Below are 56,971 nucleotides of genomic sequence, written 5' to 3'. Positions count from 1 at the left end.
CTCCAAATATAATAAATCTCCACTGCGCCGTCCTTGCGGCGGTGCAGGGAGATTTTCAGCACGGGGAAACGGGGTTTATGCCTGCTTCTCTGCCAGCAGCTTTTCTGCTGCAGCCAGGCGGACACAGACACACAGCAGGTCCGAAGCGGTCTCCACCTCGTCCAGGCTGGGATAAGTGGGCGCAATGCGCAGGTGCGAATCGTCCGGGTCCTTGTGGTAGGGGTAAGCGGAGCCTGCGCCCGTCAGAGTCAGGCCAGCCTCTTTGCACAGGGCAGCCACCCGCTTGGCGCAGCCGGGCATCACATACAGGCTGATAAAATAGCCGCCCTTGGGATTGGTCCAATGGGCAATGTCGCCGCAAGGAGTCAGCTCCTCATTGAATGCGGTCTTCACCGCATCAAAGCAGGGCACCAGACGGCGACGATGCTTTGCCATGTGGGCCAGCACGCCCTCCTTGTTCTTCAGGAAGCGGACATGGCGCAGCTGGTTCATCTTATCATAGCTGATGATCATGACCGAGAAGCGCTTGCAGATGTACTTCATCATAGCTTCGCTGCAGGCCAGGGCGGAAACACCGGCGCCCGGGAACGTGATCTTGCTGGTGGAAGTGAACATGAAAACACGATCCTCATGGCCGTACTTCTTACACTCATTGAGCAGGACGGGCGTCTCGATGATCTCATCGGTCAGGTGGTGGACGATATAAGCCTCATCCCAGAAGATCTTGAAATCAGGGGCGGCTGTCTTCATAGCGGCAAAACGCTCAATGGTCTCATCGCTGTAGACATAGCCATCGGGATTGGAGTACTGGGGCACACACCAGATACCCTTGATGGTATCATCCTCTGCCACCAGTTTTTCGATCATATCCATATCCGGACCCGTGGGGCTCATGGGGATGTTAATCATCTCAAAGCCGAACTCCTCGGTGATGGCAAAGTGGCGGTCATAGCCCGGCACCGGGCAGAGGAACTTGCGCTTGGGCACCTGAGACCAGGGACAGGGCGACTCCGGGAAGCCGAACGTATAGCCCATGGAGACCAGATTGTACATCAGCTGCAGGCTGGAGTTTCCGCCCACGAAGACTTCCTCAGGTTTGACCCCCATCACATCGGCAAACAGCTCACGGGCCTCATGCAGGCCCTCCAGGTCGCCGTAGTTGCGGGCATCGGTGCCAGCGTCAGTAGTGTAATCCGTCATCTGCAAAAGTCCCATAGCCAGATCCATCTGGTGAGGGCCGGGTTTGCCGCGAGCCATGTTCAGCTTCAGGCCCATATCCTGAAATTTTTTATACGATTCTTCCAGCTTTGCTTTTTCAGCGGCCAGCTCTTTGCGGCTCATCTCAAAATAATTTGCCATAGTGCACACACTCCTTTATCGTACTTCCTTGGTTCCCACTGTGTCTGGGCTGCGTTTTTCCATACGCCCCTGCCAGAGAGCGTTTTTGCACTTTTGTTTCACTGCAATCCAGACTCTCATATTCTACTACATTTTGGCCGCAGAAACAAGTCGGATGCCGCAAAAAAGCCCCGCCAAAAGCAAAAAGCTTTCAGCGGGGCTTGCACTTCCCTGCTGTGGGCCGAGCCTCAGCTCAGGGAAGCCTGGTTTTTATAACGCTTGCGCACCGCACCATAGTCCATGTGGGCCTCGCCGCCCTCCACGGTATCCTTGTCGATGGTGACACGGACGATGGTAGGGTCGTTGGGCACATCGTACATGATGGGCATGAGGATGCTCTCCATCACGCTGCGCAGGCCACGGGCACCAGTCTTGCGCTCAATGGTCTTGCGGGCAATGGCGTGGAGCGCCTCATCGGTGATCTCCAGCTCCACATTGTCCATGGACAGCAGCTCTTTGTACTGCTTGACCAGGCTGTTGCGGGGCTCCTTGAGCACGCGCACCAGAGCGTCCTCGTCCAGATCGTCCAGCACGGTGATGACCGGCAGGCGGCCGATCAGCTCCGGGATGAGGCCGAACTTGACCAGATCGTGGGGCTCCACCTTGCGCAGGAGGGCACGCTCCGCCTCTACGGAGTTATCCTTGAGGGGGCTGCCAAAACCCAGAGCGGACTTATCCGTGCGGCGCTGGATGTACTTGTCCAGGCCATCGAATGCACCACCGCAGATGAAAAGGATGTTGGTGGTATCGATCTGGATAAACTCCTGCTGGGGGTGCTTGCGGCCGCCCTGGGGCGGCACATTGCTCACGGTACCCTCCAGGATCTTCAGCAGGGCCTGCTGCACGCCCTCACCGCCCACGTCGCGGGTGATGGAGGGATTCTCACTCTTGCGGGTGATCTTATCGATCTCGTCGATATAGATAATGCCGATCTGTGCTTTCTGCACATCAAAGTCCGCTGCCTGGATGAGCTTGAGGAGAATGTTCTCCACATCCTCACCCACATAGCCAGCCTCCGTCAGGGTGGTGGCATCTGCGATCGCAAACGGAACACCGAGCATCTTGGCCAGCGTCTGGGCCAGCAGGGTCTTGCCGACGCCGGAGGGGCCCAGCAGCAGGACGTTGGACTTCTGCAGCTCCACGTCCGCGCCTTTGCCGCTCAGGATGCGCTTATAATGGTTGTAGACCGAGACGGCCAGCACACGCTTGGCCTCGTCCTGCCCGATGACATACTGATCCAGGCCCTCTTTGATCTCTGCCGGGGTCTTGATGTTGACCGACAGGCCATCTGTTGCCTGAATGCGGGCCCGGCTTGCACCGCCGCGGCTCGGGCGGCTGCCGCTCTGGTGATCCGGCTTGTCCGAGAGCAGGTCCGCACACAGGCCGATGCACTCGCTGCAGATATTGACGCCCGGGCCAATGATCATCCGCTCTACTTCGTCCTGATGCTTGCCGCAAAAACTGCAAACCAGATCTTTTTCGTTTTTATCTCTGCCGGAATTGTTGTTTGCCATAGCCGTTTTTCCTTATCCTGGGTGTATTGCGTTCCGCATGGGTTCAGCGGTGAGCGATGACCTCATCGATCAGGCCGTACGCCTTGGCTTCCTCTGCGGAGAGGAAGTTGTCGCGCTCGGTGTCCAGCTGCACCTTTTCCAGCGGCTGGCCGGTGTACTCGCTGAGCATCCGGTTCATCTTCTCGCGGGTGCGGACGATGTGATCGGCATGGATCTTGATGTCGGTCGCCTGGCCGGAAAGGCCGCCGCCCTGGCCGCCTGCAATAAGGGGCTGGTGGATCATGATTTCCGCGTTGGGCAGTGCAAAGCGCTTGCCCTTGGTGCCGCTTGCCAGCAGGAATGCCCCCATGGAGCTGCCATACCCATGCAGATGGTGGAGACATCGCACTTGATATACCGCATGGTATCATGGATGGCCATGCCTGCCGAGATGGAGCCGCCGGGGCTGTTGATATACAGGCTGATATCCTTATCCGGGTCCTGCCCTTCCAGATACAGCAGCTGTGCCACTACCAGACTGGCCGAAGTATCATTGACATCCTCGCTCAAAACGATGATACGGTCGTTCAGCAGACGGGAGAAGATATCGTAGGAACGCTCCCCGTGCGCCGACTGCTCGACAACGTAAGGAACAAAACTCATAGGGTTCGCCTCCTGAATGGAAAGTTTATAGTATTTGCAAAATTGACCGATACGGCCAGAAAGGGACTCCGCACCGTATCGGTCAATTTTAACAACCTTTGCTTACAGGGCCTGTGCCCTGCAATATGCGACCGTGTGCGCCAAATAAATTATTCAGCAGCCTCGGTCTTCTCGGCCTCAGCGGCCTTCTCCACGACATTGGCGTGGCTCTTGATGAAGTCGATGGCCTTGTTGACTGCCAGATCTTTCTTCAGATCCTCGACATTGACCAGCTCACGGACCTTGTCCTCTTCCATCTTGTACTGGTCAGCAATGCGCTTGATCTCAGCGCTGACGTCATCCTCAGAAGCCTCGATGTTCTCGGCAGCGGCAACAGCCTCCAGAGCCAGACGGATCTTGACCTGCTTCTCAGCCTGGGGCATAAAGGAAGCGCGGAACTGATCCATGCTCTGGCCCATATACTTCAGGTAGTCCTCGAGGCGCAGACCCTGCTGCTCCACGCGGAATGCGAAATCGTTGACCATCTCGTCCATACGGGTCTCGTACATGGCCTGGGGATCTCAGCCTCCATGCCCTCGATGACCTGATCGACCAGAGCGTTCTCAACAGCCAGATCGTCCTGCTTGTCGAGCTGCTCCTGGTTGTTCTTGCGGATGGAGTCCTTGAAAGCCTCCAGCGTGTCATACTCGGAAACGTCCTTGGCCAGCTCGTCGTCCAGCGCGGGCAGCTCCTTGTACTTGACCTCGTGCAGCTTGATCTTGAAGACAGCAGGCTTGCCAGCCAGCTCGGCAGCCTGATACTCCTCGGGGAACGTGACGTTGACGTCAAACTCCTCGCCAGCGGAGTGGCCGACGACCTGATCCTCAAAGCCGGGGATGAAGCTGCCGCTGCCCAGGGTCAGGCTGTAGTGCTCAGCCTTGCCGCCCTCGAAAGCAACACCGTCCACAAAGCCCTCGAAGTCGATATCCACGATATCGCCGTTCTCAGCAGCGCCCTCACGGGTCAGCTCACGGGCATTGCGCTCCTGCACACGCTTCAGCTCAGCGTCCACAGCCTCATCGGTAACAGTATGGACCGTCTTCTCAACGGTCAGACCATTGTAATTGCCAATCTTGACTTCGGGCTTGATGGCAACCTTAACGGTCAGGGTGCAGCCGTCAGCCTCGTTTGCAGAATCCACGGTGACCTCCGGGCGGCCAACGGGCTCGATGCCAGCTTCCTTGACGGCAGCCTCATAAGCAGCCGGGAACAGCTCGTTGATGGCATCATAGGTAAAGACGTCAGCGCCGTACATCTTCTCGATCAGAGCGCGGGGAGCCTTGCCCTTACGGAAGCCGGGCACTGCATACTTCTTGCCCTCTTTCTTGAAGACATCGGCCACCGCGGCCTTAAAGGCCTCAGCGTCGATGGAGAACTGCAGCTCTGCCATGCTCTTCTCGAGCTTTTCGCACTTGATGAATTTCATTTTGTTTATCCTCCACTCAAAAATTCTATTGCGTTGGGCAGCGGGAAAACTGCCTCTGCAACCGCGCACCGCGTCCTAGCTGTTTGCGAAATGCGGGGACGCGCGCGCTCAATTGGGTGCAACAATCGCGTCAGAGCTTATTATAGCACGCTTTGGACACAATTGCCAGACCAAATTTTGACTTTTTGTTCTTTTTGACAGCTTATTCACAGGGATTCCTGCCTTGGGCTGCCTTTAATTGATGCGGTAGGGGCAAAACCGCAGCCCGTCAGCGCTGACGAGCTTATAGCGGATGCCGTCCACATCGCCTTGCACCGCATAGCGGATGGCATTGCCGTGCAGGTGGCCGTAAAAACATTTCCGGATGCCGTAGGCCTTGAGGGTGGCTACGATCTCCGGGGCGCTGGTGCCGGTATAAACAGGCGGATAATGCAGGAACACCAGTTTTTCCAGCCCCGGCTCCGCAGCATCCAGACTCATTTTCAGCCGCCCGATCTCGCGGTTCATGACTTTCTCGTCGTGGGGCTCCCCCACATCGAACAGCCAGCCGCGGGTGCCGCAAAGGGCGTAGCCCTCTACACTGTAGGAATTGTTATGCAGGATATGCAGGGTATCAAAGCCCTCCGCCTTGAGGTAGGCGTTCATCTTGTTGGCTGTGGTCCACCAGTAATCGTGGTTGCCTTTCATGATGAGCTTCTGGCCGGGCAGCTCCTGCAAAAACGCAAAATCCTTGCGGGTATCCGTCAGGCGCATGGCCCAGCTGATGTCCCCTGCCAACACGATGGTATCCTGCGGGGTGATGAGTTTGCGCCAGTTGCGCTCCAGCCGCTCCAGGTAGCCATCCCAGCCCGGGAAAATATCCATGGGCTTGGAAGCACCTAAGGAGAGGTGGGTATCGCCAAGCACAAAAAGTGCCATGTTTGTTTACTCCTGTTCTCGGTTTTGCAGATGCCTCAGCTCTCGTAGCTCAGTGCCACCTGCGCGATCCGCGCCGGGTCGATGACCGTGCTGAAGCGCTCTGCTTTCTGGCGCAGGGCCGCAAGGCTTGCGGGCGCGTCATGATGGGTGACAGCCTCCAGCTCCTGCATGGCCTCAAAATCATTCTGCGGGGCGGTATGGCCCAATGCTTCCAGCACGCTGCGCGGGAACTTGAACGGCGAAGCCGTAGAGAGCACCACCATGGGCACGCCCTCCCGCTTCTGCTGCTCTGCCACATGGAACGCGACTGCCGTGTGGGTATCGCAGAGGTAGCCATTCTGCTCGTAGCGGGCGCGAATCTCCCCTGCCACCTGCTCCTCGCTGCTCCAGCCGCAGCCAAAGCTTTCCTGAATGGTTTTCAGCGTCTCGGGGCGGACGGTATAGCTGCCCGTCTCGGTCAGGCTCTTCATCAGAGCGGCCACCTCCGCGTCGCTGCCCGTGACATGATAGAGCAGGCGTTCGAGGTTGGAAGAGACCAGAATGTCCATGCTGGGCGAAGTGGTCTTGAAGAATTCCCGCTTGGCAGTGTAAGTACCCGTGGTGAGGAAATCCGTCAAAACATTGTTCTCGTTGGAAGCACAGATCAGCTTACCCACGGGCAGGCCCATCTGTTTGGCGTAATAGCCCGCCAGAATGTCACCGAAATTACCCGTCGGGACACAGAAATCCACTTTCTCGCCGTACACAATTTTCCCGGCCTTGAGCAGCTGAGCGTAAGCGGCAAAATAGTAGACGATCTGCGGCACAAGACGTCCCCAGTTGATGGAGTTGGCGCTGGAAAGGCGGATATTCCGCTCAGCCAGCCGGGCCGCAATGGCCTTGTCGCCAAAGACTTTCTTGACGCCCGTCTGGGCATCGTCAAAGTTGCCGCGCACGGCATAGACAGCGACATTTTCGCCCTCCTGGGTAGCCATCTGCAGGCGCTGGATCTCACTGGTGCCGCCCGTGGGGTAGAACACCGCGATCTCCACGCCGGGAATGTCGTGGTAGCCGTCCAAAGCCGCCTTTCCGGTATCGCCGCTGGTCGCCACCAGGATCAGGGTCTTCTCGGTGCGGCCAAGGTTCTTCTTAGCCTCCACCAACAGCTTCGGCATCAGCTGCAGGGCATAATCCTTGAACGCGCAGGTCGGGCCATGCCACAGCTCCAGGGCATAAACATCTCCGGAGACCGGGGCCAGATACCCTGCCTTGCCGCCGAACGCTGCACCATAGGTCGTTTTCGTTGCCTGTGCCAGGAACTCTTTGGAATAATCCGTCAGGTATTCCCCCACGATGACCGCTGCCATCTCCGGGTAATCCAGCGCACAAAGTGCCTGGACATCCACCTGCGGAAAGCTTGCAGGGACAAACAGGCCGCCCTCGTCGGACAAGCCCTGTGCAATCGCCTCCGAAGAGGTCACCACGCGGTTACGATCTCTTGTGCTGTAAAATTGCATAATTTGTCGCTCCTTTTTTCCCAGAGGGCCCATCCTTTGGCCCCATCTTGCGGCAGTGGTAAGTGCCGGTTCCTGCCGTTTTCCCACCGAAGCAGGCCCATCAGGCCGTAAACGCTCCCTTTATAATATGTACCATCCAGCGCCCGCTGTCAAGAGGGGTCACCTCCGCAACATCAAAACGCATGGGCTGGTCACTCTGGTTGGTGTGTTGCAAATAAAGCTGGGCCGTGCGGAGGATCCGCCGCTGTTTCGCCGGTGTCACTGCCTCAGCAGGGGTGGTCAGAGAATCCGGCTGGCGGGTCTTTACCTCGCAGAAAACCAGTGTCCCGTCTGGTTCCCGCAGGATGAGGTCGATCTCCCCTACCAGCAGGCTGTAGTTGTGGGCCACCAGCAGGCAGCCCTGTTTCTGGTAAAAGCGGGCAGCCACAGCCTCCCCGCGCCGGCCGACCTCTGCCCGGTCCATCACTTTCCCTCCGGCCAGTAGCCCTGCTTTTTAAAAAACTGCGGCGGTAGAACGGCTGGATGCCGTACTGCTCGATGAGCTCATAATGGAGTTTTGTCGGGTAGCCTTTGTGCTTTGCCAGCTGGTACTGCGGGTACTGCTGATCCAGCTCCAGCATGTAACGGTCACGGCTGACCTTTGCCAGAACCGAGGCCGCGCCGATGCTGGCGCTGGTGGCATCTCCCTTGACCACCGGCTGGGCCGGGAGGAGCAGATCTTTAGGCGTGCGGTTGCCGTCCACAAGAACGAGGTTTGGCACGATGTCCAACCCCTCCACGGCCTGCCGCATCCCACCCATGGTGGCGTTGAGGATGTTGTCGCGGTCAATGATCTCCGGCCCCACAAAAATGATCTTGTAGGCCAGAGCTTTTTCCACGATTTCATCAAAAAGGGCTTCCCGCTTTTTCTCGGTCAGCTTTTTGGAGTCGTTGATGCCATACACCGGATTTTCCGGGTCGAGGATGCAGGCCGCCACACAGACCGGGCCGCACAGTGGTCCCCGCCCGGCTTCATCGACGCCTGCAAAACAGCCGTACCGCGCCCGGATGGCAGCGTCGTACTCATACAGCGGCGCTGAGATCTCTTCGTCCGTCCGGCGCTTCATTCGTCGTCATCCTCCGCAAAATCCGCCAGATCATCCCGCTGGGGCGGGCGCTCCAGCGAGATACGGCCCCACTTGCAGGCGCGGAATTCATCCACCAGCATAATAGCGCAGCGTTCGGTGTTCACCTCGCCGCCCCGTACCAGCAGACCACGCTTGCGTCCGATGGCCTCCATCAGCTCATAGGGCGGCAGGGCCAGCGTCTCGGCATCCAGTTTATAGCGCTGAGCCACCAGTTCCGGGTAATTGCGGCGCACCTCGTCCAGCAGGTTCATGGCCAGTTCCTCGACATCCAGAATGTCGTCCTTGATGGAACCGATGAACGCCAGATTGGAGGCGATGGTCTTGGAATCAAACTTTTTCCAGAGCACGCCGGGCATGTCCAGCAGGTCGAATTTCTCGGTACTGACCCACTGCTTGCCCTTGGTCACACCGGGGCGGTCTGCCGCTTTTGCACGGGCCGAACCCGCAAACGTATTGATAAAAGTCGATTTGCCCACATTGGGGATGCCGCAGAGCATCACCTGGGTCTTGGCACCGCCCATGCCGCGGTTCTGGCGGCGAGCCAGCAGGCCGGAGAGCTCTTTTTCAATGGCAGTCTGCACGGCTTTTGCGCCGCCTTTCTGCTTGGCGCTGATGGCCACGCAACCGGCATCTGCCGCATGGAAATATTTGATCCACTCTTCCGTCACGGCGGGGTCTGCCAGGTCCGCCTTGTTCAGCGCATACAGCTTCGGCTTACGAGCCGTGATCCGCTCGATCTCCGGGTTGAGGCTGGACAGCGGGATGCGGGCGTCCAGCAGGACCAGGCTGGCATCCACATGCTGGATCTCCTGTTCCATCATGCGGAGGGTCTTGGTCATATGGCCCGGAAACCACTGGATATTCAACTGGTTTGCAAACCGGGGTTCCTGATTGTTCATTTTACCACTCCAAAATCCGAAAAAGGCAAAAAGCAAAGCAGCACTTTGCCCAAAATATCACGTTCGTCAATGCAGCCCACATAGCTTGAGCGGCTGTCCAGCGAGGCGTTGCGGTTATCGCCCATCACAAAGACCGTTCCCTCCGGGACGGTATACGGAAACTCGACATCATAGCCGAGGTAGGTGGGCTCCGCAATGTAATCTTCCTGCAAAAGCTCCCCGTTCACCGTGACTGCGCCTGTGGAATAATCAATGCTGATGGTGTCGCCGCCTTTGGCAATGACCCGCTTGACCAGCGGCTTGCCATAGGAGGTGTAGCTGTCCACGATGACCACATCACCGCGCTGCGGCTCATACCCCGCGCCCCAGACAATGAGCTTATCCCCGTTGTCCAGCGTGGGCACCATGGACTCGCCATCCACCTGAATGATGCGGAAGAAAAAGGAAAACACCAAAACCAGAACCAGCGCGGCCGAGATCAGCGCCTCGTACCATTCCATCAGGTTCTGCCCCCGGAGCGGCTTTCCGGCCTTTGGCTGAGCTGCCGGGCACACCTGTTCGTCCATTTTCAATGCACCTCACAATCTGCAGGCGGCTGCAGTTTTGTGCAGCTGACCGATAAATAAAGAAAAAAGGGACAACAAGTTGTCCCTTTTCTCCCGTTTTGAACCGGGGATCATCAAATATCGCTCTTGACCTTGGCAGCCTTGCCCGTACGGCCACGCAGGTAGAACAGCTTTGCGCGGCGGACCTTGCCCTTGCGGACAACGGTAACTTTCTCAACAAAGGGGCTGTTGATGGGGAAGACACGCTCGATGCCAACACCGTAAGCCACGCGGCGAACGGTAAAGGTCTCAGCAACGCCGCCGTGCTTCTTTGCGATCACAGTGCCCTCAAAGGCCTGGATGCGCTCACGGTCGCCTTCCTTGATACGAACATCAACGCGGACGGTATCGCCAACGTTGAACTGGGGCTTCTCAGCCTTGATGCTGCCTTCAGAGATAATCTTCAGTGCGTCCATTTTTGAATCCTCCATTTGTTTTTAGACGTTCATACACGGCCAAACCCGCCGTCAGAGGACCGCCCGTTTAATGATAACGTGTCATTAACCCCGCTGTGGTTTCTCAGCGGACACTAACGCCTAAATAGGATATCACAAAACGCGTGTAAAAGCAAGCGATTTGAACAAAAAATCCAAGAAAATTTTTACGCAAACGCTTTCTTGTCCGCTGTCAGGAATTTCGTGCGCAGGATGTTGGCGTTTGCCGCAGGCAGGCCGAATTTTTCTTCCAGGAACGCCACCAGCAGCGAGGGGTTGAGTGTCAGGTCCTGAGAAGCCGGCAGGCAGATGGGGAAATGCACCCACTCTCCTGCTTCGTGCAGCTCCAGTGCCGGGACGTATTCTTTCAGCTCCACGGTCTTTGTCTTGCGCTTGCTCTTTTTCTCCACCGGCACGCTCTCCAGTGCATTGTACTGAGCCAGCACCGGAGCAGCATCCGCCGGGTAGCTGATCTCATAGCAGGCATAGGCAATGAGGTCCGCTTTCATCTGCACCGGCTCCACGTTGTAGACCTCGATGCCCGCAGGCATGATCGCGTTGAGTGCTTCTTTCCACTGGGCAAAATCCGGAGCCTCAGCCTCGGTCTTGACATCCACGCACTCGCACTCACTCTCCTGCCCCAGCGACAGCGGGCAGGCAAAGGTCATGTAGATATGGGGGTTGAAGCCCAGCGTGTGCCACACGGGCAGGCCGCTCCGCTTGAGCACCCGCTGCATGACCCGCTGCATGTCCAGCAGCGAGATATAGGAGGCCTCATTCTTCTTTTTAAACGAGATTCTGACTGTAATCAAAGCAGGGACCTCCTAACAGATGATTGGCACCGCAGCCGCTGCAGGCACGGTTGCAGGGTTTGGTGGTCTGGGCAGCAAGAGCCTTGTTGTACTCCCGCACCAGAAAATCATGGGTAATGCCGTAGTCCATATGAGACCAAGGCGTCACCTCATCCAGCCCGATGGGACGCTGGCAGTAGAAGCGCGGGTCAACGCCCAGGTCTTCAAACACCTGCATCCAGGTATCGTACTGGAAGCACTCCTCCCAGCCGTCGAAGTAGCAGCCCCGCTTGTAAGCTTCCAGAATGACCGGGGCCAGACGGCGGTCCCCCTTGGCAAACACGCCCTCGAGGAAGCTGGTGGTACTGTCGTGGTAGTTGACCTTGATCTTCCGGCTGTGCACGCTCTCCAGCAGATGTTTCTGCTTGGCCTGCAGGGTCTCAGCCGTGTCCATGGGCACAAACTGGAACGGCGTGTGGGGCTTGGGCACAAAACAGGCGCAGCTGATGGTCACCTGAACGCCGCGGCCCTTGGCATGGTCCATACTATAATAAAGGTCTACAACTTTCTGGGCCGTCTCGGCAATGCCCTCGATATCCTCCAGCGTCTCGGTAGGCAGGCCCATCATGAAGTAGAGCTTGACCGAAGAATAGCCGCCCTTGAATGCAATGCGGCAGGTCTTCTCGATCTCGTCCCAGGTGACATTTTTGTTGATGACATTGCGCAGGCGCTGGGTACCGGCCTCCGCCGCAAACGTCAGGCCGCTCTTGCGCACCTTGGTGGTCTTTTCTATGAGGCTCTCGGAGAAGTTGTCCACACGCAGAGACGGCAGCGAAAGGCTGACATGCTCTTTGGGTGCCCACTCGTTCAAATCATCCAACAGCTCTTCCAGCTGGCCGTGGTCGGAAGTGGACAAGCTGGACAGACTGAGCTCCTCGTAGCCCGTGTTGGAGCAGAGCTCCTGGGCGGCCTTGTTCAGCAAATTGGCATCCCGCTGGCGCATGGGGCGGTACAAAAAGCCCGCCTGGCAGAAACGGCAGCCACGGACACAGCCGCGCAGCACCTCAATGCTGGCGCGGTCCTGGATGGCACCCACCATTGGGACGACGAAATTTGTCGGCGGCGTAAACTCGTTCAGATCCTTGATGATGGCCTTGGTGATTTTGGCCGGAATGCCCGGCTCATTGGGCGTGATGGCTTCGATCCGACCGTCTTCCTGATAGGTAACATCGTAGAACGCCGGGATATACACGCCCGGGATCTTTGCGATCCGGAGCAGCAGCTCTTTCTTGGAGACGCCGCCCTCCTTTTTGGCTTTCTCAATTTCGGCGCAGATGCCGGGCAGCTGATTCTCGCCCTCACCCAGCTGAATAACGTCAAAGAAATCCGCAATGGGCTCCGCATTGCAGGCACAGGGGCCGCCCGCCACGATCAGCGGCCAGGATCCATCACGGTCTTTGGAATAAAATGGGATACCCGCCAGGTCCAGCATGGCCAGGATGTTGGTATAGGAAAGCTCGTATTGGAGGGTAAAGCCCACCGCGTCAAAATCCGTGAGCGGATCCTTGCTCTCCATGGTATACAGGGGCAGCTGCAGCCGCTCCATCTCCGCTTTCATATCCAGCCAGGGCATGAAAGCGCGCTCACACCACCAGTTTTCGTGGGCGTTAAGCAGTTCATACAGAATTTTCTCCCCCAGGAACGACATGCCCACTTCATAGGTATCCGGGAAGCAGAACGCAAACCGCACATCCACGTTGTTTTTATCTTTATATACGCTGCCCGGCTCGCCACCGGTGTAACGGCCCGGCTTCTGCACCCGGCCCAGCGCTTCTTTCAGTTTTGGGTCAAACATCCATTTCCTCCATGACAGAATGATTTTCTATTGTTGTATTGTACCTTATTTGACCAAGGATTGCAAGAAAAGAAAGACACACAAACAAAAATCCCCGAAAACTGGCTTCACAAACCAACTTTCAGGGATTTCTTTTTGGAGCTACTGATCCGATTCGAACGGACGACCTGCTCATTACGAGTGAGCTGCTCTACCGGCTGAGCCACAGTAGCATCTTGAAGTGCTGCAACATGTGGTATTCTATCATAAAAGCCGGGAGCTGTCAAGATTTCCGGGGGAAGTTTCTTGAAAATCCCGCTGCAGAAGCAGATTGGTCAGCTGGCAGACTGCAAAGCTGCAACCCACAAGAAGCAGCACGGCGCAATCCGGCGGAAGCTGCCGCATCAGGATGACCCGGGCAGGCAGCGTGCTGAACACTTCTGCCTCCTGTTCCGGCAAAAGCAGGTAGAAAATGGCCAGCGACAGCGGCAGATGCAGCGCCCGGGCGGTATACAGCGGCCGGAGGGTCATTTCGGGCGGGCAGATCGTCCGCACCTGCATCAGGACAGAAAGCCCCTGTACACTCAATGCCGCACAGCAGAGGGTGCTGGCCCAATAGCCCGTGCGGGAAGCAAGATCGCACCCGGAACAGACTTCCAGAAGCATCGCGCAGGCCGTGCTCACGGCAGGCGGAAGCAGCGCTCCCGCTCCGGCAGCCAGCATCCGGAAGAAGAGCACAAAGCCGCAGAGTTTCAGGTAGGTCAACGTGGACTGCGCCAGAATGCCATCCAGGCGCAGCTGCGGCATTTCCTGCTGTTTCGGGCGCGGCGATCGCCTTTTTTCGTTTCGGTTTGTCCTGCTCAGTCGGGAAAGCAGAGCCGCACAGAGGTAATTGGCCGTGATCTGTGCCAGAAACAGCAAAACGCCCACCTCTGTGCTGCCCAGCAGGGTCTGTCCCACCGTCAGGATGACAAAGGACGGTCCGGAACAGACGCAGGCTGGGAGAAGCCGGTCCGCTTCTTCCGGTGTCATCTGACCGGAGCACACCGCCTCGGCAGAAGCGTTGGCGGCAGGGGCAAAGCCGCCCAGGAATCCCACCAGCAGCACCCGGGCCGCACAGGGAGCATACACTCCCACCAGCCATGCCACAGACCGAAATGGCAGGGCCAGCACATCCCCCAGAGGCACTGGATGAGCAGTGCCGACACCACAAGAAACGGATACAGCGAGAGCAGCAGCGGACCGCTGCAGAGGGTCAATCCCTCCCGCAATGCCTGCGCGCAGGCTTCTGGTGCCGCAAACGGGAGTGCCCCGATCAGAACAGCCAGCATCAGGGATACCAGCCCGGAAAAGTTCTTGGTTTGATTCATACGCACACCCTCCGCTTCCATATATATGTAGCACCGGGTGCAGCTTTGCACAGCGGCAGGGAGGGAGCGGATGTGGCCAGGAAGCGCAGACAGCACAGCTCCCCTGCCGGATGGCTCCAGCGGCTGTTCCGCCAGCCACCGGCCAATTTTTATGGCCGCACCTCCGTTTACCTCAGCGGAAGCATCCTGGAAATCGAGCATTTCCGGCGCATCCGTTCTTACGACGATGGAGAGCTCTGCCTGGAACTTGGCAAAGGGCTGCTGACCATTTACGGCAGTCAGCTCAAAATTACAGCCCTTTCCACCCAGCGCATCACTCTGCGGGGTGAAATTCTCCGCACGGAATTTTCCCGGGATGCCGCTTCCCGATAACACCCACTGATAGGAGGCCGGGCCATGGACCCTTTGCAGCTCTGGGCCGGTGTTCGCTTCGCGGCCCAAAACGGTAACACCGGTGGTTTGCTGACCGCCGCGGCACAGAATGGGCTCCATCTCTCTGCAATTACTGCCCAGCCCGGCGGGTTTTGTGCCCGGTGCGCCGCATGGCGTTACCCAGAGCTTTCCCGGCTGGCCCGCAGGTACCGGGTCCGGCTCCGCGTTCAGAAAAGGGACGGGCTGTTTTTCCGGCTGCGGCCTCTGCTGCGCCGCCGGGGGCTCTGGGCCGGGCTGTTTTTGTTTCTCCCTCTGTTGCTCTGGCTGCAAGGTGCGGTCTGGGCCACGGACTTCACCACCCTGACCCCCGGCCAGCGAGCCCGGGCAGAAGTCATCCTGCGCCAACAGGCTCTTTCCGCCGGGGAGTTCGTCTCCGAGGAAAAACTGACCGCCGGTGAATATGCCCTGCTGCAGAGCGGCGAGTTTTCGTGGGTAAGCCTGAATTTTTCCAAAGGGCGGCTGATCGTGGAGGCCGCTGCCGCTAAGCCCGTGCCGGATATCGCATCCGGGACGCTCCATGGCATCACCGCCCGGGTGGCGGGTACTGTGCTGGAAACCAACCTCACCAGCGGCACCATGCTGGTGACTCCCGGGCAGGCCGTGGAAGCCGGACAGGGGCTTATTGGAACGGCCCGCATGGAGCGGGATGGGACTTTGATCTTTCAGCCTGCGGCCGGTCGGGTGCTGGCCCAGTTTGAGTGGGAATTTTCCGAGACACTCCCCGCTACCGTGGCCGCAGACCAGCTCACCGGGAGCAAATCGCACCAGTACCAGCTCCACTTTGCCGGGAAGTCCCTTGCTCTTCCCCCATGGAGCTCCCACCAGGAAAACGCCCGCGCCATCACCCGGCATCACCATCCGGCATTTTGGGGGCTGGCACTCCCTTGCTCCGTGGAGGAAACGGTATTCTACCATACCCAAAACGAAACACTTTCCTACACGGGAGACCAGATGCTCGCCTTAGCCCGGCTGCACAGCCGTCAGGTGCTATACGCTGCCTACCCGGACGCGGTTCTCCTCACCCGGAAAGAAGATTTTTCCGCAGAGGGCAACCAGTTCCACTACCGGGTCTGCTACACCATAGCGGCCGACATTTGCCAGGAAAACACGAAAACGGCAGAGGATTGAACTTCCTCTGCCGTTTTCATTGATATCATTGTTGTTTTAATTCTCTGCGTTCTCAGATGCAGGCGCTGCTTTCTCCACCGCCTTTTTGACCAGCTTGTTCAGGTCAAACTCATACTTGGTGTGGCAGAAGTGGCAGACTACCTCGCAGTGGGGATCCTCATCCCGGAGTTTTTCCAGTTCCTTGCGGCCCAGGCTAAGCAGCATCTGCTCGGTGCGCTCCCGGCTGCAATCGCACTGGTACCGCACTTCCCGCTCATCCAGCACGCTGGGGTTGAAACCCGCCATGGCGAGGTTCATCATGTCCTCCGGGGTCTTGCCCGCGTGGAGCATCTCGGTCACGGAGGGCATGGCAGCAATGTTCTGCTCCAGCTGGGTGATCTCGGCATCGGTGGCACCCGGCAGCAGCTGCAGCAGATAGCCGCCCGCGCAGGAGATGGACAGATCCTTATCTACCAGCACGCCCAGTGCACAGACAGTGGGCACCTGCTCACTGTAGGCGTAGTAGCTGGTGATATCCTCCGCGATCTCGCCCGAGACCAGCGGAACCTGGCCGACGGTGGGCTCTTTCTGCAGGCGGTTGTCCCGGATGACGGTGAGCACACCGTCCTTGCCGACAGCCCCGCCCACATCCAGATGGCCATTGGCCTTGGCAGGCAGCTCCACCAGCGGGTGGTCGATGCAGCCCTTGACATTGCCGGTGCCATCCGTACAAGCAATGACGACACCTGCCGGGCCGTTGCCAGAAACGCGCAGGGTGATGGTGTCCCGGTCATCCTTGAGCATGGAGCCCATCAGGCTGGCACCCGTCAGCAGGCGGCCCAGGGCAGCACTGCAGGTGGCGCTCGTGGTGTGAAGTTGTTCTGCTTTACAGACAATATCCGTCGAATCTACGCCGCAAAAAACGATTCCGCCGTTTTCCGACAGGCCTCGGATCAGTTTTCCCATTTTTCAGTCTTCCTCCAATTGCGTATGCTGTTTGACCGCGCAGAAGAAATAGCGCTCGCTCTTCTCGGTCAGCGGGCCGAACGTTTCACCGTCGCAGACGCTCTCCAGCACAAAACCGTGCTTCTCCAGTGCCGTGCGGATGGTGTCCAGATCGTAGGTGTACTCACTGAACGCCTCATGGAAATGTTCTCCCGTCTCCCGGTAGTCGATCTCCACGCTGATCTCCACCCGGCGGTCGGCCGCGTTGTAGTGGTTTTTCCAGACACAGCAGGCGTCCTCCTCCTCAAAGGTGAACGTGTTCTCCCCCAGCACGTTTTTGTGCTTGTAGGGGGTGTTCATATCAAAGAGGAAGACGCCGCCTTTCTCCATAAAGAAGCCAGCGTTGGCAATGGCCGTGTCGAGGTCCGGGATGTGATTGAACGTATCAAAGGTGGAGACCGCTCCCCGGATGGTACCGTACAGGTCCAGCTTGAGCAGGTCCTGCCGCAGGAGCAGCAGCTTGCCGGACAGACCCAGCTGTTCCGCTTTATCCCGGACAACGCAAAGCATCTCCTCGGACTGGTCAATGCCGATCATATCATACCCGGCCTGGGTCAGCATTAGGGTCAACTCCCCCGTGCCACAGCCAAGGTCAGCCAGAATGCCGTCCCGGATGCCGTGGGCGTTCAGCTCGTTCTGGATGTGCTCATACAGGGCGTCGTAGTCCGCTGCCCCGTTGAATTCATCGTAAAAGTATGCAAATTCGTTGTATGCCATCTTATTCGGCGTCCTCGTCCGCAAACTCTGTCTCTATGGCTTTGTTGAGAATGGCCTGCAGCTCCGGGATGCCGTAGCCGTTTTCGCCGCTGGTCAGTACCACTTTCTGGCAGCCATAGGGGCGGCAGGTGTTTTCAAACTCCTCCAGCGTCTTGGTCAGCTGGCTCTTTTTGAGTTTATCCGCCTTGGTCAGCGCCACCACATAGGGGATCTGATGGTAGTGCAGGTACTTGAGCATCTGGAAATCATCGGCGCTGGGGGCATGGCGGCAATCCAGCAGCTGCACCAGCAGGGTGTGGTGGCGCTGGGCCTCAAAGTAGCTGTTGATGAGGTCATCCCAGCGCTCACGGTCCGCATTGCTTACTTTGGCGTAGCCGTAGCCGGGCAGATCCACAAAATAACAGCTGTCCACCTCATAAAAGTTGATGGTAGCCGTTTTGCCCGGCGTGGCCGAAACGCGGGCCAGGTTTTTGCGGCTGCACAGCTTGTTGATGAGGCTGGATTTGCCCACGTTGGAGCGGCCGGAGAAACTGATCTCCGGGCGGTCACTGTCGGGCAGCTGGCTGGAAATACCATAGCTGGCCATAAAATCCGCTTTGTTGTAATTCATAAAAGCTTCCCTTTCCTCTCAGCAGACGGCACCGGTCTTGGGCTTTTCTGCAGTCTGGGACATGGCGGCGGCATCGGCAGCTTCGTGCTCTTCTTGGTACGGGGGTGGGTGGCCGCCGCTTTCGGCTTGAGCAGCGCTGCGTTCAGCACCTGAGAAAGATTGGACATGGGCAGGAACTCGAGGTTCTTCTTGACCTCATCGTCCACCTCATACAGGTCGGAGACGTTGTCCTTGGGGATGAGGACCGTCTTCATCCCCTCGCGGTAAGCGGCCATGCTCTTTTCCCGCAGGCCGCCGATGGGCAGCACATTGCCGTGGAGGGTGATCTCGCCCGTCATGGCCACATCGCCCCGCACCGGGATGCCGGACAGGCAGGAGATGAGGGCCGTGGTCAGGGTGACACCCGCCGAGGGGCCGTCCTTGGGCACAGCACCTCCGGGGCGTGGATGTGCAGGTCGCACTTCTTGAGCCGCTCCGGGTCAATACCATACTCTGCCGCATGGACACGGGCATAGGTAATGGCCAGCTGGGCACTCTCTTTCATCACGTCGCCCAGAGAACCCGTCACGGTGATCTTGCCGGAACCGTTGTCGATGACCTGCACCTCAATGGGCAGGGTCTCGCCGCCGATGCTGGTCCAGGCCAGGCCGTTGGCAATGCCGATGGCATTGGTGCGGTTGAGGAAGTCCGGCTTGACGATACGGGGTCCCAGCAGCTTTTCCAGCGTGGTACCGGTCACAGAGACCGTCTCCGCCTCGCCGGAAGCGATCTGGCGGGCACACTTGCGCAGGACACTGGTGATGGTGCGCTCCAGGTTGCGGACACCCGCTTCCCGGGTATAGCCATCGATGATGCCGTACAGGGCGCTCTGGGAGAACGTGACTTTGCCGCTCAGGCCACAGGCCTCCAGCTGCTTGGGCACCAGATGTTTTTTCGCAATGTTGTATTTTTCTACCCGAGTATAGCTTGGCAACTCGATGACGTCCATACGGTCGCGCAGCGGGCCGGGGATGGCGCTCAGGTCGTTGGCCGTGGTGATGAAGAGCACATGGCTCAGGTCAAACGGCATATCAATGAAATGATCGTTGAACGTGCTGTTCTGCTCCGGGTCCAGTGCCTCCAGCAGCGCGGCGGCCGGGTCACCCCGGAAATCGCCCGCCAGCTTGTCGATCTCATCCAGCAACATCAGCGGGTTGGCGCTCTTGGCCGTGATCATAGCGTGATGATCTTGCCCGGCATCGCGCCGATGTAGGTGCGCCGATGGCCGCGGATCTCCGCCTCATCCCGCACACCGCCCAGGCTCAGGCGGACATACTTACGGTTCAGGCTCTCGGCAATGGAGCGGGCAATGCTGGTCTTGCCAACACCCGGAGGGCCGACGAGGCAGATGATCTGGCCCTTGACATCCGGGGCCAGCTTGCGGACAGCCAGCACTTCCAGAATGCGGTCCTTGACCTTTTTCAGGCCATAGTGGTCGCGGTCCAGGATGCGCTGTGCCTTGGCAATATCAAGGTCATCCTCTGTGAACGTATTCCAGGGCAGGTCCAGGCAGGTATCCAGATAGGTGCGGATGACCGTGCCCTCCTGGTTGCTGCTCTGCATCTTGGCCAGGCGGTCCACTTCTTTGAGGAGCTTCTTCTCCCGCTCCTCGTCCAGGTGCAGGGCCGTGATCTTGCGGCGGTACTCCTCCGCCTCGGCGGTGGTGTCGTCGTCCTCGCCCAGCTCCTCGCTGATCATGTGCAGCTGCTCGTGCAGGTAGTAGTCGCGCTGGTTTTTGTCCATCGCTTCGTCCACTTTCTGGGCGATCTCTTTGTCGATCTCCAGCATCCGGCGCTCCCGGTGCATCTTTTCAATCAGCAGCTTCAGGCGGCCCAGCAGCGTGCCCTCGTCCAGAATGGCCTGTTTGTCCTCAAAACGGAACAACAGGTTGGCCGGGATGTACTCGGACAGGAAGACAGGGTCCGTGCTGGTGGTGATGGTAAACACCACGTCCTTGCCGATGTGCGGGTTGAGGGCCAGCAGCTCGTCAAAACTCTTTTTGACGTTGCGGACCAGCACATCCACTTCGGGCTGCTCCTCCGGCTTTGCCTGCTTGACCGGGGCGGAACGGACCGTGGACAGCAGGAAGCTGCCGTCCGTATCCAGCTGGGTCAGCTTTGCGCGGTATTTGCCCTCCACCAGGATGCGGACAAGGTCGTCCGACACCCGCATCACCTGCTTGATCTCGGCTACAACGCCGTAAGTGCACAGGTCGGCGGCATTGGGGTCTTCCACTTTCATCTCTTTCTGTGCGATGAGGAAGACATCGGAGTTATTGCTCACGGCCCATTCCACAGCCGCAATGCTCTTGTCGCGGCCCACCTCAAAGTGAAGCAGGTTGTTGGGGAAGACCACAAGCCCCCGCAGGGCAATGGCCGGAAGATGGAGGACATTGCGCTCCACCTTGACAGTTACTTTTTCAGACATATTGCAAAACCTCCCAACTGCCCGGGCAGATGCGCGTCATCGTGAGGGCAGTTTTCTTGTTGGGTAACACTTGTAGATCGTATTATAGCGGAAAGCGGCTCCGCTTGCAACCGGGGCGCGCTCAACCGCGCTTTTCGCGGGTGTTGTAGCCAGGCGGCCCAGGGCGGGCAGCAGGGCCCGCAGGGTGATGGATGTGAGCAAGCCCATGATGAGGCCGAATACCAGCATGACGGGTGCGTAATAGAGCGACATGGCCGAGGAGAGGATGACACTGGCCCCCAGCAGCTGGCCGACATTATGGGCCAGCGCACCGCAGACCGAGAGGATGAACCAGGTGGGCTGCACCGGGAAATGATAGTACAGCACCCACATCACCAGCAGCGAGAATAACCCGCCGCACAGGGAGAGGAAACCCGCCGTCCACCCGGAGACCAGAAAGACGAACAGCGCCTTGAGCAGGTCCAGCACCAGTGCCTGCTTTCCTCCCATGAAAAACAGCGCATACATCACCACAATATTCGCCAGGCCCAGCTTCATGCCAGGCATCAGCCCGGGGATGACCAGCGTGCCCTCCACAAAAGAGAGAGCCATGGCCAGTGCAAACAGCAGGCCGGAAAGGGCGATGTCCTGCGTTTTGCTGCCGCGTTTCGGGTTCATCGGCACATTCCTCCGTCCATCATTCGTTCTCTCCTGCCTGCACCTGCTCGTACTGTTCCTGCTCTTCCATGGCAGCTTCCCAGGCGGCAAACAGCTCCTCCTGATGGAACCGCAGATCCGAGAGCTCATCACTCTTTTCCCGAAGCAGCTGCGGGTCGTTGTACACCTCCGGGGAATTGATCTCGTTGTCCAGCTCCACTTCCCGGGCACCGCAGGCCTCCATCTCGTCCTCGCAGGCCTTGATCTTGGCCCGCAGCTCGGCGCGGCGGCGGCGTTGCTCCTTGCCGTAGCCCAGCTTTGCGGGCTCCGAGGATTTTTCCACGACCGGCGCGGGATCGGAGCGGCCCATCAGGGCATCATAACTCGGGTAGAGCGTCGCCTTGCCATCTTCCAGATACAGGATCGGGCAGGCCAGGCTGTTCATCAGGTGGCGGTCATGCGTGACCATGAGCAACGTGCCGGTGTAGGCCATCAGGGCCTCGGTCAGGTTCTCACGGGTGTAGATGTCCAAATGGTTGGTGGGCTCGTCCAGAAACAGCAGGTTCGGCCGCTCCAGCACGATCTCCGCAAAGCGCAGGCGAGCAAGCTCGCCGCCGGAAAGTGCCTCGCAAGGCTTAAAGACCGTCTCCCCCCGGAAGCCCAGCTTTGCCAGATGGCTGCGGACTTCCAGCTCCGTCATCCGGGGGTACTTGTTCCAGATGACGTCAATGACACGGCCCGCGCCCAGACGGTTCTGCTGCTGAGCAAAAATGCTGGGCCGGGCACCAGTGCCCAGCCGCACCATGCCGCCGGAGGGACGGCGCTTGCCGTCCAGCACCTGCATCATGGTGGATTTGCCCGCACCGTTGGGACCCGCGATGATGAGCCGCTCTCCACGGTGGACCGTGTAAGTAAACGGCTCCAGCAGTGTCCGCTCCCCGATCCGGATGGTCAGGTTTTTCATCAGCACCAGCTCATTCCAGGGCTCCACATCATATTCAAAGCGGAATTTGAGCTGGTTGGTCTCATCTTTGGGGGCCTCGGTAATTTCCAGCTTTTCCAGCTGTTTGCGGCGGCTCTGGGCCATTTTCGTGGTGGAAGCCCGGACGAGGTTGCGGTCCACATAATCCTGAAGCTTTTCAGCCAGTGCCACATCCGCATCGTGCTGCTTCTGGCGCAGGGCATCCGCCGCTTCTTTCTGGGGCAGGTAGGCCGAGAAGTTCCCCTTATAGGTCGTCATGGTCTGGAACGAAACTTCCCAGATCTTGGTACAGATGTGGTCCAGGAAATAGCGGTCATGGCTGACCACCAGCACCGCGCCGGAATAGCTCTTGAGGTAGTTTTCCAGCCATTCCATGGTGGCAAAGTCCAGGTGGTTGGTGGGCTCGTCCAGGATAAGGACATCCGGCTTTTCCAGCAGCAGTTTTGCCAGCCGCAGGCGGGTCAGCTCGCCGCCCGACAGGACGCCGACATTCTTTTCCCAGGTGTCCTGCGCAAAGCCCATGCCGGACAGCACCTTTTTGATGTTGACATCCATATTGTAGCCATCGGCTGCGTCAATGACGTTCTGCAGCGCATCGTGCTGCTCCAGCAGCGAGGTATCCTCGGGGCTGGCGGCCATCTTGCGCTCCAGGATCTGCATTTTTGCCATGGCGTCCAGCACATGGGCGAACGAAGAACGCATCTCGCCGTAGATATCCAGCGTGACATCGAGCTTTGCATTCTGTTCCAGGTAGCCAAGCGTCACACCGTGGGTCACGCTGAACTCGCCCTCATAATCCGTATATTCCCCGGTCAGGATCTTGAGCAGAGTGGTCTTGCCCGCGCCGTTCTGGCCCACAATGCCAATGCGGTCTTCCCGCTCGACACTGGCCGTCACATCGTGCAGGACGATCTTCTCGCCAAAGCTCTTGCCCAGTTTTTCCAGATGAATCAGCATAGTTTTCTCAATTCCATTCTCTTACGGCTGGTGGCGGCGGTGCTTCTGGCCCAGATTGGCCAGCTCTTCCGGCTCCATCACCAGCGGGTACAGCTCTTCCAACGTTTCGATCTCATAGGTGGGGCAGACTTTGCCCGGGTTCTCGTTGTGGCTGGGGTTGAACCAGCAGGTATCCAGCCCGGCGTTGATGCCGCCCTGGATATCGCTGGAGAGGCTGTCGCCCACCATCAGCACATGTTCGCGGTTCTCCACGCCCAAAGAGCGGAGGGCCGCGTCAAAGATCTTGCGGTTGGGCTTCTCGCTGTCCAGCTTCTCGGAGACGAAAACGTCCTCCAGAAGCGGTGCAATGCCCGACTCCGCCACACGGCGGCTCTGCACCTTGTCAAAGCCGTTGGTCACAATGGCCAGCGTGGCCACCTCGGAAAGCTCGCTCAGCACTTCCAGCACATTGGGGCTCATCAGGTCCGGATGGGTGGAAAGGCGCTCCAGATAATAGCGGTTCATCTCCACGCCGTTGCCGGCAGCGTTGACCGCTTTCAGAAAGCGGGTAAAGCGCTCACTCATCAGCTTTTCGCGGCGGATCTGGCCCTTTTCCAGCTGTTTCCAGAGCTCTTCGTTGATGGTGCGGTAGGTCTGCACCGTCTCTGCATCCGGCTCAATGCCGTAATTGACCAGCGTTTCCGCCAGAGCCTTGCTCTCGGCGGCGTCAAAGTTCAAAAGTGTATTGTCCGCGTCAAACAGGACGCAATAATATTTTGCCATTGTGTTCCCCTCTCTCATTGGATAACAGCGAGAAGCCAGCCCCGCCAAACAGAGCTGGCTTCCCGATATTTTGTTTTTATTCCTGGATCATTTCGTAGTCCTGCCCGTCGGTCTGCTCCGGTGTGTTTCCGGTGCAGCGGGCTGTGCCGCCGCAGGGCTTTGAGAAGCATTTCTGCATCTGTTCCTCGGTGGCAGCGTTTTCCACATTGATCCAGTCGGTCCCGTAGTAATCCACATCACCATCAGTGACATCTTCGGCCCCCGGGACACCACGCGCCAGCATGGTTTCGGCTGCGGGCACTGCCATGGTGCATTCCTCCTCTCCGCCCAGCCTATGCAGCCCGGGGCGAAAAGGTTTCCACGCTGTTATTCAGCGGTGCTCTGTACTTCTTTGCTGGCAGAAGCCTCTGTGTTGGAAGAAGCGCTGGGCGCCACATCATTTTCGGAAGAAGAAGCACTCTCACTTTTGGAAGAGCTGGAAGTTTCGCTCTTCGCCTCAGAGCTGGAAGCTGTTTCCGATTTGGACTCTGCCTTCGATTCGCTGGCCGAAGTGCTGTGGCTCTCGTTGGTGGAAGCACTGGAGCTCTCCGCGTGGGACGAGCTGGCTGCCTCGCTGGTGCTGGAGGCGCTGGAAGACGAGCTGCCAGACGAAGCACTGGAGCTCGAACTGCTGGATGTACTCCCGGAGGAGCTCCCGGACTGGGAACCGGACTCCGAGGTGACGCCGCTGCCAATGGAGACCGCCAGGCTGTTGCTGTTGACGGTGGAGCCATTGTAGACGATGGCGGCGTGGATCTTATAAGATGTGTTCACCATGGAAGCATCGACCTTGACGGTGATACTGGTCATACCGGCAGCCGCCTTGATCTCCGCGCCGTTGGCGTACCAGTGCAGGTTCTCCGCGCTGGCGTACTTGCCGTTCAGGCTTGCTTTAAAGGTGTAGGCGCTGCCCAGCGTGGCGTGTCCCTCGCTGGTGATGCGGACAGACGCCGCGCCAAAGATGGCAGTGACATCCAGGTTCTGCTTGAAGTTGGTATCCGTGCGGGTCTTGCTGGTGACACCATCGCTCCACTTGACAAAGACATGGCCCTCAGCAGGGACAGCCGTCACGGTAATGGACTTGCCGGGGTCATTCACCTTATAGCTCACCGAGTTGTTGCCGGTGCTGTCCCCGGTGGTCAGGGTGCCGCCGCCGCTCTTTTCCACCTGGTAGCGGGCTTCAAACTTCGCCTCGGTGGAAGTGCTCTCGCTGCCGGAGGAGCTTGCGGACTCACTGACGGACTCGCTCACGCTTGTGCTCTCGCTGACTGCCTCCGAGCTGGGAGCCGCCACCGCGGAGCTGGGGTTGGAGACATACTCCAGCGTGCGGGTGGGGATGTTATTGGTATCCGGACGGCGGTCCTCGGTCTGATAAGCATGGGTGCGCAGGTAAGTCAGCGCCGCTTTCAGGCCTGCACTCTTGAGGTGGATGTCACCGTCGGTGTAGTAATCCGGGTTCCCATAGCCGTTCTCGCCCTTGAGCGTCTCAGCCGTGTTGAGGAACTTGAGGCCCAGCTGCTCGCACATATTCAGCAGTGCCATGTTGAAGTCGTCGATCTTGGCCTGATCCATGTGGGGGTAGGAAGAATGATTCTCCGGGATGGGCGGCACGGTGTTGACAATGATGTCCGTATAAGGATAAGCCGCCTGAACGGCCTGCACCAGCGCGGTGTAGTTGCTGATGAAATCCTGCACCTCCATGCCGGTATCGTTGGTGCCAAAGGTCATCACCACGCGGCGGGGCTTCATCTTAGCCACGGCCTGTGCAATGGTATAGTGGTTGTTATCGCCCTTAAAGGTCACGATGCCCTCGTTCAGGGCCACCTGCGTGCCGATGCCCTCCCGGGCGCAGAACTGCTGCAGGGAGACAAGGCCGTTGTTGTAGAGGCGGACGGTATTGGAATCGCCCAGGAAGAGGGTGCTGTCCTGATACTCGCTGCCTGCATCAGCCGTTTCGGTCAGCAGGGCGCTGGACGCGTTGTTGATCTGATAATGGCCTGCCAGATCCCCGTCCGTCTTGGTCGGGTCTACAGACTGCGGCTCCGAGGCCGCAGGCTCATTGGCCGCGGGCGTTTTTCCCCGCTTGAGGAGCGCCGTGGTAATTCCTGCTGTCAGCAAGGCCGCCAGCACACAGATCACGCAGACCAGAACCGCCTGCTTCTGCATCGGGGTCATGGAGCGTTTTTCCGGTTGTGTATTTCGACTCATGTTCTTTCACCATTTCGCTTTCAAACTTACTCGGCCATGTGCAGGATCTGGTCTGCCAGATCCGCGCAGTCCTTGGCCAGAATGACCGGGTGGAACGGCTCCAGCTCTTCCCGGCTGCCATAGCCGTACAGAGCACCTGCCGCATCCAGCCCACAGTCCGCTGCACCGCGCATGTCATCGTTGCGGTCACCGACCATCAGCACCCGCTTGCCCTGCATCATGGGCTGGGTGAGCACATAACGGACAACGGCGGTCTTGGTGTCCCGGCTCTCGTCCATGGAAGCGCCGCCGATAAAATCAAAATACTCTGCCAGGCCCTGCTCTTCCAGAATGGGGGTCACGACCCGCGTCGGCTTGGACGTAGCCGTGCAGAGGACGAGCCCGGCCTCTTTCAGGCGGCGGAGCATCTCCGGCACGCCCGGGAAGACGGCACACTCGTGGCTGCCTTTCTCATGGTAGCTTGTCCGGTACCGCTCCGTAGCCTCTTCGATCTGCGCCGGGTCGGTAAAATGCTCCCCGAAGCTCTTGCGGAGCGGCGGGCCCAGGTAGCGGCGGAGGTTGACATTCGTGGTATCCACGCCCATGGTGTGGAAGACTTCTTCTAATGTATGGAGAATGCCAGGAGCGGAATCAATGAGCGTTCCGTCCACGTCAAACAGGATGGCATTGTATTTCAGCAAGGTTTATTCCCCTTTCATTTGATATACACGCTATATAGTATAACACAGATTTCGCTCCTCAGCAATTCCAACAAATCGTTTTTCTGAATTTTATACATTATTCTATGCATCTCTGCCCGGCGCGGCCTGCCGGAGCGCAAAAATGCCCGCCCGGGCCAGCAGGGCACGGACAGGCATTTTCCATTCTTTTATTCCTGAGCGCTTGTGGCGGAACCGCTCTCCCCGGTAGAGGGATAATAGAGGTTGTTGGAGATGAATTCCAGCTTATCCTTGAGCATCATTTCCAGGTTGGCCACGGCGTGCACCATATTGGTGGCCGAATCGTTGACTTCCAGCAGTTTGCAGAGGTCCAGCTCTTCCATGCCCATGGCGGTCTTCATCTTCTGGCTCTCGGCGCAGAGGATGTGGCTGAGGGCGGATTCCTGCAGGGCGATGCTCTCCAGCAGGTCGATCACCGCCTGATCCAGCGAGACGCGGGGCAGCGCGGGACAATTGAGGGTGCCGGGGCAATCCGTGGTATTTGCCATAGAGGGGTCATCCTTTCCGGTCTGAAATTGCGCACCTGTGCGCACCCCATTCTATGTGCCTGCCGCTCCAGGCGCCACCCGCGGCGCCATTTTACTGCGGGTTCTCCCCTGCGGCTCTGGCCTCTACTTTTTCAATGGTATCCCGATAGCCGCCGGAGCCGTACTGGATGCAGCGGTTGATCCGGCTGATGGTGGCGGTGCTGATCTCCACGGCTTTGACGATTTGGTCATAGGTGCTGCCGCCCAGCAGGAGCTTTGCAGCTTCCAGCCGCTGGGCCATATCTGAGATTTCTTTGACCGTACAGAGGTCTTCAAAAAAGTTATAGCACTCTTCCCGCGTCTCCAGGCTGAGGATGGCATCAAAGAGCGCGTCGGTGGTTTTGTTTCTGCGGTTATTTTTTTCAGCCATAGTGGGTCTCCTTTGCGGCACTGCTGATGTTCTTTTTTCGTTGCATTATCACTTTAGCACTTGAAAGTGTAAAAGTCAAGTATTCCACGCGAGATTCCCCCTATTCAGCTTTTTTCACCTTACAAAGGGCCAAGTTTTATTCATCTCACATCTGAAAGAAAATCGTCTAAAAATTCTTAATTGAAACTTTTCAAAAATGGCAGAGTCTCCTAACTTGCTCAAAATATATTGACAATTTATGAAAACGGGGCTAAAGTATACACAATCATTCGGCAAATGCAATGAACAGGACATGACCCTTTGCACACCCACTTTGAGAGAGTCGCCGGTCTGATGCGAGGCGACAGCGAGGCACAAAGGGCCCTCACCTGCGAGCAGCCTGCGCGAACAGAACGGTACAGCGCCGTTTCCAGTAGTACATGGCCGTGCAGCCTACGTTACAGGGCGGCGTATCGTTCCCGTTGTTGTGTGGGGAGCTGTACGTTCACAAGCGGCTGTTTTGCAAAACAGCAAACGAAGTGGTACCGCGGAGATCTCAGTGCAGATGCACTGTAGCAAGCCTTCGTCTTCGATGGATGGATGTTTCCTGCATTCCATCTTTTGGAGAGGGAGGCTTTTTTCGACCCCCGCGCCGCCGTTCCGTCTGTGGTTTTGCAAGGCAGCTGCCGTGTCACGGACGCGTTGCCGTTTGAAAGAAAGGAAAGAGGTTCAAAAGAAATGAATACGCTGGTCATCGTTTTGATTGCAGCGGTGTGTCTGTTGGGCGCTTACACGTTCTACGGCCGCTGGCTGGCAAACAAATGGGGCGTCGACCCCAAAGCAAAGACCCCTGCTGTCGTCCATGAGGACGGCCGCGACTATGTTCCCACCAATGGCTGGACCGTGTTTGCACACCAGTTCAGCTCCATTGCAGGTGCAGGCCCTGTCACCGGTGCCATCCAGGCTGCCGCTTTCGGCTGGCTGCCCGTCCTGCTGTGGGTCCTGATCGGCGGCATCTTCTTTGGTGCTGTCACCGACTTCGGCGCTCTGTACGCTTCCGTCAAGAATGATGGCAAGTCCATGGGCATGCTGATCGAGAAGTACATCGGCAAGACCGGCCGCAAGCTGTTCCTGCTGTTCTGCTGGTTGTTCTGCGGCATCGTTATTGCCGCCTTCGCAGACATGGTTGCCGGTACCTTTAATGCTTATGGTACCGATGGCGCTCTGTCCGCTGCTGCTCAGACCAACGGCGCTGCCGGCATGGTTTCCATCATGTTCATGGTCTTCGCCGTGATCTTTGGCCTGATCCAGAAGAAGTTCAACTTCTCCGGCTGGAAAGAAAGCGTTATCAGCATCGTCTTCATCGTGCTGTCTTTCGTCATCGGCGCAAATGTTCCCCTGGTCTTCGGCAAGGCAGCCTGGAGCTATATCACCTTTGTTTACATCTTCTTTGCAGCTGTCCTGCCCATGTGGCTGCTCAAGCAGCCCCGTGATCACATGACTACCTTTATGTTCGTGGCCATGATCGCCGGTGCCGTGGTCGGCCTGCTGGTCGCTCACCCCACCATGAACCTGCCGGTCTTCACTGGTTTCACCAACGAGAAGCTGGGCACCATGTTCCCCATCCTGTTCGTCACGGTTGCCTGCGGCGCTGTCTCCGGCTTCCACAGCCTGGTTTCTTCCGGTACTTCTTCCAAGACCGTTGAGAACGAGAAAGACATGCTCAAGGTTGGTTACGGTGCCATGATCCTGGAGAGCCTGCTGGCTGTTCTGGCCCTGTGCGTTGCCGGTGCCGCCGCTGCTGCCGATGGCACCCCTGCTGCCGGTACCCCGTTCCAGATCTTCTCTACTGGTGTTGCCGGTTTCTTTGAGATGTTCGGCGTTCCCGTGTATGCCGCTACTGTCTTTATGACCATGTGCGTTTCCGCTCTGGCACTGACCAGCTTGGATGCTGTGGCCCGTATCGGCCGCATGAGCTTCCAGGAACTGTTCAGTGTGGACGACATGGAGCATGCTGAGGGCTGGCGCAAGCTGTTCTGCAACGTCTACTTCTCCACCTTTATCACCCTGGCTTTCGGCTTCCTGCTGACCAAGATCGGCTATGCTAACATCTGGCCCCTGTTCGGTTCCGCCAACCAGCTGCTGAGCGCTCTGGTTCTGGCCACCCTGTGCGTGTTCCTGAAGGTCACCGGCCGCAACAACAAGATGCTGTTCCCCCCGCTGATCATCATGCTCTGCGTCACCTTTACCGCTCTGGTGCAGCGCCTGATTGCAATGGTCAAGGCCATCAGCGCAGCCGCTTCTGTCTCCATCCCCGCTGGTGAGACCACTTGGGGTGCTGTGTTTATCGCAAACGGCCTGCAGCTGATCCTGGCCATCCTGCTGATCGTTCTGGGCCTGAACATCGTGTTCCACTCCCTGAACGCTTACAAGAAAGCGGAGAAGAACAGCGAAGCAAAGGTCTGATCTCTCAAATCGGAGCATCCCTTAACAGAATAGGCAAAATGCCGCTGACGGAAGAAAAGCCGTCGGCGGCATTTTTGTTTGTGATCGTTTTAAAAATCAGAGGTTTGATTCTTCCCACACTTGCACAGCAGCCATCTGCACTGGGGTGTGGAACCAGTGTTCCCCGCCCTCCATGATCGTCAGATGCGCCCCGCTTTCCTGACGGAAGCGCTCGATCATGGTGCGGCTGGTCAGGGCATCTCTGTCACCATACAGCACCTGCGTGCGGCCATGCCAGTGCAGCGGATGTTCCCGCACCCAGCACAGATACGGCCACGAGAGGGTCTCCCCAAGATCCGTGGGGATCTCCCCTGCCCGCTGCAGCTGTTCCTCGGTCACATGGGCATATTGCATCATATTCGTGATGAGATTTTCCATATCCACCACCGGAGAGGCCAGCAGGGCCTGTTCCGGCGCGTCTCCCTGCAGCGCCTGCATGGCAAGCCACGCGCCGATGCTCACGCCATACAGCCGGATATGCGCCCACACCGGCTTCATGCGGGCATATACGGCTTCTATCTCCGGCACAGCCACCCACGGCAGTAGCTGCTCGGGACTGTTTTTCCGTGCGCCATGCTCGGGCAGGTCGATGGCCAGCACCTGCCAGCCTGCTGCACAGGCTGTACCGGCAAAGCGCTCTGCCTCTTCCTTGCAGCCGTTCTTGCCGTGGACATAGAGATAGACCCTGCGGCTCCGGCTGCCGTACAGGACAGCCGGGATGCCGGCAATGGTCATGGTTTGTTTTTTCATAAGGGATTCTCCTTATCCGATCATGCTCTCCATTCGGAGAGACGTTTTGTTTACACTGCGCATTGCTTTTCGTCCTCCCTTCTTTCCGTTTTCTCTATGATAGCACATCCGCCCGCCAAACACAAACAAAAAAGGAGCCGCAGCGCCCTGTTACGGGTACTGCAGCTCCCAGATTCAACCCAAAGGTTAAATTACTTCACCATGCTTGCAACTTCAGCAGCGAAGTCGTCAGCGCGCTTCTCCAGGCCCTCGCCCTTCTGGAAACGAGCAAACTTGACGATCTTGATGTCGCCGCCCAGGTCCTTAGCGACCTTAGCGGTGTACTGAGCAACAGACAGGTCGCCATCCTTGACGAACTCCTGATCGACCAGGCAGTTCTCCTTGAAGAACTTCTTGATCTTGCCCTCGATCATCTTCTGCTTCACAGCCTCGGGCTTGTTGGCATTCTTCGGATCCTGAGACATCTGAACCAGCATGATCTCTTTCTCCTTGGCAACGACCTCAGCGGGGACAGAAGCCTCATCGACGTAGCTGGGGTTGGCAGCTGCGACCTGCATGGCAATGTCCTTGCCGTAAGCGACGAACTCGTCCTTTGCCTCGATGCCATTGGTGGTCTCGAAGTTGACCAGGATGCCGTGGGTGCCGCCGCCGTGGACGTATGCAGAGCAGACGCCCTCGTAACGGGTGAAGCGGCGAACCTTGATGTTCTCCTTGATGACCAGGATCAGCTCTTTCAGAGCCTGATCGACAGTCTCATCGCCCATCTTGCAGTTCATCAGGGTCTCAACGTCAGCAGGGTTCTGCTCCATGATGACCTTGGTAGCCTTCTTGACGAAATCGACGAACTTGTCGTTCTTGGCGACGAAGTCGGTCTCAGCGTTGACCTCGATGACAACACCGACCTTGCACTCGGGGCAGTAATCAGCGTAGACCATACCCTCGGCAGCAATGCGGCCAGCCTTCTTAGCGGCGGTAGCCAGACCACGCTCACGCAGGATCTCAATAGCCTTCTCGAAGTTGCCGTCAGCCTCGGTCAGAGCCTTCTTGCACTCCATCATGCCGCAGTCAGTCTGCTTGCGCAGCTCCATAACGTCCTTTGCAGAAATAGCCATTTTAGTATTCTCCCTTACACGTTATTCACAGGTTGTTTGCGGGATCTTTGGGAAATCAGGCGTTTGCTGCGTCCTCAGCGGGAGCGGCCTCCTGGTTGCCCTGCTTGCCTTCCAGCGCAGCGTCAGCCATAGCGCCAGCGATCAGCTTGACAGCGCGGATTGCGTCGTCGTTGCCGGGGATGACGTAGTCGATCTCATCGGGGTTGCAGTTGGTATCAACGATAGCCACGATGGGGATGTTCAGCTTGCGGGCCTCAGCAACAGCAATGCGCTCCTTGTGGGGGTCAACGATGAACATTGCCTTCGGCAGGGTCTTCATGTTCTTGACGCCGCCCAGGTACTTGTCCAGCTTCTCCATCTCGAGCTCGAGCTTAGCAACCTCTTTCTTGGGCAGCAGCTCAAAGGTGCCATTCTCTTTCATCTTTGCCAGCTGATCCATACGGTCGATGCGCTTACGGATGGTGCGGAAGTTGGTCAGCATACCACCCAGCCAGCGAGCATTGACATAGTGCATGCCGCAGCGCAGAGCCTCGTCACGGATGGACTCCTGAGCCTGCTTCTTGGTGCCGACGAACAGGATGTCGCCGCCCTCAGCTGCAACTTCCTTCACGTAGTTGTAAGCCTCATCCAGCTTCTTAACGGTCTTCTGCAGGTCGATGATATAGATGCCGTTGCGCTCGGTGAAGATATACTTCGCCATCTTGGGGTTCCAACGACGGGTCTGGTGACCGAAGTGCACACCTGCCTCGAGAAGCTGCTTCATAGAAACGACTGCCATAGTAAAATTACCTCCAAAAATTTGTTTTGCCTCCGCACACCGTGATCCTGCCGCCGCATCGGACGGGGCCGGACTGCCCTCCACCCGCGATTGGGCACAAAAGGGCATAGTGATGCGTGTGTAATGCTAAGTAATAGTAGCACAAAAGTGAAGAAGATTCAAGTGCTTTTCGCTCTTTTTTACAAAAAGACGCGTCAAAATTCTCTCATTTGTCCGTGCTGCTCTCCCCCAGCCCTGCCATATCCATCCGGTCCAGCGCGTAGCCTTTGCCAAACATGAGGTCATACTGGAGCATCCAGTGGTTCTGATTCCATTTTTGCTGCAGGGCGGTCATCGTATTCGTTGTACTGCCGTCCCGGTTCAGAATCGTGCCGCGGGTATTGCTGCGGCAGGCCACTTGCAATTGCCGGTTGAGATACTGGAAATAGAGCGGCTGCTTCAGGCCGTAAATGTTCATCATCACCGGGGAGATATCGTAAGCGGCGATGGTGCCCAGATCTACCGGCTTGTCCGTGTAGTTCGACCACATCAGCAGGGTGGTCTGGTGGAGCTTTGGGTCCGCGCTGGAATCGCTGGCGTAGCCGCTCCTGGTAAAGACATCGTAGTTGGAGTCAATGGGGTTGTAGTGGTCACCCCAGAAGACCAGAATGACCGGCTCGTCCACCTGAGAGAAGTATTCCGTCAGCTTGCCCAGCATGGCGTCCGCATCCCGGATACCCGTTGCAAAGTCCTCCAGCGCACCCACGGTGCTAGCCTTGAGGCCCGCCGGGTGTTCCAGCACTTTCACCCGCTCGTCGTCGGGGTAGTTGTCCTTATTATAATTGGTGTGGTTTTGCATGGTAACGGCATGGAGGAAGACCGGCGCGTCCGAGCTTGCTTTCATGCTCTCATACTGCTGAATGATCTGGTCGGCCATGGAGTCGTCCGTGACCAGGCCGCTGGTCCAGTAGTGCTTGCGCACCTTGTTGACGCCGTGCATTTTTTCCAGGCTGAGGAACGTATCCAGGCCCAGATTGGGGTAAGCCGTATCCCGGCTCCAGTATTTGGCCCAGAAGCAGTGCACTGCCGCCGTCTGGTAGCCCTGTGTCTTGAGGTAGTTGGGCAGAGCGAACATCGGTTTGGTCACATGCTGCTGGTAGGGCTTGCTACCGTTGGGCAGGAACGAGACGGAGTAACCCGTCAGCGCCTCAAACTCCACATCGCAGGTACCGCCGCCAAAGCTGGGGCTGTAGGCCCGGCCATAGGCACTGGTCTGCTGCAGGGCATGGAGATTGGCGGAAACATCTGTGTCAAACTGATAGCCGTACTGCTCCAGCTCCGAGACATCCCAATAGGACTCGTCCATCACATAGATGATGGTCGGCTTCTGCACGACTTCATTTGCCGGGGTGGTTGCCCCGTAGGACTCCGGGTAGAGCGGGCTGGTGGAGTACTTTTCCCCCGCCTCCACGTCATCCAGGATCTCGTTAACCGCCTCTTCCGAATATTCCTCGGGTTTATCAATTTCCAGATTGGTCAGGTTGGTCAGAAAGCTGGTGATGACGCCATAGTAGCGGTAATAACGATCCTGCATCCAGGCGTCCGGCAGGATGCCAAGGCTCTCCGTCACGGCGGACTGCAAAAAGACGCAGAACACCAGCGCGCAGCCGGCTGCCGCGCTGGCGGCAAATCCTGCCACCCGCTGAGGCCAGCCCAGCTTTGCCCGCTTCCGGTAGAGGAAGAACGAGCCCACCGTCAGCACCAGCACCACCACGATGGAAACGGTCATGCTGGTCTGGATATGGATGCCGGCCGCCGAGGCCACGCCAGCCGCCTCCGAGACCTGCATCAGGTCCCACGGCAGGAACGGCTCACCCCGCAGCTGGAGGGTGTAAAAATCGACCGCCGCGGGCACGCAGCCCAGAATGGCTGTGACCAGCGTGGCCAACGGCGAAAAACGGGTCAGCCAGTCCACGGTCAGCCAGACCAGGAACAGCAGCGCCCAGGCCAGGGCGTAGGCTTCCCAGTGGGGCTCGATGTACTGTGCAAAGGTATCCGCGTCCAGCGTGCCGCGTGCGATCCACTCCGTCAGCACCAGCACCACCAGCGCTGCCAGCGGCGGGAACACGAGCCGCGCCGCATGGAGCAGCAGCGGCGTACGCGTATCGTTTGATTGCTTGTTCATAAAGAAGTTCCCTTTCACTTCTCACTCATCCATTTTCCAGGGCCTCCGCCCTGTTTCTTTCCCGCGGGATGTGGTGACAAACCATGCCCGCAGTTCTTTATTATAGCGCGGTTTTGACCAAAATCCAGCCCCTATTGGCCGGAAGATAGCTGAAAATCTTTCACCCTTTCAGCCAGCGGCGCAGCTTTGCGAAAAAGCCCGCCGGTTTTGCCGCTATTTCCTCGGGCACCGGCAGCTCCGTGCGCACCAGAATGGCATCCAGCCCGATCCGCTCGATCTCATGCCACGGAATGGTCAGCGTTTCCTCCCGGCCCATAAGCCCGAACAGCCGGGGCTGACCCAGCAGCTGCAGGCTGGTGATCTCCGCCGTCTGCGGGTCAAATTCCAGATCATCGGCTTTGCCAGGCAGACACCGTTTTGCAGCTGGACGATCTCCTTGGTGCACAGATCCCGGAACGTCATCCCCTCACCTCCCTGTTCCCACCCTATGCCGCCGGAGCGGCGTTCATGCAAAAAGAGTGGAAAAAGCTGGGGCAGTTGTGCTATACTAGGCCCGGAATCACACCCAAAATGCAGACAAGATTTGAGGAAACCGGAATGTATAAAAATATCATCTTTGATTTTGGCGGCGTCATGGTCGATTTTGACCCCAAGGAATACCTTGTGGACCGCTTTTGCAACGCCGAGACGGAAGAGCTGGTCAGCCAGCTGACCTTTGAGAGCGAGGAGTGGAAGCTGCTGGATGCCGGCCTGCTCTCCCGTTACGAGGCCAACCAGCGGATGCTGACCCACGCCAAGGAGCACGATTGTGTATTTGAGGTGCAGGGCGTGCTGGACGACTGGATGCACATTCTGCGCCCCCGCCGCAAAATGCAGGAGCTGGTGCAGAAGCTGAAAGCCCACGGCTACTGCGTCTACTACCTGAGCAACATCCCGGAGGATGTCCTGGCCCTGCTGATGGAGCGGGATTTTCAGGGCCTGTTTGACGGTGGTGTCGCCTCCTGTGAAGTCCATGTCAACAAGCCGGATCCCCGCATTTATCAGGCACTGCTGGACAAATACGGCCTCAAGGCCAGCGAGAGTGTTTTCATCGACGACCGCCAGGATAACGTGCAGGCCGCCTTTGAGCTCGGCTTTGTCGGCATCCGGATGAAAGACAGTGTCGGCACGCTGGTGCGCAGCCTGGCCACCTGCAACGTCGTGGTGCGGTAACCTCTCACCGCTTCGTATCAGCAAAATCCCCGCCGGGCCTTTGTGGGAAAGCGGCGGGGATTTTTTGTGCGGGTGAAGTTACTTTTTCTCGTAGTTCTGGCAGTAGTGCGGGGTATCCACCTGCTGGCTGGAGCAGGTGCAGTGTTCCGTCACCTTGATCTGCGGCAGGTCACACTTGCAGGCTTCCACATTGTGGCGGCACTCGCAGACATCGCAGGTAACACCTGTGTTTTCCATTGTTATCACCTCTCTTTGTGCCCTTAGGATACCCCGCTTCGGGAGAGATTATACACAATTTTTGCCCGCGGCAAAAACAGAGGGCCGGGAGTTTCTCCCAGCCCTCTGTAAAAAGCTTCTGTTTCAGGAGCAGCGGCTTACCATGCAGCCAGATCTGCACCCAGCTTGCGGCAGGCAGCCTGTGCGTCGTCATCGGGAGTCTCGTTGCAGATGAAGCCCTCCTCGCTGAACAGGACAGCGCCGTCCTCCTTTGCACGCTCGCACCAGTCGCGCATCCACTGGCCATCGCCCCAGCCGTAAGAGCCGAACAGAGCGACTTTCTTGCCGTTCAGAGAGCCCTCCAGCCCTGCGAACATGGGCTCGAACTCGCTCTCCTCCAGCTGCTCAGCACCCATAGCGGGGCAGCCAAAGGCAACCACATCAAACTCACCCAGCTTTGCGGGGGTCATGTCCGCGCAGGGAACGATGGTGGCGGCGGCGCCTGCGCCCTCCGCAATGCAGTTTGCCATGGTCTCCGTGTTGCCGGTCGCGCTCCAGAATACGATTGCTACTTTGCTCATAATGGTCAGCCTCTCTTTTTTGATGTATTTAGTTAGTATTCTCTAACTTAAGCGTGGTTGAAAATGCGCCGCAAACATTTCACGACGCATTCTATTCGGTTAGGATTCTCTAACCACGGATAGGATACCACAGCCAATGGCCTCTGTCAAGGCATTTTTGTAAAATAGTTTGTGTTAACTTACCGCAGCAAATAGAACACAGAATTGAGCACTCCATACAGCACCGGCTGATGCAGCAGATACACCACCAGCGAGTGCCTCCCCAGCCACCCCAGCGCTGCAGATGGAACGGCGCAGCGGCTCCATCCGCTCCCGCCCTATCAGGTGGTGCAGGAAGAAGCCTGACCAGAACAGAAACAGCCAGGGCACCAGCGGGAAGTAATCGGTGGAGAAGAATCCCTCCGGGTAAAACCCGAGGTAGGCGGTAAAGAGGTTCTGGTACAAAAAACGCGGCAGCAGCACCCAGCCATCGCCAAAACCGAGATACCCCAGCTGGGCATGGTAGGTCAGCCCGAACAGCGCAACGCTGACCACAGCGCCCACGGCAGGAGGAATTTTACGCAGTGCCTTTTCCAGCAGCGCAGTGATCACCATGGCCGAGCCCAGCAGCGTGAGCACCCCAAACAGAACGACATCCTCCGGCATGAAAAGCACCGTCACCGCCGTGACCAGTGCCCCAGCCCCAAAGACCAGTGCACCGCGCTTGTACGGGTGATGTCCCATGGGCAGGCAGAAACCGGACAGCAGGATGAACACCCAGCAGATGCTCTGCTGCCACAGATGACCGAGCATCCCGGTATACCATGGCAGCTGCACCCCAAAAAGGAAGACCACATCCCACAGGCCGTGGTAGCACATCATGCTGATGAGGTCGAGGCCTCGCAGCTCATCCAGCAGGGCGTAACGGTTTGCAGATACTTTTGACGGATTCATTTTCCCTCTCCCCTTTTCTTTCCATCGCCCTGCTATTGTATTCCCCCGCGCAAGATCTTGTCAAGAAACAAAAAGCTGCCGCGCAGCCAAAGCCACGCGGCAGCTTATCAAATAACTGGGGAAAAATCAGACCTCGGTGTTGAAGTAACGCTTCAGCAGGCCCTCGAAGCCGCGGCCATGGCGGGCCTCGTCCTTGGCCATCTCATGCACGGTGTCGTGGATGGCATCCAGGTTCAGAGCCTTTGCTTTCTTGGCCAGATCCATCTTGCCGGAGCAGGCACCGCACTCGGCCTCAGCGCGCATCATCAGGTTCTTCTTGGTGCTGTCAGTAACGACCTCGCCCAGCAGCTCTGCAAAACGGGATGCATGATCTGCCTCCTCGTAAGCATAGCGCTTGTAAGCCTCGGCGATCTCGGGGTAGCCTCGCGCTCTGCCACACGAGCCATGGCCAGGTACATGCCAACCTCGCTGCACTCGCCCTCAAAGTTTGCGCGCAGGCCATCCACGATCTCCTGAGGAACACCCTCAGCCTTGCCGATGCCGACCACATGCTCGGTCACATAGGTATTGCCAGTCTTCTCCACAAAAGCGGAAGCGGGAGCCTTGCAGACGGGGCACTGAGCGGGGATCTCACCCTCAGCAATATAACCACAAACGGTGCAAACATATTTTTTCATAAGAATAGACCTCCATCATTCTCAATTTACGTTACAAAATTTTGTGAGAGCAGGAGCTCCGGTGTTGGTACTCACCGGCCCTCCTGATGGCTCTATTATAGCGAATGATTCCTAGTTAGTCAAGTATAATTTTGAGAATTATTCCTATTTACAAAAATCTGGCAAGGTCACTAAACCTTGCCAGAAAGATGGGCACTTTGCCCGGTACTCTATTTTAAGCGATCCGAAACTCAGACCTGCAGGTTGGCGCTGGAGGGTGCGTCGGAGCCGTCAGCGGAGTCGAACTCATAGTCGTTGCCGGGCAGGATGGCGTTGAGCGCAATGCCCACGATGGCAGCAATGGCCAGGCCGGACAGATTGATGGAAACGCCTGCAACGGCAAAGGTCAGGCCGCCCACCGAGTTGAAGCCCAGTGCCGAAACGAGGATGACGGCCGCAATGATGAGGTTGCGGCTGTTGGTGAAGTCCACCTGATTCTCCACCACGTTGCGGACACCAATGGCAGAGATCATGCCGTACAGCACAAAGCTGATGCCGCCGATGATGCCGGTGGGGATGGTGTTGATGACGGCCTCAAACTTGGGGCTGAAGCTCAGGATGATGGCCAGCACGGCGGCGATGCGGATGACGAGAGGATCGTAGATTTTGCTCAGTGCCAGAACGCCCGTGTTCTCGCCGTAGGTAGTGTTGGCCGGGCCGCCCAGCAGGCCAGCCAGAGCGGTTGCCAGACCGTCGCCCATCAGCGTCCGGTTCAGGCCGGGGTCATTGATATAGTTGTGGCCGACGGTGGCGCTGATGGCGGCGATATCGCCCACATGCTCCATCATGGTAGCCAGTGCGATGGGGATGATGGTAAACAGCGCGCTGATAAACTCGGGGCTGCCGTCGATGGCAAACAGACCCATGGCAGACTGATGCAGCGGGATGCCGAACCAGCTTGCCTCGGCAATGCGGGCAAAATCGACGGCACCCGTCACCAGCGCAACGGCATAGGACACCAGCACACCAATGAGGATGGGCAGAATTTTGATCATGCCCTTGCCCCAGATGTTGCAGACAATGACCGTGCCCAGTGCCACAAAGGCCAGCAGCCAGTTGGCCTGGCAGTTGTTGATGGCCGAGGGAGCCAGGATCAGGCCGATGGCAATGATGATGGGGCCCGTGACCACCGGCGGGAAGAACCGCATAATGCGGCGGATGCCAAAGGTGGAGATGAGCAGACTGACGACCAGATAGAGCAGGCCGGAGAACGCCACGCCCGCGCAGGCATAAGGCAGCATCCGGGTGTTGGCCACGGTCAGGTTGCCGTCTGCATCCGCCAGCATGGGTGCCACAATGGAGAAGCCGCCCAGATAGGCGAACGAAGAACCCAGGAACGCGGGCACTTTCTTTTTGGTGATGAAGTGGAACAGCAGAGTGCCCAGACCTGCGCAGAGCAGAGTGGTGGAAACGCTCAGCCCCGTGAGCAGGGGCACCAGAACGGTGGCACCAAACATGGCGAACATGTGCTGGATGCCCAGAATCAGCATCCGGCCCGTGCCCAGCTGACGGGCATCATAAATGCCCTTGGAATAATCAATGTTTTGCTGCATGGTTTTCCTCCTTTAAGAAACCCACCCCTGAAAAAAGGCACCGCCGCGCAAAAGCGGCAATGCCTCTGAAATCAGGATGAAATGTAAGATGGAAAGGAAACAGCAGCACCCTTGCTTCGGAACATCGAATCTCGCATACCGCTCTCCCCTTTCGTGTTTTACCTCGTAAAGTATACCAGAAACCCGCGGTTCCTGCAACCGTTTTCCGTATTTTGTGCTCTGCATCTTGCAATCAGGGCAGCCGCGCACTATAATGTTACCTATTATAGCAGTTTGCGTTTTTAACGCACAAGCAACATCCGCAAACTGCATATCGCAAATATGCCGTTTTGATCGGCACTATTTATGAAAATTGCGATAAAACAGTTTATTGATAGAGGATTATTATGATATATCTGGATTATTCCGCCAACACCCCGGCAGATGAGCGGGTGCTGGCGCGTTTTTGCGCGGTGGAGCGCCGCTGCCCTGGCAACGCGAACTCGCATCATCAGGCCGGGTTAGACGCCAAGGCCGAGATCGACCACGCCACCCAGACCATTGCCCGGCTGCTGCGGGTGCAGCCTGCCGAGATCATCTACACCTCCGGTGCCAGCGAGTCCAACAACTTTGCCCTCAAGGGGCTGGCCCGGCTCTCCCGCCATGCGGGCAAACATATCATCTCTACCCCGCTGGAGCACTCGTCTGTCAGCGGCACCCTGACCGCTCTGCAGGAGCAGGGTTATGAGATCGACCTGGTAGACATCAAGCGGGACGGCACCATTGACCTGGACCATCTCAAAGAGCTGCTTCGCCCGGACACCATTGTCGTGGCGGTCACGATGGTGGACAGTGAGCTGGGCGTGGTGCAGCCCGTGCAGGAGATTGCCGAGATCCTGAAAGATCACCCTCACTGCCACCTGCACGTGGACGCCACCCAAGCCGTGGGCAAAATTCCGGTCTCGTTTGAGGGCGTGGACACCATGAGCCTGACAGCCCACAAATTCTATGGTCTCAACGGCATCGGCCTGCTGCTCAAACGGCGGAATCTGGCGCTGGAGCCTCTCATCCACGGCGGAGAGAGCACCACCATCTACCGCAGCGGCACCCCGACGGTGGCTCTGGCCTCCTCGCTGGCGCTGGCACTGGAGCTGGCCGTGGAGCAGCTGCCGGAGCATGCCGAGGCCGTCCAAAAGGCCAATGCATTCCTCCGCACCGAGCTGGCCAAGTATCCCAAAGTCCGCATCAACAGCCCGGAGAACGCCATCCCCCACATCCTGAACCTGAGCGTGCAGGACGTCAAGGGCACGGTCTTCCAGCGGGAGCTCAATGAAGAGGGCGTCTGCGTCTCGGTCAAATCCGCCTGCTCGTCAGACGGGCTCCCCTCCCGCGCGGTCTTTGCCGTCAGCCGGGACCGCCGCAATGCCCTGTCCTCCTGGCGGGTCAGCCTGAGCCATCGAACCACCGAAGAAGACCTGCGCGGCTTTCTGGCCGCCTTTGACCGCTGCTACCGCGGACTGACAGAAACCAAATAAAACAGCCCCAGAAAAAGAGAGGAATTTGTACCCATGAAACGCGAACTGGAACCTTACCAGCTGATTGAACGAAGCATCATCAAAAAGTACCGCAAAGAGCTCTGGACCCCGTTCATTGTCGCCGTCAAGCGCTATGAGCTCATCCAGGCAAATGATAAGATCGCCGTCTGCATCTCGGGCGGCAAGGACTCCATGCTGATGGCCAAGCTGATGCAGGAGCTGCAGAAGCACAGCGATGTCCCCTTTGAGCTGGTTTTCCTGGTAATGGACCCCGGCTACAACGAGATCAACCGCCAGAAGATCGAGTCCAACGCCGAGCTGCTCCACATTCCGGTGACGATTTTTGAGAGCAATATTTTCTCGGTGGCAAACAACACCGATAAAAACCCCTGCTACCTCTGCGCCCGGATGCGCCGGGGCCACCTGTACAGCAAGGCCAAGGAGCTGGGCTGCAATAAAATCGCGCTGGGCCACCACTTCAATGACGTGATCGAGACGACCGTCATGAGCATGTTCTACGGCTCCCAGCTGCAGGCCATGCCGCCCATGCTCCACAGCACCAGTTTTCCCGGCATGACCCTCATCCGCCCGATGTACTGCATCCGGGAAGAAGATATTCTGGCCTGGAAGCGCTACAATGACCTGGAATTCATCCAGTGCGCCTGCCGCTTTACCGAGAACTGCACCATGTGCGACAACGGTGGCGGCGGCTCCAAGCGGCAGGAAGTCAAGATCCTGCTCCGCCGCCTCAAGCGCGACAACCCCAACATTGAAAACAGCATCTTCCGCAGCATCCACTCCGTGGCGCTGGATACCATGCCCGGCTACAAATCCGAGGGCGTGGAGCACAGCTTCCTGGAACGGTTCCATGCGATGGAACAATAATCATGGCAATGAAAAATCCCCCTCAGCAATGCTGAGAGGGATTTTTTCATGCCACCGGCGGGGCTTGAACCCGCACTCTGTTTCCAGAAAGGGATTTTAAGTCCCTCGTGTCTGCCAATTTCACCACAGTGGCACAGAAAAGAGCTGCCGATTTACGACAGCTCTTATAATACAATAGAAACCGTTCTTTGTCAAGAACTGCTCTTAGACTTTGCCGCCGTGCAGCTCCGCGTACATGCGGGAGCGGCACTCTGCCACAGCCGGGGTCATGTTGACATAGTGCTTGTGAGGGCACTCGATGCGCAGCTCGGTTTCCCAAGTCTCCTCGGTGAGCTGCTGGGCAATGTAAGCTTTCTTCTCCGCGATGGAGGGCAGCTCAATGGCCAGCTCGCCGTTCAGGATATGGGGCACCAGCAGCTGTTTGACCCTGGTGGGGGTGATGGTGATGGTGCGCTCGATGGCATCCGGGTCCAGGTTGACCATCGTCACGGGCTTGCCGGCCTCAATGACCTCGCCATCCATGGCGATCAGGTCGCACTGTGCCTGGCCGTTCTCATCGTAGAGTCGCCAGGGCATCTTCTTGCCGGGGATGATGGCCTTACTGGCGGAATCAGAGCACTTCATCTTGGGCTGATAGCTGCCATCCGCCTGCTTGACGGCCACCAGCTTGTACACGCCGCCGAACACGGGGTCGGAAGCCGAGGTGATCAGGTTTTCACCCACGCCGTAAGAATCAAAGTGGGCGTGCTCATACAGCTCCATGTTGGCGATCTTTTTCTCATCCAGACCGTTGGAAGCTACCAGCTTGATATAGGGCTTGCCAGCCGCGTCCAGCGCCTTGCGCAGCCGCTTGGAGCCGCGGGCCAGGTCGCCAGAATCGATGCGGGCGCTCTTGACACGGCGGTTGGGGTCATTGGGATATTTCTCAATGAGGTAGTCGTCCAGCTTGATGAGGTTGGGCAGACCGCTCTCCATAATGTTGTAGGTGTCCAGCAGCAGGCTGACCGAATCCGGGTAGGTATCCGCAAAAGCCTTGAACGCGTCAAACTCCGTCGGGAAGAACTCGATGAAGCTGTGTGCCACGGTGCCCACGGCCTTGACATCCGAGCCATACTTCATCTCGGCCAGACAGTTGGCCGTGCCAATGCAGCCGCCCAGAACCGCCGCATAAGCGCCATCGTTGCCGGCGCTCTCGCCCTGTGCACGGCGGGTGCCGAATTCCATCACACTGCGGGGGGTGTGGGTGTTCAGGCCCACCACGCGGGTGGCCTTGGTGGTGATGAGGCTGTGGAAGTTCATGGTCTGCAGCAGGTAGGTCTCAATGAGGATGGCACCCACCAGGTCGCACTCAATGCGGACCATCTGGACATGGGGGTAGCAGACCGTGCCCTCAGGCAGGGCGTACATATCGCCTTTCCAGCGGTAGGTGCGCAGGTAATTGCAGAATTCCTCGCTCATGCCCTTGGTGCGCAGCCACTGGATGTCCTGTTCATTGAAGTGATAGTTGAGCAGGAAGCGGGTCAGCTTGCGCTGGCCGGCGCTGATGGAATAGCCATATTGTCCGGGTTCTTGCGGAAGAACATATCGAACACGAGGTAGTATCCTTGAAGCCGTTCAAAAACAGGCAGTTGGCCATCGTGAACTCATAAAAATCCACGACCATTGCGGGGTTATCATAATCTTCGTCCGGAATGTACGGAACAACTTTGATCTCTTCCATGGGGGTTTCCTCTCTTTTTTCTCCATCCGGCAGGATACCGCGCGGTCCTGCCGCCTGAAAAACTTCCCGGGACGCCGCGCAGAGGGCTGGCCGGGCGTGTAATCTGCCCTGTCATGACAGGGTGTTGGTAACACTATAGCATGGTTTTTGGCCCGGTGCAAGGCCTTTTGTAAAAAAGGGACTGTGGTTCGGTAAAATCTTTTTACTGTCACAGCCAGAAGATACAAAAAAGCTGCCCGGCGGCAGTGTGCCAGGCAGCTTTGCATCTTTCAAATTTTATCAGCCGTTGATGATGCTGGGGGTGGCGTTCTTCAGCATAACGTCATGGCTGCCGCCCTCCACGATGGAGGTGGAGGAAACGACGGTCAGCTTGGCTTTCTGCTGCAGTTCGGGGATGGAGAGGGCACCGCAGTTGCACATGGTGCTCTTGACCTTGTACAGGGTGGTCTGGACACCGTCAGCCAGCGGGCCGGCATACGGAACATAGCTGTCCACGCCCTCTTCAAAGCTCAGCTTGGTGGAGCCGCCCAGGTCATAGCGCTGCCAGTTGCGGGCACGGTTGGAACCCTCGCCCCAGTACTCTTTCATATACTGGCCGTTGATGCGGACCTTGTTCGTGGGGCTCTCGTCGAAGCGGGCAAAGTAGCGGCCCAGCATGACGAAGTCCGCGCCCATGGCCAGAGCCAGAGTGATGTGATAATCGTGGACGATGCCGCCATCGGAGCAGATGGGCACATAGATGCCGGTCTCCTTGAAGTACTCGTCACGGGCCTTGGCGACCTCGATGACAGCAGTGGCCTGGCCGCGGCCAATGCCCTTGGTCTCGCGGGTGATGCAGATGGAGCCGCCGCCAATGCCGATTTTGACAAAGTCCGCGCCGGCCTTGGCCAGGAAGCGGAAGCCCTCGGCGTCCACGACATTGCCTGCACCGACTTTCACGGTGTCGCCGTAGTTCTCACGGATCCAGCCGATGGTGCGGCTCTGCCACTCGGAGTAGCCCTCGGAGGAGTCGATGCAGAGGATGTCCACACCGGCCTCGACCAGTGCGGGCACGCGCTCGGCATAATCGCGGGTGTTGATGCCAGCGCCAACCACATAGCTCTTGTTGGCATCCAGCAGCTCGTTGGCGTTCTGCTTGTGGGAATCGTAGTCCTTGCGGAAGACGATGTACTTCAGGTTACCCTCAGCGTCCACCAGCGGCAGGGTGTTGATCTTGTTATCCCAGATGATGTTGTTGCAGTCGTGCAGAGAGGTGTTCTCCGGAGCAGTGACCAGCTTCTCGATGGGGGTCATGAACGTGGTGACGGAGGCGTCATCGGGGGTGTGGTTGACGCGGTAATCACGAGAAGCCACAATGCCCAGCAGCTTGCCGTTGGGGGTGCCGTCGGCGGTGATGGCGATGGTGGAGTGGCCGGTGCGGGCTTTCAGCTCCAGCACGTCGTGCAGGGTGGCAGTGGGAGCCAGGTTGGAGTCGGAGACGACATAACCGGCCTTGTAGCTCTTGACACGGCGGACCATGGCAGCCTCGTTCTCAATGCTCTGAGAGCCGTAAATAAACGAAACACCGCCCTGGCGTGCCAGTGCAATGGCCAGCTTATCGCCGGAGACAGACTGCATGATGGCGCTGATCATGGGGATATTCATTTCCAGCGGGCACTTCTCCTCGCCCTTGCGGTACTTGACCAGCGGGGTCTTCAGGCTGACAGCCGTAGGAATATTTTCTGCGGAGGAATAGCCCGGCACCAGCAGGTACTCGCCAAAAGTGCGGGAAGGTTCTTCGTAAAAATAAGCCATATTCTAAATCTCCTTTTTCTCTCATTGCAGCCCGTCAGGACAACAAATCCTTTTCACTTACAAAGCTTGTAACATGCTCAAAATGATTGTCTATATCATATCACAAAAGCCCGGCAAATACAAAACAAACTTTATAAAACCAAGCCAGAGAAAAACAGACATTTTGTATAGAGAATTTGCCGCAAAGTCACACTTTATTTTGGAAATGCTGGCCGATCTCTTAAATTCAGGGTGCAAAAAAGCTCATCCCTGTTTCAGGATGAGCTTTTTTGCACACGAAGCGAGATACCGCCTGTGCGGTGCGGGGGACTGTCAGCTGTGAAGGAGAACAGCTGGAGGAGGAAGTGCCCGACACCCGGTATCTCTTTAAAAACAAGAAGAAAAAGATTTCATGAACCAGAAAGGCGTCGCATTCCTTTCTGTAACTATATTGTAACTCTTTGTGTCGGATTTTGCAAGGGGTTTTTGTAATTTTTTTGTAATCAGTTTTTAATTTTTGTAACCTGTCCGTTTTCTTCCGCCGGGGCACCAAATTCCAGGTAGCACTCAAAGGCAGCGTGCTCCTCCCGACGGCCCAGCACATACCAGCCCTGCTCCACAGGGGCATAAAAGAGTTCCATCTTCTCCCCCATCGGCACTTCCCGGTGATATTTGATGGAAAAGAATTTCAGCTCCCGGGTCTGCCACACTTCCATCGGGATCACATCACAGGCGATATCCAGATAGACCGCATTGTTGATGTGGCCGTTCAGATCACAGAGAGAGTAGCGGGCCGTCCACTCTCCGGCCGGGAGCAGGTCTTTGCCCTTGTGGACCAGCTGCGGCAGCTCTTCGGGGAGGGACTCATTCTGGAAATTTTCTGCCGTCCAGCTGGGCCCCCGCAGGATCCGTCCGGTCTGGGTATCCACCAGCATCCAACGGCAGTCCACCAGCGCCAGTCGGTTGCCCTCTGCGTCAGTCAGGGTCGTCAGCCGCTTCATGGCGCCTTTCCGGAACACCTCGCAGGCCGTGGTCAGGGTAAACTCCTCGGACCGCACAGGCCGCCGGGTGATCTGCACCGCCGTCTTGGCCACCAGGAACGCGTTGTTCCGTTCCTGGAAGAACTGGTAATCCATCCCGTGGGCACGGGCATGGTCGGCAGAGATCTGCTCCACATAGCGCAGCAGCGCGCTGGGCTTGAGCTGGCGGCGGAAATCGCTGTCGCCATCCAGCGCGGTCATCTTCTCGGAATATTCAAGTCGTTCGGTCGTTTCCATCCTAGGTTCCTTTCTGTCTGCGGCAGACCAAAAACAGGCCGCGCTTGTTACGGCGCAGCCTGTCAGGATCGGTCCGGGAGAAAAATCAGTACATGTTGCGGCTGCGGCGGCGGACCTTGCGCCAGATGTTGAAGCAGGCCAGCGCCACCATGGCAAGCAACAGCAGCAGGAACAGATAGCCGCTGCCGCCCTCATTGTAGCTCTTCATCTCGCTCCACTTGATGTCCAACTCGCTGTTGACATCATCGCTGAGGGCCGTGAAGACCTTTTCCTTGGCCTCGATCTCTTCCGGCGGGAATGCGATCTCGCTGTCGGCCAGGTCTTCGTCCAGCACTTCGCGGACGCATTCCATGGGAGTAGTATATCCAATATACTCCGCATTTGCCTTGCCAATATCCGTCTCACACATAAAATTGATGAACATCTCGGCGGCTTCCTGGTGCTCGCTCGTGGCGGGGATGCACATGCTGTCCACCGACAGCACACTGCCCTCCTCCGGGAAGACCCAGGCCAGATCCGGGTTATCATCGATCATGGTGATGGCATCGCCGGAATAGTAGACGCCGATGGCAGCCTCTCCGCCGATCATCTTATCGAAGATCTCATCCATGACGTAGGCCTGCACCAGGGGCTTCTGAGCTTTGAGCTCTTCCACCACCTCGTCCACCTCTTCGGTGGATTCCGGGTTGATGCTCTTCCCTGCCTTGAATGCCGCAATGGCATAGGCGTCGCGGCTGTTGTTGAACATCAGAATATTGCCTGCATACTGCTCATCCCACAGGTCTGCCCAACTGGTGGGCGCTTTGTCCACCATGGTGGTGTTGTAGATGATGCCCGTGGTGCAGAGCATATAGGGCACGGTATAGGCATTTTCCGGGTCATAATCCGCGTTGCGGTAAACTTCGTCGATGTTCTGGAAATTGGGGATATTGTCATAGTTCAGGGGCTTGAGCATCCCCTCAGCGATCATCTTTGCCACCATGTAATCCGACGGAATGATGACATCATAATCGGCCGCGCCGGATTTCAGCTTGGCATAGAGCGACTCATTGGAATCAAAGGTGGTATAGTTGACCTTGATGCCTGTCAGCTGCTCAAAGGCCGATACCACGTCCACGCTGTCGTCCGAGCCGTTGGAGATATACTCACCCCAGTTGTAGACGTTCAGGGTCATGTTCTGGCCCTTGAAGCGGGTCCAGTCGTAATCGTCCGAAACAGAGACATCTTCGTTCACTTCCATGGTGCCCGCGGCAAATGCCGAAAGCGGCATACAGAACACCATCGCTGCAGCCAGAAGCAGTGCGGCAAGCCGTTTCATCTGTTTCATGCAGCATCTCCCCCTCTCAGCGCTTTCTGGTCCTTGCGATACTCACGGCTCTCCATGGCGTTGGAGATGAGGATGATGCTCAGGATGACCACAAACATGATGGTGGACAGCGCATAGATCTCCGGGCTGACCTTTTTACGGGTCATGGAGTAGATGGCAATGGGCAGGGTCTCCACGGTGCCGCAGTTGAAGTAGGAGATCATGAAGTCATCAATGGAATAGGTCAGGCAGATGAGGAACGCCGACAGGATCGCCGGGCTGATCTCGGGCAGGATGACCTTGAAGAATGCCTGCTTTGGGTCGCAGCCCAGATCCAGCGCTGCCTCATACAGCCGGATATCCAGCTGCTTGAGCTTGGGCGTCACGTTGAAGATGACGTACGGCACGTTGAACGCAATGTGCGCGATGAGCAGCGTGGGCAGGCCCATGATGGTATCGGGCAGGAAGTCCACCCCTTCGGTAAAGCGCTGGTATGCCACAAACAGCAGCATGAGCGAGATGCCGGTGATGATCTCCGGGTTGACCACCGGGATATAGGTGATGTTGGTCACCACCAGGCGGCTTTTGCGGCCCATGGAGGCAATGCCAAGGGAGGCCGCCGTGCCCAGCACCGTGGCGATGACGGCGGAAAGGAGCGCCACCTCAATGGACACCCAGAGGGCGTGGAGGATGGACGAATTGTGGAACAGGCTGACATACCATTTGAGGGTAAAGCCTGTGAACAGCGAATAGCCCTTGCTCTGGTTGAAGCTGAAGACGATCATATAGGCGATGGGCAGGTACATGAAGCAGAAAAACAGGATGATGTAGGCGCGTTGCATCAGACGCAGATGTTTTGTTTTCATCAGGACACACCCTCCATCTCATCCTCGTCAAAGCTCGAGGTAAAGCTCATGCAGAGCAGGACAATGATCATCAGCACCAGGCTCATGGCAGAGCCCACATTGAGGTTATAGCTGTTGCCCAGGAACTGCATCTCGATCAGGTCGCCGATGAGCAGGTTGGAGCCGCCGCCCAGCATCCGGCTGATGACGAACGTGGACACCGCCGGGACAAACACCATGGTGATGCCCGTGCTGATGCCGGGCACGCTCATGGGGATGAGCACACGCACAAGGGTCTTGGTGGTGGAAGCGCCCAGGTCCTGGGCCGCCTCCACCAGACTCTGGTCGATCTTGGTCATGCTGGTATACAGCGGCAGGATCATATAGGGCACATAGTTGTACACCATGCCCAGCACCACCGCGCCGGAGGTATTCAGCATGGTATAGGGTCCCAGGCCAAACAGGCCCAGCACCGCGTTGACGGGGCCATTGACGCTGAGCAGGCCCATCCAGGCATAGGTACGGAGCAGGAAGTTCATCCACATAGGCAGCATGACCAGCATCAGCATGATGTGCTGCTTGTTCACCCGCAGGCGGGAGAGGAAGTAGCCCACCGGGAACGCAATGACCAGGCAGATGACCGTGGCAATGAGGGCCAGCAGCAGGCTGCGGGCAAACACCGAGCTGTAGCCGCTGACGGAGGCCAGATTGTCCAGCGTGAAGTTGCCGTTGCCATCCGTCAAAGCATAGTAGACCACGATGATCAGCGGCACCACCGTAAACAGCGTCATCCACAAGAAGTAAGGATACGCCAGTTTTTTATCATAAATCTTCATCATGGCTGCATCACCCCTCGGACCGCGCCATAATGTGGATCTCGTTGGGGCCGATCCGCATACCGATGGTCTCGCCCGGCGTGCAGGCACGGGTGGAGTGGATGAGCCACTCGCGGCCCTCGCAGTCCACATGCATCTCAAAGTGGACGCCCTTGAAGATCACATCGTTGACCACACCGGTCAGCTGGCCCTCCACCGGGGAGACCACCTCGATATCCTCCGGGCGCACGACCACCTGCACGCTCTGTTCCCGGGCAAAGCCGCGGTCCACGCAGGGGAAATCCACACCCGAGAACGAGACGAGGAAGTCCTTGTGCATCACGCCGTCCACAATATTGGAGTCGCCGATGAAGTCCGCCACAAAGGCGTTCTTGGGCTCGTTGTAAATATCCTCCGGGGTGCCGATCTGCTGCACCTTGCCGCCGTTCATGACCACGACGGTATCCGACATGGTCAGGGCCTCTTCCTGGTCGTGAGTGACATAGATAAAGGTAATGTTCATCTCGCGCTGCAACCGCTTCAGCTCCAGCTGCATCTCTTTTCGCAGCTTGAGGTCCAGCGCGCCCAGAGGCTCGTCCAGCAGCAGGATCTCCGGCTCGTTGACCAGACTGCGGGCGATGGCCACGCGCTGCTGCTGGCCGCCGGACATCTGGCTGATGCTGCGGCGCTCAAAGCCTTTCAGGCCCACGACCTCCAGCATATCGCGCACCTTGCGGCGGATGGTCTCTTCGTCCATCTTTTTCAGCCGCAGGCCAAAGGCCACATTCTCAAACACGTTCAGGTGCGGGAAAAGGGCGTATTTCTGGAACACCGTGTTCACCGGGCGCTTGTAGGGCGGCACGCCCGTGATGTCCTCGCCTTTGAGCAGGACCTGGCCCGCATTGGGCTCCAGAAAACCTGCAATGAGGCGCAGAGTGGTGGTTTTGCCGCAGCCGGAAGAGCCCAGCAGCGTCACAAACTCTTTGTCATGGATGTCGAGGTTCAGCCCATCCAGAATGCGCTGACCATCAAATTCCACCACGATGTCTCGCAGTGAAACGATCACCGAGTTGTCCATAATTCCATTATCCTCCTTAAACTCAGATACGAAAAAAGACAGGGTATTGACCCCATCCCTCGTACCAGGGTGACCCAGCCCCGCACAACATCCATGACAACCGTAATATTGCGCAGTTATTCTGCCCTGTCCCGTCTATCTTAATCAATCCTTGCCAAAATGTCAATCACTCTGCCGATGTTTGCCGAAACTTTACATCCCGCAACAAAAAAACATGCACCGCACCGGAATTTTGGTGTGGCGCACGCTGCGTGATTTTATTCAGGTTTCAATGCGTTTTCTGGCAGCAGAAGCGCCTGCACCGTGCTCTGGTCCACGGTATAGAGGGAACCATCCCCCTCCACCATCAGGTAATAGCCGTCCATGCCGCTGGCGTAGCGCAGGGTGACGGTCTTTTCCGCCGTGGTCACCTGCACGGTCACCAGCGGGGTGTCAAACCCGGCCGCGGCCAGGTCGGCACCATCCGCAGGGGTGATCTGCCCGCTGACATAACTGCTGAGCGCCGTGAGGATGGCATTCGTTTTGTCCGTGTCGAGGTCTGCCGTGGGGTCATTTTCCAGCCGCCAGACCGTCTGATAGGCGGTGCTGTCCGAGGCCGCCTCGCTTGTGCCGCTGCCTGCACTCTCCACCGGCTCCGACATGGCTTTCAGGGAGACCGTCTCTCCATCGGCCAGCGTATAGGAGACTGCCTCGATGGCCGAGCTGGTGAGCCCCGCCGGGCTGAACGCGCCAAAAAGGGCAGCTTTGTCTTTCAAAAAGCAGTTCAGCTTGGAGGACGCCACCGTATACACAGCGCTCTCCCCTGCCTTTTGCAGGTAGACATCCCCCGTGACGGCATTGCGGGCTCCGAATACCAGTGTTTCCTCGCCGCTGTCCGTGGTGATGGTCACGGTGGCCTGCGGAGCGGAGAAGCCGTAGTCCTCCCCGGCTGCTTCCTGCAACTCACGTTTGGCGTTCAGCGCCGAAACGGCGGTCAGCATGGCGTTGCAGGAGGATTCATCCAGATGGTAGTCCGGGTCTTCCGCCAGAGACCAGCTTCCATTGGCATACGCCAGCGTCAGGGTTCCGCTCCGCGCTTCCATTTGGATCTTCCGGACTGTATCCGACGGGATGGCCAGCACCGGGATGCTGCCGTCGGCTGCTTCACTGGCAGCCTGTTCGGCTTTCCGGTTGGATGCCGTCAGCACGGCCAGCGCGATGCCCGCCAGCACCACAAGGCCCAGCAACAGCAGCAAAACGGCGGTTTCCGGTTTCTTTTTCGGGTACTGCATCTGCTCTGCCCCCTTACTTGCGGCGGCGCAGCAGGACCACAACGGCACCTGCCGCCAGCACCGCAGCGGGCAGAATGATCACAAAGGTCAGGCCCAGCGCCACAGAGGTGGAGTTGGACACTTCCAGCGGGGCTGCCTCCAGTGCCTTGGATTCGATGAGGGTCGTGCTCTCCTCAAAGGCCAGGGTGGTGGCACAGGCCTGCAGAAACGTCACGTTGCCAGGCAGCACCTGATAGATGCCCTCGTTATCCATATTGCCGCAGTCGATCCAGATGACTTCCGCTTCGGTGTTCTCATTGCGGGCGTAGGCCGCCAGCGTGAACGGGCCGTCCGGGTCGCCGTCCTCCTGCGTAAGGGTCGTCATCTCATAGCCCGCCGTCTTGCTGTAGGACTCAGCGGAGGTGGTCAGCAGGGCTTCCGAGATCACGTCTTCTGTCTCGGTCAGGGCGATGCCCTGGGCCATCTGAAGCAGGACACCACGGTTTTTGTCCACGTTGTCCAGCACGCCGCTCTCCACCGCAGAGGCGTAATCCGGCAGCAGATAGGTGGGGTAGCCGTTCATAGAATGACTGCTATCCCCCTCCACCACCAGACCCTCCGTGCGGGAAAGGCCAAACTCTGCCAGCAGGGCATCCAGATTGGGGGTGCGGTTGTAGCTGTCAGTGGTGATCAGCAGTTTGCCGCCCCGGCTCAGGTAGCCGCGCAGGTCGCTCATCTCGTCCACCAGTGCCCCGGCGGAAGCAAAATCCTGCACGGGGTTGTTGATGATGAGCAGGTCACAGTCTTCCGGGATGCTGTCCGAGAGCAGATCCAGCCCGGTGAGAGTCAGGTTCTGGTTTTCCAGTGCACTGGTCAGGGTATCCGTCAGCGTCTGCTCCCCGTGGTTGGTGGTGTAGTAGGCGTGATGTTCTTCCCCGCTGGTCAGGCGGTAGAGGACCGAGGTGATCTTGTTTTCCCCGTCAAAGGTTACGCTGGAAGTACCTGTGAGGGAATAGTTGCTGTAGTCTTCTTCGTAGAGGTCCGCGGCATCCAGCACCGTGCTGTTTTCGCCGCAGACCAGAATGAGGCTTCCATTGGTCACATCTGTGGCCCCATACTGGGTGGCAAAGGTCGGGTAGAGGGCCGGGTCTTTCAGCTCCCAGCTCAGGTGGCTGCTCTCCGCCGCGTAGTGATCCAGCAGCTTGGAGAGGATGACATCCTCGTTGCCCGTCTCCGCCAGATAATAAATTTGAACGTCCTGGGTCAGATTTTTGACCACCTCAATGGAGTTGTCGCTCAGGGTGTAGAGCCCCGCCTCCGAGAGGTCCCACTCCGTATACCGGGACGGGATGGCCCGGACGATGAGGTTGAGCAGAATGACCAGCACCAACACCAGCGCCGTGACCGTTGCGGAATAGACTCCGCTGCGGAAGATTTTACTGGCTGCTTCGCTTTTCTTCCGCTTGTTCCAATTCAATTTCATACCGTTTTCCTCCTCTCAGTTCCAGCGGCGCTTCTCGATGCTCTGCGCCGTAAAGAACAGGAACAGCCCCGTCACCGAGAGGTAATACACCAGCGTCGGGAGAGAAAAACTGTTGTTGACGAATTCTTCAAAGGGGGTAAACAGGCACAGCGCGCTCAGCACCGTGCTGAACGCACTGGTCAGCCAGGCGCTCTTTAAAAGGAAGAGGCCGGACAGCCCCATGCAGAGGGCCGCGAACAGCAGACATCCCAGTGTAAAGCTCCGGGTGCGCAGCCCCACCAGCACGGAGGATGCTCCCGCCAGCCCGGTAAAAACCGCCAGCGCCACGGCACTGCCCGCGTTGAACATGGTGCGCAGGCTGGGCATCATGTAGGCCAGCAGCAGCACTGCCACGCCCATAACGGCGGCAATGATCTGATTCTCCGTCAGACCGGAGAGGAACTCCCCGATGGCGATGGCCGCACAGCCCAGCAGAAAATAGCATAAAAGGCCCGCGAAGTTGGCCGCCAGTGCCGTGGTGGTGCTGCCCAGCCCCCAGAGAATCAAAATCATGACGGCATCCACGAGGCAGGGAATCGCAAAAATGACCGCCATGGCAAAAAATTTGCCCAGCACGATGCCCCATACCGACACCGGGCTGGTAAGAAGAAGCTGATCCGTGCGGCTGCGACGCTCCTCGGCCAGCGAGCGCATGGTGAGCACCGGGATATAAAGCAGCAGGATAAAAATGGTGCGGTAGAGCGTGTAGTAGCTGAAATCCGTCATGCCATAGCCCAGATCCAGCGCCAGAAAGTAAAGCCCGGAGGTTGCCAGCAGAAAAGCCGTGAGCACATAGCCCATCATGCCATGGAAATAGCTTTTCAGCTCCCGTTTAAAAATCGCTGTCATGGGGTTCCTCCTCTTCTTCCGGGTCGGTCTGTGCCCCGGTCAGGGCCAGGAAGACTTCTTCCAGGCTTCTGCCGTCCGCGGTCAGCTCCTGCAGGGTGCCGGAGGCCGCCAGTTTGCCTTTGGAAAGGATGAGCACCTGCTGACAGACCGCCTGCACCTCGCTGAGGATATGGCTGGACAAAATGACGGTGTGGGCCTTGCCCAGCTCCCGGATGAGTTTGCGCATTTCGATCACCTGCGCCGGGTCCAGGCCCACGGTCGGCTCGTCCAGAATGATGATCTTTGGGCTGCCCAGCAGAGCCTGCGCAATGCCCACCCGCTGTTTATAGCCCTTGGACAGGCTGCGGATGAGCCGGGGCAGCACTTTTTCCAGCCCCGTCCGCCGGGCGGCACGGAGCACCTGCTCCTTGCGCTGGGCACGAGGGACTTTTTTGAGCTCTGCCACAAAGTTCAGGTACTCCCCCACCGTCATTTCCGGGTAGAGGGGCGGCTGCTCCGGCAGATAGCCCACGCAGGCCTTGGCCTCGTCGGCCTCCTCCGGCAGCGGGTGCCCCGCCACCGTTACCTGCCCGCTGGTAGCCGAGAGATACCCGGTGAGGATATTCATAATGGTAGACTTGCCCGCGCCGTTGGGCCCGAGCAGACCGTAGATCTGGCCGTCCTCCACCGTGAACGAGACATCGTCCACCGCCAGATGACCGCCGTATTTTTTGGTGAGATGGGATACTTCGATCACAGAATAACGCTCCTTATCTCAGCATCTTATGCTTTATTGTTGGTATATTCTAGGATATAAATGTGTTCAAAATAAGGCAAAGAAGTGTAAACTCCGCAAGACGCCCCATTGCGGCAGAAAACGACGCCTGCACAAAACAAAAAGCGCCGCTCCCCGCAGGGAACGACGCTGAGAAAAGACCAGTAATTACTTACGGCCGAAGCGCTTGTTGAAGCGCTCAACACGTCCGCCAGTGTCAACCAGCTTCTGCTTACCAGTGTAGAAGGGATGGCACTTAGAGCAAACTTCGACGTGGATCTCGGGCTTGGTGGAACGAGTCTTGATGACGTTGCCGCAAGCGCAGGTAATGGTGCAGTCAACGTAGTTCGGATGGATACCCTGTTTCATTCTTTTCACCTCAATTCTGGTTCTGACTTATTGGGGCCATATTTAATGTATGTGCCCATCACAACCTTCAATATCGGCTACCCCGTCGAGCGGCCTTGGAAACGATTGCCTTAATATTATAGCACGGATTTTGAGAATTGCAAGAGGGAAATTTTGATTTTTTCGATTTGCAAAAGACAAAATCAAAATTGAACCATGACCTGATGATTTTAAAATATCATAAAAAGCAAAACCAGCCTAGCAGTTTCACCTGTTAAGCTGGTTTATTATTTTATCTTGACAATTTCTCAGTATTATTGGTGCCATTGGAGCCTTGCTGACCATTTGGAACCAGTTCAAGCGCTCCTAAGGGAGAAAAACGGCCATGCTGTGAAAATGAACTGCACCCCATTTGTTAGACAGTATGGTATACTGTTTAGGAAATGGGGTGTTTTTGTATGCCAAAGGGAATACCACAGAAAAAATATAGTGGGGAATTCAAAATA

Annotated in this window: 50 protein-coding genes, 2 tRNA genes and 6 pseudogenes; 6 read left to right on the top strand and 52 right to left on the bottom strand. The window is 57.6% G+C overall.

Going from position 1 to position 56,971, the window contains the following annotated elements; genetic code table 11:
* Window positions 1–75: 75 nt before the first annotated feature.
* The 15 genes and pseudogenes from DXA70_RS03100 to DXA70_RS03030 form a co-directional block, all read right to left on the bottom strand.
* Window positions 76–1,359, bottom strand: a complete 1,284-nt coding sequence (locus DXA70_RS03100) for an aminotransferase class I/II-fold pyridoxal phosphate-dependent enzyme (protein ID WP_128117589.1) — start codon at window positions 1,357–1,359, stop codon at window positions 76–78.
* A 227-nt stretch (window positions 1,360–1,586) separates the two neighbouring features.
* A complete protein-coding gene (gene clpX, locus DXA70_RS03095) occupies window positions 1,587–2,912 on the bottom strand; it encodes an ATP-dependent Clp protease ATP-binding subunit ClpX (RefSeq protein WP_112114849.1) in 1,326 nt (441 codons plus the stop codon).
* A 43-nt stretch (window positions 2,913–2,955) separates the two neighbouring features.
* Window positions 2,956–3,554: pseudogene (locus tag DXA70_RS03090) on the bottom strand (ATP-dependent Clp protease proteolytic subunit).
* Window positions 3,555–3,703: 149 nt separating this feature from the next.
* Window positions 3,704–5,019, bottom strand: a pseudogene (tig, locus tag DXA70_RS03085) (trigger factor).
* A gap of 234 nt (window positions 5,020–5,253) precedes the next feature.
* Window positions 5,254–5,937 (bottom strand): metallophosphoesterase, encoded by a 684-nt coding sequence (locus tag DXA70_RS03080; protein ID WP_128117588.1) that lies wholly within the window; start codon window positions 5,935–5,937, stop codon window positions 5,254–5,256.
* 35 nt (window positions 5,938–5,972) lie between these two features.
* On the bottom strand, window positions 5,973–7,433 hold the full coding sequence (gene thrC / locus DXA70_RS03075; RefSeq protein ID WP_128117587.1) for a threonine synthase: 1,461 nt from the start codon (window positions 7,431–7,433) through the stop codon (window positions 5,973–5,975).
* A gap of 100 nt (window positions 7,434–7,533) precedes the next feature.
* The gene (locus tag DXA70_RS03070) at window positions 7,534–7,896 is read right to left on the bottom strand and encodes a YraN family protein (RefSeq protein ID WP_022257138.1); all 363 of its coding nucleotides are present in this window, start codon (window positions 7,894–7,896) and stop codon (window positions 7,534–7,536) included.
* Between the two features lie 85 nt (window positions 7,897–7,981).
* A pseudogene (locus tag DXA70_RS03065) lies at window positions 7,982–8,539 on the bottom strand (ribonuclease HII); the annotation flags it as partial.
* Window positions 8,536–9,459, bottom strand: coding sequence for a ribosome biogenesis GTPase YlqF (gene ylqF / locus DXA70_RS03060; RefSeq protein WP_112114844.1), 924 nt, complete (start codon window positions 9,457–9,459; stop codon window positions 8,536–8,538). The gene ylqF and the pseudogene DXA70_RS03065, both read right to left, overlap by 4 nt.
* A complete protein-coding gene (gene lepB / locus DXA70_RS03055) occupies window positions 9,456–10,025 on the bottom strand; it encodes a signal peptidase I (protein ID WP_112147626.1) in 570 nt (189 codons plus the stop codon). The genes ylqF and lepB overlap by 4 nt, the downstream gene beginning before the upstream one ends.
* 113 nt (window positions 10,026–10,138) lie before the next feature.
* Window positions 10,139–10,480, bottom strand: coding sequence for a 50S ribosomal protein L19 (rplS, locus tag DXA70_RS03050; RefSeq protein WP_022257134.1), 342 nt, complete (start codon window positions 10,478–10,480; stop codon window positions 10,139–10,141).
* Between the two features lie 185 nt (window positions 10,481–10,665).
* Window positions 10,666–11,310, bottom strand: coding sequence for a TIGR03936 family radical SAM-associated protein (locus DXA70_RS03045; protein ID WP_128117586.1), 645 nt, complete (start codon window positions 11,308–11,310; stop codon window positions 10,666–10,668).
* Window positions 11,285–13,144: a TIGR03960 family B12-binding radical SAM protein gene (locus tag DXA70_RS03040; protein ID WP_128117585.1), complete on the bottom strand. Its 1,860-nt coding sequence runs from the start codon at window positions 13,142–13,144 to the stop codon at window positions 11,285–11,287. Before DXA70_RS03040 ends, DXA70_RS03045 begins: the two co-directional genes overlap by 26 nt.
* Window positions 13,145–13,280: 136 nt before the next feature.
* A tRNA-Thr gene (locus tag DXA70_RS03035) sits at window positions 13,281–13,356 on the bottom strand.
* Window positions 13,357–13,387: 31 nt separating this feature from the next.
* The gene (locus tag DXA70_RS03030) at window positions 13,388–14,311 is read right to left on the bottom strand and encodes a hypothetical protein (RefSeq protein ID WP_243001033.1); all 924 of its coding nucleotides are present in this window, start codon (window positions 14,309–14,311) and stop codon (window positions 13,388–13,390) included.
* A gap of 254 nt (window positions 14,312–14,565) precedes the next feature.
* On the opposite strand from DXA70_RS03030, the gene DXA70_RS03025 reads away from it, so the two are divergent.
* Window positions 14,566–14,865: a YabP/YqfC family sporulation protein gene (locus tag DXA70_RS03025; RefSeq protein ID WP_128117584.1), complete on the top strand. Its 300-nt coding sequence runs from the start codon at window positions 14,566–14,568 to the stop codon at window positions 14,863–14,865.
* 24 nt (window positions 14,866–14,889) lie between these two features.
* Window positions 14,890–16,053 (top strand): sporulation protein YqfD, encoded by a 1,164-nt coding sequence (locus tag DXA70_RS03020; protein WP_128117583.1) that lies wholly within the window; start codon window positions 14,890–14,892, stop codon window positions 16,051–16,053.
* A 36-nt stretch (window positions 16,054–16,089) separates the two neighbouring features.
* Here DXA70_RS03020 and hslO read toward each other — a convergent pair whose 3' ends face one another.
* The 13 genes and pseudogenes from hslO to DXA70_RS02960 form a co-directional block, all read right to left on the bottom strand.
* A complete protein-coding gene (hslO, locus tag DXA70_RS03015; RefSeq protein ID WP_022257128.1) occupies window positions 16,090–16,998 on the bottom strand; it encodes an Hsp33 family molecular chaperone HslO in 909 nt (302 codons plus the stop codon).
* Window positions 16,999–17,001: 3 nt separating this feature from the next.
* The gene (locus DXA70_RS03010) at window positions 17,002–17,754 is read right to left on the bottom strand and encodes a class I SAM-dependent methyltransferase (RefSeq protein ID WP_128117582.1); all 753 of its coding nucleotides are present in this window, start codon (window positions 17,752–17,754) and stop codon (window positions 17,002–17,004) included.
* A gap of 1 nt (window position 17,755) precedes the next feature.
* The gene (yihA, locus tag DXA70_RS03005) at window positions 17,756–18,364 is read right to left on the bottom strand and encodes a ribosome biogenesis GTP-binding protein YihA/YsxC (RefSeq protein WP_128117581.1); all 609 of its coding nucleotides are present in this window, start codon (window positions 18,362–18,364) and stop codon (window positions 17,756–17,758) included.
* A pseudogene (locus DXA70_RS15030) lies at window positions 18,361–19,550 on the bottom strand (S16 family serine protease). Before DXA70_RS15030 ends, yihA begins: the two are co-directional and overlap by 4 nt.
* 26 nt (window positions 19,551–19,576) lie before the next feature.
* Entirely contained in the window at window positions 19,577–20,830 is a 1,254-nt protein-coding gene (locus tag DXA70_RS15025; RefSeq protein WP_278321307.1) for an LON peptidase substrate-binding domain-containing protein, read from the bottom strand.
* 36 nt (window positions 20,831–20,866) lie between these two features.
* Entirely contained in the window at window positions 20,867–21,487 is a 621-nt protein-coding gene (locus DXA70_RS02995) for a Gx transporter family protein (protein ID WP_128117580.1), read from the bottom strand.
* Window positions 21,488–21,506: 19 nt separating this feature from the next.
* Entirely contained in the window at window positions 21,507–23,405 is a 1,899-nt protein-coding gene (locus DXA70_RS02990) for an ABC-F family ATP-binding cassette domain-containing protein (RefSeq protein WP_128117579.1), read from the bottom strand.
* Between the two features lie 21 nt (window positions 23,406–23,426).
* Entirely contained in the window at window positions 23,427–24,167 is a 741-nt protein-coding gene (locus DXA70_RS02985; protein WP_022257121.1) for a YjjG family noncanonical pyrimidine nucleotidase, read from the bottom strand.
* A gap of 76 nt (window positions 24,168–24,243) precedes the next feature.
* On the bottom strand, window positions 24,244–24,474 hold the full coding sequence (locus DXA70_RS02980) for a hypothetical protein (RefSeq protein ID WP_243001032.1): 231 nt from the start codon (window positions 24,472–24,474) through the stop codon (window positions 24,244–24,246).
* Window positions 24,475–24,533: 59 nt separating this feature from the next.
* Window positions 24,534–26,414, bottom strand: coding sequence for an SGNH/GDSL hydrolase family protein (locus DXA70_RS02975; protein WP_128117578.1), 1,881 nt, complete (start codon window positions 26,412–26,414; stop codon window positions 24,534–24,536).
* A gap of 26 nt (window positions 26,415–26,440) precedes the next feature.
* Window positions 26,441–27,094 carry an HAD-IA family hydrolase gene (locus DXA70_RS02970; protein WP_128117577.1) on the bottom strand — a complete coding sequence of 218 codons (654 nt, stop codon included), beginning with the start codon at window positions 27,092–27,094 and terminating at the stop codon, window positions 26,441–26,443.
* Between the two features lie 188 nt (window positions 27,095–27,282).
* Window positions 27,283–27,621: a hypothetical protein gene (locus DXA70_RS02965; RefSeq protein ID WP_022257117.1), complete on the bottom strand. Its 339-nt coding sequence runs from the start codon at window positions 27,619–27,621 to the stop codon at window positions 27,283–27,285.
* A gap of 91 nt (window positions 27,622–27,712) precedes the next feature.
* Window positions 27,713–28,030, bottom strand: a complete 318-nt coding sequence (locus DXA70_RS02960) for a YerC/YecD family TrpR-related protein (RefSeq protein ID WP_022257116.1) — start codon at window positions 28,028–28,030, stop codon at window positions 27,713–27,715.
* Between the two features lie 717 nt (window positions 28,031–28,747).
* Between DXA70_RS02960 and DXA70_RS02955 the strand changes: the two genes are divergently transcribed.
* Window positions 28,748–30,475, top strand: coding sequence for a carbon starvation protein A (locus DXA70_RS02955; protein ID WP_128117576.1), 1,728 nt, complete (start codon window positions 28,748–28,750; stop codon window positions 30,473–30,475).
* Window positions 30,476–30,571: 96 nt separating this feature from the next.
* On the opposite strand, the gene DXA70_RS02950 is transcribed toward DXA70_RS02955, so the two are convergent.
* The 5 genes from DXA70_RS02950 to DXA70_RS02930 form a co-directional block, all read right to left on the bottom strand.
* Window positions 30,572–31,264, bottom strand: a complete 693-nt coding sequence (locus DXA70_RS02950; RefSeq protein ID WP_128117575.1) for an alpha/beta hydrolase — start codon at window positions 31,262–31,264, stop codon at window positions 30,572–30,574.
* Window positions 31,265–31,455: 191 nt separating this feature from the next.
* Complete coding sequence (gene tsf / locus DXA70_RS02945) at window positions 31,456–32,376, bottom strand: translation elongation factor Ts (RefSeq protein WP_022257113.1); 921 nt, start codon at window positions 32,374–32,376, stop codon at window positions 31,456–31,458.
* A gap of 55 nt (window positions 32,377–32,431) precedes the next feature.
* Window positions 32,432–33,154, bottom strand: coding sequence for a 30S ribosomal protein S2 (rpsB, locus tag DXA70_RS02940; RefSeq protein ID WP_022257112.1), 723 nt, complete (start codon window positions 33,152–33,154; stop codon window positions 32,432–32,434).
* Window positions 33,155–33,359: 205 nt separating this feature from the next.
* Window positions 33,360–35,318, bottom strand: a complete 1,959-nt coding sequence (locus tag DXA70_RS02935) for an LTA synthase family protein (protein WP_128117574.1) — start codon at window positions 35,316–35,318, stop codon at window positions 33,360–33,362.
* Window positions 35,319–35,478: 160 nt separating this feature from the next.
* On the bottom strand, window positions 35,479–35,763 hold the full coding sequence (locus DXA70_RS02930) for a YlmC/YmxH family sporulation protein (protein WP_243001030.1): 285 nt from the start codon (window positions 35,761–35,763) through the stop codon (window positions 35,479–35,481).
* 152 nt (window positions 35,764–35,915) lie between these two features.
* Between DXA70_RS02930 and DXA70_RS02925 the strand changes: the two genes are divergently transcribed.
* Window positions 35,916–36,530, top strand: a complete 615-nt coding sequence (locus DXA70_RS02925; RefSeq protein WP_128117573.1) for an HAD family phosphatase — start codon at window positions 35,916–35,918, stop codon at window positions 36,528–36,530.
* A gap of 78 nt (window positions 36,531–36,608) precedes the next feature.
* Here the strand turns inward: DXA70_RS02925 and DXA70_RS02920 are convergent, their stop codons facing one another.
* The 5 genes and pseudogenes from DXA70_RS02920 to DXA70_RS02900 all read right to left on the bottom strand — a co-directional run bounded on the left by DXA70_RS02920 (window position 36,609) and on the right by DXA70_RS02900 (window position 40,529).
* Window positions 36,609–36,767, bottom strand: a complete 159-nt coding sequence (locus DXA70_RS02920) for a DUF1540 domain-containing protein (protein WP_022257108.1) — start codon at window positions 36,765–36,767, stop codon at window positions 36,609–36,611.
* Between the two features lie 137 nt (window positions 36,768–36,904).
* Window positions 36,905–37,327, bottom strand: coding sequence for a flavodoxin (locus DXA70_RS02915; protein WP_128117572.1), 423 nt, complete (start codon window positions 37,325–37,327; stop codon window positions 36,905–36,907).
* Window positions 37,328–37,501: 174 nt separating this feature from the next.
* On the bottom strand, window positions 37,502–38,260 hold the full coding sequence (locus tag DXA70_RS02910; protein WP_243001028.1) for a heparan-alpha-glucosaminide N-acetyltransferase domain-containing protein: 759 nt from the start codon (window positions 38,258–38,260) through the stop codon (window positions 37,502–37,504).
* A gap of 126 nt (window positions 38,261–38,386) precedes the next feature.
* A pseudogene (locus DXA70_RS02905) lies at window positions 38,387–38,937 on the bottom strand (NADH peroxidase).
* A 230-nt stretch (window positions 38,938–39,167) separates the two neighbouring features.
* Window positions 39,168–40,529: a uracil-xanthine permease family protein gene (locus DXA70_RS02900; RefSeq protein WP_112147685.1), complete on the bottom strand. Its 1,362-nt coding sequence runs from the start codon at window positions 40,527–40,529 to the stop codon at window positions 39,168–39,170.
* A gap of 386 nt (window positions 40,530–40,915) precedes the next feature.
* On the opposite strand from DXA70_RS02900, the gene DXA70_RS02895 reads away from it, so the two are divergent.
* Window positions 40,916–42,043 carry a cysteine desulfurase family protein gene (locus DXA70_RS02895; RefSeq protein ID WP_128117571.1) on the top strand — a complete coding sequence of 376 codons (1,128 nt, stop codon included), beginning with the start codon at window positions 40,916–40,918 and terminating at the stop codon, window positions 42,041–42,043.
* Window positions 42,044–42,076: 33 nt separating this feature from the next.
* Window positions 42,077–42,928, top strand: a complete 852-nt coding sequence (locus DXA70_RS02890) for an ATP-binding protein (RefSeq protein WP_128117570.1) — start codon at window positions 42,077–42,079, stop codon at window positions 42,926–42,928.
* A gap of 49 nt (window positions 42,929–42,977) precedes the next feature.
* Here DXA70_RS02890 and DXA70_RS02885 read toward each other — a convergent pair.
* From DXA70_RS02885 to rpmE, 14 genes and pseudogenes are all read right to left on the bottom strand, one after another.
* Window positions 42,978–43,061: transfer RNA gene (locus tag DXA70_RS02885), tRNA-Leu, on the bottom strand.
* A gap of 71 nt (window positions 43,062–43,132) precedes the next feature.
* Window positions 43,133–44,440, bottom strand: a complete 1,308-nt coding sequence (gene pncB, locus DXA70_RS02880) for a nicotinate phosphoribosyltransferase (protein WP_243001054.1) — start codon at window positions 44,438–44,440, stop codon at window positions 43,133–43,135.
* Window positions 44,418–44,648 carry a hypothetical protein gene (locus DXA70_RS14045; RefSeq protein WP_243001026.1) on the bottom strand — a complete coding sequence of 77 codons (231 nt, stop codon included), beginning with the start codon at window positions 44,646–44,648 and terminating at the stop codon, window positions 44,418–44,420. The genes pncB and DXA70_RS14045 overlap by 23 nt, the downstream gene beginning before the upstream one ends.
* Before the next feature lie 279 nt (window positions 44,649–44,927).
* The gene (locus tag DXA70_RS02875; RefSeq protein ID WP_128117569.1) at window positions 44,928–46,442 is read right to left on the bottom strand and encodes an IMP dehydrogenase; all 1,515 of its coding nucleotides are present in this window, start codon (window positions 46,440–46,442) and stop codon (window positions 44,928–44,930) included.
* Window positions 46,443–46,924: 482 nt separating this feature from the next.
* The gene (locus DXA70_RS02870; RefSeq protein WP_128117568.1) at window positions 46,925–47,698 is read right to left on the bottom strand and encodes an acyl-ACP thioesterase domain-containing protein; all 774 of its coding nucleotides are present in this window, start codon (window positions 47,696–47,698) and stop codon (window positions 46,925–46,927) included.
* A gap of 85 nt (window positions 47,699–47,783) precedes the next feature.
* Window positions 47,784–49,016, bottom strand: a complete 1,233-nt coding sequence (locus tag DXA70_RS02865; protein ID WP_128117633.1) for a spermidine/putrescine ABC transporter substrate-binding protein — start codon at window positions 49,014–49,016, stop codon at window positions 47,784–47,786.
* A 5-nt stretch (window positions 49,017–49,021) separates the two neighbouring features.
* Window positions 49,022–49,870, bottom strand: a complete 849-nt coding sequence (locus DXA70_RS02860; protein ID WP_128117567.1) for an ABC transporter permease — start codon at window positions 49,868–49,870, stop codon at window positions 49,022–49,024.
* Window positions 49,870–50,685 carry an ABC transporter permease gene (locus DXA70_RS02855; RefSeq protein WP_128117632.1) on the bottom strand — a complete coding sequence of 272 codons (816 nt, stop codon included), beginning with the start codon at window positions 50,683–50,685 and terminating at the stop codon, window positions 49,870–49,872. Before DXA70_RS02855 ends, DXA70_RS02860 begins: the two co-directional genes overlap by 1 nt.
* Window positions 50,686–50,695: 10 nt before the next feature.
* Window positions 50,696–51,742, bottom strand: a complete 1,047-nt coding sequence (potA, locus tag DXA70_RS02850; RefSeq protein ID WP_128117566.1) for a spermidine/putrescine ABC transporter ATP-binding protein — start codon at window positions 51,740–51,742, stop codon at window positions 50,696–50,698.
* 257 nt (window positions 51,743–51,999) lie between these two features.
* Entirely contained in the window at window positions 52,000–53,013 is a 1,014-nt protein-coding gene (locus DXA70_RS02845) for a DUF4340 domain-containing protein (RefSeq protein WP_128117565.1), read from the bottom strand.
* 13 nt (window positions 53,014–53,026) lie between these two features.
* Complete coding sequence (locus DXA70_RS02840; protein WP_128117564.1) at window positions 53,027–54,475, bottom strand: Gldg family protein; 1,449 nt, start codon at window positions 54,473–54,475, stop codon at window positions 53,027–53,029.
* A gap of 15 nt (window positions 54,476–54,490) precedes the next feature.
* Window positions 54,491–55,363 (bottom strand): ABC transporter permease, encoded by an 873-nt coding sequence (locus tag DXA70_RS02835; protein ID WP_128117563.1) that lies wholly within the window; start codon window positions 55,361–55,363, stop codon window positions 54,491–54,493.
* An 82-nt stretch (window positions 55,364–55,445) separates the two neighbouring features.
* Window positions 55,446–56,099, bottom strand: a pseudogene (locus DXA70_RS02830) (ABC transporter ATP-binding protein); the annotation flags it as partial.
* 186 nt (window positions 56,100–56,285) lie between these two features.
* Complete coding sequence (gene rpmE / locus DXA70_RS02825) at window positions 56,286–56,486, bottom strand: 50S ribosomal protein L31 (RefSeq protein ID WP_005926533.1); 201 nt, start codon at window positions 56,484–56,486, stop codon at window positions 56,286–56,288.
* Window positions 56,487–56,971 lie beyond the last annotated feature (485 nt).

Source organism: Faecalibacterium sp. OF04-11AC (assembly GCF_003460645.1).
Taxonomy (GTDB): Bacteria; Bacillota; Clostridia; order Oscillospirales; family Ruminococcaceae; genus Faecalibacterium; species Faecalibacterium prausnitzii_I.
The sequence above is the reverse complement of the archived record's forward strand: the minus strand, read 5'-3'. Positions and strand labels throughout refer to the sequence as shown.

Bases quoted from the DNA above. Each gene is read 5' to 3' on its own strand.
- DXA70_RS03100 (WP_128117589.1), bottom strand. From the start codon at position 1,359: ATGGCAAATTATTTTGAGATGAGCCGCAAAGAGCTGGCCGCTGAAAAA.
- clpX (WP_112114849.1), bottom strand. From the start codon at position 2,912: ATGGCAAACAACAATTCCGGCAGAGATAAAAACGAAAAAGATCTGGTT.
- DXA70_RS03080 (WP_128117588.1), bottom strand. From the start codon at position 5,937: ATGGCACTTTTTGTGCTTGGCGATACCCACCTCTCCTTAGGTGCTTCC.
- thrC (WP_128117587.1), bottom strand. From the start codon at position 7,433: ATGCAATTTTACAGCACAAGAGATCGTAACCGCGTGGTGACCTCTTCG.
- DXA70_RS03070 (WP_022257138.1), bottom strand. From the start codon at position 7,896: ATGGACCGGGCAGAGGTCGGCCGGCGCGGGGAGGCTGTGGCTGCCCGC.
- ylqF (WP_112114844.1), bottom strand. From the start codon at position 9,459: ATGAACAATCAGGAACCCCGGTTTGCAAACCAGTTGAATATCCAGTGG.
- lepB (WP_112147626.1), bottom strand. From the start codon at position 10,025: ATGGACGAACAGGTGTGCCCGGCAGCTCAGCCAAAGGCCGGAAAGCCG.
- rplS (WP_022257134.1), bottom strand. From the start codon at position 10,480: ATGGACGCACTGAAGATTATCTCTGAAGGCAGCATCAAGGCTGAGAAG.
- DXA70_RS03040 (WP_128117585.1), bottom strand. From the start codon at position 13,144: ATGTTTGACCCAAAACTGAAAGAAGCGCTGGGCCGGGTGCAGAAGCCG.
- DXA70_RS03020 (WP_128117583.1), top strand. From the start codon at position 14,890: ATGGACCCTTTGCAGCTCTGGGCCGGTGTTCGCTTCGCGGCCCAAAAC.
- hslO (WP_022257128.1), bottom strand. From the start codon at position 16,998: ATGGGAAAACTGATCCGAGGCCTGTCGGAAAACGGCGGAATCGTTTTT.
- DXA70_RS03010 (WP_128117582.1), bottom strand. From the start codon at position 17,754: ATGGCATACAACGAATTTGCATACTTTTACGATGAATTCAACGGGGCA.
- yihA (WP_128117581.1), bottom strand. From the start codon at position 18,364: ATGAATTACAACAAAGCGGATTTTATGGCCAGCTATGGTATTTCCAGC.
- DXA70_RS15025 (WP_278321307.1), bottom strand. From the start codon at position 20,830: ATGTCTGAAAAAGTAACTGTCAAGGTGGAGCGCAATGTCCTCCATCTT.
- DXA70_RS02995 (WP_128117580.1), bottom strand. From the start codon at position 21,487: ATGAACCCGAAACGCGGCAGCAAAACGCAGGACATCGCCCTTTCCGGC.
- DXA70_RS02990 (WP_128117579.1), bottom strand. From the start codon at position 23,405: ATGCTGATTCATCTGGAAAAACTGGGCAAGAGCTTTGGCGAGAAGATC.
- DXA70_RS02985 (WP_022257121.1), bottom strand. From the start codon at position 24,167: ATGGCAAAATATTATTGCGTCCTGTTTGACGCGGACAATACACTTTTG.
- DXA70_RS02980 (WP_243001032.1), bottom strand. From the start codon at position 24,474: ATGGCAGTGCCCGCAGCCGAAACCATGCTGGCGCGTGGTGTCCCGGGG.
- DXA70_RS02975 (WP_128117578.1), bottom strand. From the start codon at position 26,414: ATGAGTCGAAATACACAACCGGAAAAACGCTCCATGACCCCGATGCAG.
- DXA70_RS02965 (WP_022257117.1), bottom strand. From the start codon at position 27,621: ATGGCAAATACCACGGATTGCCCCGGCACCCTCAATTGTCCCGCGCTG.
- DXA70_RS02960 (WP_022257116.1), bottom strand. From the start codon at position 28,030: ATGGCTGAAAAAAATAACCGCAGAAACAAAACCACCGACGCGCTCTTT.
- DXA70_RS02955 (WP_128117576.1), top strand. From the start codon at position 28,748: ATGAATACGCTGGTCATCGTTTTGATTGCAGCGGTGTGTCTGTTGGGC.
- DXA70_RS02950 (WP_128117575.1), bottom strand. From the start codon at position 31,264: ATGAAAAAACAAACCATGACCATTGCCGGCATCCCGGCTGTCCTGTAC.
- tsf (WP_022257113.1), bottom strand. From the start codon at position 32,376: ATGGCTATTTCTGCAAAGGACGTTATGGAGCTGCGCAAGCAGACTGAC.
- rpsB (WP_022257112.1), bottom strand. From the start codon at position 33,154: ATGGCAGTCGTTTCTATGAAGCAGCTTCTCGAGGCAGGTGTGCACTTC.
- DXA70_RS02935 (WP_128117574.1), bottom strand. From the start codon at position 35,318: ATGAACAAGCAATCAAACGATACGCGTACGCCGCTGCTGCTCCATGCG.
- DXA70_RS02925 (WP_128117573.1), top strand. From the start codon at position 35,916: ATGTATAAAAATATCATCTTTGATTTTGGCGGCGTCATGGTCGATTTT.
- DXA70_RS02920 (WP_022257108.1), bottom strand. From the start codon at position 36,767: ATGGAAAACACAGGTGTTACCTGCGATGTCTGCGAGTGCCGCCACAAT.
- DXA70_RS02915 (WP_128117572.1), bottom strand. From the start codon at position 37,327: ATGAGCAAAGTAGCAATCGTATTCTGGAGCGCGACCGGCAACACGGAG.
- DXA70_RS02910 (WP_243001028.1), bottom strand. From the start codon at position 38,260: ATGAATCCGTCAAAAGTATCTGCAAACCGTTACGCCCTGCTGGATGAG.
- DXA70_RS02900 (WP_112147685.1), bottom strand. From the start codon at position 40,529: ATGCAGCAAAACATTGATTATTCCAAGGGCATTTATGATGCCCGTCAG.
- DXA70_RS02895 (WP_128117571.1), top strand. From the start codon at position 40,916: ATGATATATCTGGATTATTCCGCCAACACCCCGGCAGATGAGCGGGTG.
- DXA70_RS02890 (WP_128117570.1), top strand. From the start codon at position 42,077: ATGAAACGCGAACTGGAACCTTACCAGCTGATTGAACGAAGCATCATC.
- DXA70_RS14045 (WP_243001026.1), bottom strand. From the start codon at position 44,648: ATGGAAGAGATCAAAGTTGTTCCGTACATTCCGGACGAAGATTATGAT.
- DXA70_RS02875 (WP_128117569.1), bottom strand. From the start codon at position 46,442: ATGGCTTATTTTTACGAAGAACCTTCCCGCACTTTTGGCGAGTACCTG.
- DXA70_RS02870 (WP_128117568.1), bottom strand. From the start codon at position 47,698: ATGGAAACGACCGAACGACTTGAATATTCCGAGAAGATGACCGCGCTG.
- DXA70_RS02865 (WP_128117633.1), bottom strand. From the start codon at position 49,016: ATGAAACGGCTTGCCGCACTGCTTCTGGCTGCAGCGATGGTGTTCTGT.
- DXA70_RS02860 (WP_128117567.1), bottom strand. From the start codon at position 49,870: ATGAAAACAAAACATCTGCGTCTGATGCAACGCGCCTACATCATCCTG.
- DXA70_RS02855 (WP_128117632.1), bottom strand. From the start codon at position 50,685: ATGAAGATTTATGATAAAAAACTGGCGTATCCTTACTTCTTGTGGATG.
- potA (WP_128117566.1), bottom strand. From the start codon at position 51,742: ATGGACAACTCGGTGATCGTTTCACTGCGAGACATCGTGGTGGAATTT.
- DXA70_RS02845 (WP_128117565.1), bottom strand. From the start codon at position 53,013: ATGCAGTACCCGAAAAAGAAACCGGAAACCGCCGTTTTGCTGCTGTTG.
- DXA70_RS02840 (WP_128117564.1), bottom strand. From the start codon at position 54,475: ATGAAATTGAATTGGAACAAGCGGAAGAAAAGCGAAGCAGCCAGTAAA.
- DXA70_RS02835 (WP_128117563.1), bottom strand. From the start codon at position 55,363: ATGACAGCGATTTTTAAACGGGAGCTGAAAAGCTATTTCCATGGCATG.
- rpmE (WP_005926533.1), bottom strand. From the start codon at position 56,486: ATGAAACAGGGTATCCATCCGAACTACGTTGACTGCACCATTACCTGC.